The sequence below is a fragment of the Bacillus sp. CIS52 genome, from assembly GCF_053545315.1.
Window position 1 is genome coordinate 112,442 of the sequence record NZ_JBIUFR010000002.1, and the last position, 57,671, is coordinate 170,112.

Here is a 57,671-nt window from a genome sequence, read left to right on the forward strand (position 1 = left end):
CGTTTCATAGGAACTGCCGACATCTTCCGCTTGATGGGCATCCGACCCGAATATGAGCGGGATTTTTTTTTGCTTCGCCGTCTCAGCCATCCAATCCTCTATATATACTTCCCCGGCAAACTTCTTTCTGAGTCCGGATGTATTCACATCCAGCTCCATTCCGTGCTCTTTCACGGCGTCAAGACAGCGGGCCGCAAGCTCTCTTATTTGAGGTGACATGCTGTAAGGGAAAAGGCGCGCGAATTTTTTGACGAGCGTGATATGGCCGACCCGTTTTGGCTTAAATGGTCCGAGCGGTGTTACAATGGAAGAATACACAGTTTTGTAGTATTGCTCATATACGGCTTCAACGCTGCCGAAGTGCGCGGCCAGCTGCTGAAACGCATGCTCATCAAAATCAAGGCATATATAAGACGGACCGGCCTTCAAAAAATGAACGGATAAAATGCCGTCATCCAGTGAGGGGCCGTATGTGTTAAGAAACGCCGCGGTTTCTTCTTCATACCCTGTGATAAAATCGGTTTCAAGCCCAGTCAGAATGCTGATTTGTCCCTTGTATTCCTTTTTCAGCTGTGACAGCCGCTCCAAATAAACCTCCATCTGTCTGAGATCCATTGCGCTGTCTTGAAGCGGTACAGGATCTTGAAAAGACGGGGGAAGGGGGGCATGCTCTGTAAATGTGATCGAGTCAAAGCCTTTTTCCAGGGCTTTTTCGACATATTGTTTCAGCGTGTCTTTCGAGCCGTGAGGGCAAAAAGGCGTGTGGATATGAGCGTCTCGTTTTTCCATTTGTGTCACTCCATTAAAAAATTGCAGAATCCTGCCGAAATTATGCAAAAAGTTTTTGATTTCTGGTCAAAAAATGTTGGTTACATGGTATCATAATAACAATGAAAACGACAGATTTTCTCAATACATATATTGAAATCTTTCTGAATACATAAAACACCCTGACAGATTAAGAGAACAACAAGGGGGCTCATTATGGAGTTAGTCATCGGATTATTGGTTATACTGCTCGCGCTCTTTGCGGCGGGCTACTTTTTCAGGAAAAAAATTTATACGGAAATTGACCGGCTGGAGTCATGGAAGATTGAAATTTTAAACCGTTCGATAGTGGAAGAAATGTCCAAGATCAAGCATCTGAAAATGACCGGAGAGACGGAAGAGTTCTTTGAAAGATGGCGTGAAGAGTGGGATGAAATTGTCACAGCCCATCTGCCGAAAGTAGAAGAGCTCCTTTATGATGCCGAAGAGAACGCCGACAAATACCGGTTTAAAAAAGCGAATCAGGTGCTTGTCCACATCGACGACCTCCTCACCGCCGCTGAATCAAATATAGAAGGCATATTGCGTGAGATCAGCGACCTTGTGACGAGCGAGGAAAAAAGCCGCGGAGAGATTGAACAGGTGCGTGAGCGGTATTCAAAAGCGCGGAAAAACCTTCTGGCGTACAGCCATCTCTACGGTGAGCTTTATAACAGCCTGGAGACGGATCTCGATGAAATTTGGAGCGGCATAAAAGAGTTTGAAGAAGAGACGGAAGGCGGCAATTACATCAAAGCGAGAAAAGTGCTGCTTGAACAGGACCGTAGGCTGGATCAGCTTCAAACATACATAAATGACGTTCCCAAATTGCTCGCGGACTGTAAACAGACCGTGCCGAACCAAATTGCCAAGCTGAAAGACGGCTACCGGGAAATGACGGAAAAAGGCTACAAACTGGAGCATATTCAAATCGAAAAAGAGCTGGAAACACTCACAAATCAAGTGAAACGGGCCGAAAACGCGCTTTTGGAAGAATTGGATGTCGACGAAGCATCCGCCATTCTTCAGCTGATTGATGAAACCATTCAATCGATGTATGAACAGCTGGAAGGCGAAGTGGAAGCCGGTCAGTCCGTCTTAAGCAAAATGCCTGAACTGATCATCGCGTATGAGAAGCTTGAGGACGAAAAAGAGCGCACAAAAACCGAAACAGAGCTCGTCAAGGAAAGCTATCAGCTGACGGCGGGAGAAATCGGCAGACAGAACGCGTTCGAAAAACAGATGGAAACAATCGGCCGGCTTCTTGAGCAGGCGAGAGAAAAACTCGACGGTGAGCATGTCGCTTACTCACTGCTGATTGAGGAAGTCGAAGCCATTGAAAAACAGCTGGAAGAGGCTCAGAAAGAACATGCCGAATACCGTGAAAATCTGCAGGCGCTCAGAAAAGAAGAACTGCAGGCGCGGGAAACGCTGACGTATCTTCGGAAAACCATTTCTGATACGGCCAGAATGCTGCAAAAAAGCAATGTGCCGGGGATTCCCGAGCAGGTCAAGGACAAGCTGGAGACGGCAAATCATCATATAGAAGAAACCGTCAGCCAATTGGAAGAGCTGCCGCTGAACATGGAGGAAGCCGCCAAACACCTCACCGAAGCCGAAAAGATGGTTGAAGAAGTCAGCGAAGAGGCGAAGGAACTTGTCATTCAGGTGAAGCTTATTGAGCGGATCATTCAGTACGGCAATCGCTTCCGAAGCCAGAATCACATTTTATCTGAACAGCTGAAAGAAGCTGAACGGCTGTTTTACGCTTACAGCTATAATGAAGCTTATGAGATGGCGGCAGAAGCTGTTGAAAAAGCAGCTCCCGGCGCCGTGAAAAAAATTAAAGCTGATCAATCCGCTTCATAGCCGTACAGGCAAAAACTGCACCCTGATGTACATCAGAGGAGCAGTTTTTTTGTTTCTCACGGAATATAAAAAACGCCTGCGGCTGATATCGTCAAGCCGCAGACGCTGAATGTTACGATTTCACTTTATTTAATTCGATAGGAGGGCTGGTAAAAAGCGTGATAATGCAGCCGATGAGCGCTCCGGCAATCCCGGGAAGCACCCAGCCGATTCCCATGTTGTAAAGCGGAAGATTTGCGTTTAAGAATGAATCTAATGATCCGAGCGGAATGCCGGCTGCCTTCAAGCCGTCCAGAATGCTGAAGAGCCCGGTTCCGATCAGGCAGGCGATATAAACTTCCCGTCTTTCCTTAAAGATTTTATCAATAAAGGAAAGGACGATAATGACAATCGCCAGCGGGTAAATGGCTGATAAAATAGGAACTGAAAATGCAATGATCTCAGCAAGCCCGAAATTTGAAATCGCCAGGCTGAAGAGCGTGACAATCGTAACCACCATTTTGTATGATAAAGCGGGAATCAATTTTGAAAAATATTCGCCGCAAGATGTAACAAGCCCGATGCTTGTCGTTAAACAAGCAACGGTAATGGCAGAGCCGAGAACGATGTTTCCCAGTGAACCGAACAGGTAATCAGATGAAGCTGATAAAATCTTTGCGCCTTCGCCGAGCGGCCCTACAGCGTCCGTGCTTGTCGCTCCCAAATAGGCCAAAGATAAATAAATGAATGTCAAACCTGCCGCTGCTATAAGACCCGCTTTAATACAAGCGGCCGCGAGCGCTTTACGCTGGGTGACGCCCCTGCTTTTAACAGCGTTGACGACAACAACACCGAAGACGATCGAAGCGAGCGCATCCATTGTTTTATAGCCTTCCAAAAATCCTTTGAATACCGGTGTTCCGGAATATGCCTGATGTACGGCGCCCAGCCCGCCCATCGGAGTGACAATGGCTTTTACGACGATGATTAAAATAATACCGAATTTAATAGGAGTCAAAATCTTTCCGACTCTGTCCACGATTTTGGAAGGATTAAGAGCTAAATAATACGTAATGGAAAAAAAGATTAGCGTGAAAACAAATAACGACAGTCTTTCGGGAACACCATGCAAAAACGGAACTGCACCGATTTCATATGAAACGGTTCCGGTTCTCGGAATCGCAAAAAGCGGTCCGATTGATAAATAAAGCACAACGGTGAAAATAGTGCCGAATACCGGATGAGCTTTATCGGCAAGCCCTTTTGCATCTTTACCCGTTAATGCGATGGCGATGATACCTAAAAGCGGCAGACCAACGCCGGTCAGTAAGAAACCGCCCATCGCTTTCCAGACATTATGCCCAGCCGCTTGTCCAAGCTCCGGCGGATATATCATATTTCCTGCCCCGAAAAAAAGTGCGAAAAGCATGAAACCGATAATAACGGTATCTTTGACAGGTAGTGAGTGTTTCATAAAAGTCCTCCTAAATACTATGTTGAAATATTCTGTCAATTAATTGTCAGATAATATAACAAAACGAACATAACTTATTATATGGCAATGTACAGAGAAGTCAATACTCGATTTATTGCGAATTTATATTTACTTTTGTTATGGTAGCATAAATATCATACGATGTACCGTTTTCATAAAAGGAGTAAAAAAAATGATATATTTAGACAACAGCTCAACGACCGAGCCGTATGAAGAGGTATTGGATGTGTACAAACAGACGAGCAGCCGGTATTTCGGCAATCCTTCGTCCCTGCACCGATTAGGAACTGATACGGAACGGCTCCTTGAAGCTGCCGCTCAGCAAATAAAAAAAACCTTGGGTTTGAAAAATTATGATATTGTATTTACATCAGGCGCGACTGAAGCGAACAACGCTGCGTTAAAGGGAGCCGCCTGGGCAAACATGAGTAAAGGAAAACATATCATTGCTTCAGCGATTGAGCATCCTTCCGTGACGGAAACGCTTGATCAGCTGACAGAGCTGTTTGGCTTTGAGGTCACATATCTTCCGGCCGATCAAGGCGGCTTCGTTTCTTTAGAAGACGTAAAAGCGGCCATCAGGCCGGACACAATACTCGTCAGCGTTATGCATGTCAATAATGAAGTCGGCTCCATTCAGCCCGTAAAAGAAATCGGAGCGCTGTTAAAACAGCACCGGAATATTCTGTTTCATGTTGATCATGTACAGGGCATTCATAAAGTCCCGCTGTCTATAGAAGAAGCGGGTATCGACCTTTGCACCATTTCAGGGCATAAATTTCACGGCTTAAAAGGAACCGGGGCGCTTATCGTCAAAAAGGGAACGCGGCTCATTCCGCTTATGACGGGCGGCACCCAGCAAAAAGGCATCCGTGCCGGGACAGAACATACATCAGGCGCCGTTTCCCTTGCGAAAGCGGTCAATCTTTCTGCACGTGACATGAATGAGCGGCTTTCTTCTATGGAGGCGGCTAAGAATGCGCTGATAGAAAGGCTGAGCGGGACGGACGGGGTCGTCATCAACACCCCCGTAAAAAACAGCGCCCCGCATATCATTAATTTTTCCGTTCCGGGCATCAAGGCGGAAGTGCTGCTGCACATGCTTGAGGAAAAAGGAATATATGTTTCAACGACCGCGGCATGTTCGGCAAGAGAGCACAAGCCGAGCCGTGTTCTTCTGCAAATGAATAAAGGCGAACAGATTGCATCAAGCAGCATCAGAGTCAGCCTGAACTTCAGCCACACGGCTGATATTACAGAGCCGTTTATGGCCGCGCTGGCGCCGGCTGTTCAAAAACTAAAAAAAATGATGAGGTAGCAAATGAATTACGATCATATTTTAATCCGTTTTGGTGAAATATCCACAAAAGGAAAAAACAGACGCAGTTTTATTGAGAGATTAAAACAGAATATCCGCCTGGTATTAAAGGATTATAAAAAGGTAAAATACTTTTCAAACCGGGATCGGATGTCAATTACACTTAATGGAGAAAACCCGGAGGAAATTTGTTCCTTATTAAAGAATATATTCGGCATTCAGAGCTTCAGTCTCGCCATTAAATGCGAAAGCAAGCTTGAAGAGATTAAAAAAACGGCATTAGCCGCGATGGAAGGCCAATATAAGCCGGGGAATACGTTTAAGGTCGAGACCAAACGGGCTTACAAGCAGTTTGAATTAGATACGAACGCGATGAACGCTGAGATCGGCGGCCATATTTTGAAAAACACGGATGGATTAACCGTCGATGTGAAAAATCCCGATATTCCGCTTCGGATTGAAATCAGGGAGGAAGCCACATTCCTGACCATCCGTAACGAAAAAGGCGCCGGAGGGCTTCCTGTCGGTTCCGCGGGGAAAGCGATGCTGATGCTTTCCGGCGGTTTTGACAGTCCGGTTGCCGGCTTTTACGCGATGAAACGGGGATTATCAGTGGAGGCCGTGCACTTCTTCAGCCCGCCGTATACGAGCGAACGGGCAAAGCAGAAAGTCATGGACCTCGCGGGATGCCTCGCAAAGTTCGGAGGCAGTATGACGCTTCATATCGTGCCGTTTACAAAGACGCAGGAGCTCATCCAAAAACAAATTCCGGAAAACTATACGATGACGGCGACGCGGCGTCTCATGCTGCAGATCGCGGACAGAATCAGAGAAGAACGCAAAGCGCTTGCGATCATTACGGGGGAAAGCCTCGGCCAAGTGGCAAGCCAGACGCTTGAGAGCATGTATGCGATCAATGCCGTTACGGCAACGCCGATTTTGCGTCCTCTGATCGGAATGGACAAAACAGAAATCATCGAGAAATCAAAAGAAATCGGCACTTATGAAACAAGCATTCAGCCGTTTGAGGACTGCTGCACCATCTTTACGCCGCCAAGTCCGAAAACACGCCCGAAAAAAGAAAAAATCGAGCATTTCGAAAGCTTTGTTGATTTTGAACCGCTGATTGCAGAGGCGGCAGCCGGTATTGAGACCATTACTGTTTACTCAGAACAAGAAGCTCACGATAAATTTGCCGGCCTGTTCTAGAACTGTATACAATTACCAAAGTTTTTTTGAATGAGGACATGTGTTTTATCACATTCTATACTCACAAGGAGGTGATACACATGTCACAACAATCAAACAGCGGAAACAGCAACCAGCTTTTAGTGCCAGGAGCTGCACAAGCTATCGACCAAATGAAGTATGAAATCGCTTCTGAATTCGGTGTAAACCTTGGACCGGAAACAACTTCTCGCGCCAACGGTTCTGTCGGTGGAGAAATCACAAAACGTCTTGTTTCTTTTGCTCAGCAAAGCATGGGCGGAAGCAGCCAGCAGCAGTTTTAATCACAACTTCACATAATGGCTAAAAGAGCGGGGAATTCCCCGCTCTTTTTTCATGAATAAAGCTAGAAGGCATGAAGCAATTTATGCATATCTTTATTGTTACGTCCTATGTTTATGTATAATAGGGAAAGAAAGTGAGGAGTTGTTCGTGTTAAAACGAGAAGATTTAATCGCCCCAAAGAACTATAACCTAGTAAATGAAATCGAAAAGTTCAGCCGTTCCAAAGAGAAGAACGCGCTTATTTGGGAAGATCAAACAGGCAGCAAGAAAGTCTGGACATATGAAAAACTGATGGAAGAAACGAATAAAATCGGAGCCCGCCTGAAAGGTCTCGGATTTGAAAAAGGCGATAAGCTGATTGTCATGGTTCCGAGAGTGCTTGAAGCGTATGCTGTGTATTTAGCGATCTTAAAAGCGGGGATGGTCGTCATTCCTTGCTCGGAGATGCTTCGCGCCAAAGATTTGGACTACCGCATTAAACACGCCGAAGTGAAAGGCGTTATCGTTTATCCTTCATTTATAAACGCGTTTGATGAGGTGAAAACCGATCAGCTCGTGACATTGGCCATTGGTGAAAATGATGCCGGCTGGAAAAACCTCTTAACGATTGAAGCGGACGGAGACAGTTTTCAAACCGCTGATACAACTAGAGAGGACATGGCGTTTTTATCCTATACTTCAGGAACGACCGGCCAGCCTAAAGGCGTTGTACATACACATGGCTGGGCTTTTGCCCATTTAAAAACATCCGCCGGTGCATGGCTGGATATTTCTGAAGACGATACAGTCTGGGCCACCGCGGCGCCCGGCTGGCAGAAATGGGTGTGGAGCCCGCTGCTTGCCGTTCTGGGAAGCGGCGCAACAGGATTTATTTATCACGGCAGATTCGACGCCAAGACGTATCTGGAGATGCTTGAGCGCCATCAGATCAATGTCTTCTGCTGTACGCCGACTGAATACCGCCTGATGGCCAAGGTGGAGGAATTGGACAAGTATGACCTTTCTGCCCTTCACAGCGCAGTTTCTGCGGGTGAACCTTTAAACCGGGAAGTCATTGACATCTTCCGGAAACATTTCGGCATTAAAGTGAGAGACGGCTACGGCCAAACAGAGAGCACTCTGTTAGTCGGCGTCCTGAAGAACATGGATATTAAGCCGGGAAGCATGGGGAAACCGACACCGGGAAATCAAGTAGAAATTATAAACGATGAAGGCGAAATATGTGAAATAGGCGAAACGGGCGATATCGCCGTGCACTTGAGCACACCGGCCCTATTCAAGGAATATTATAAAGACCCTGAAAGAACGAAGAAGCAGATTCGCGGAGATTACTTTTTGACAGGCGACCGCGCGAAAAAAGACGAGGACGGCTACTTTTGGTTTGAAAGCCGCAATGATGACATTATCGTCAGCTCCGGATATACAATCGGGCCTTTTGAAGTGGAAGATGCGCTCGTCAAGCATCCGGAAGTGAAAGAATGCGCCGTCGTGGCGAGCCCGGATGAAATCAGAGGTTCAATCGTAAAAGCTTATGTCGTTTTACAAAACGATGAGAAGCGCAGTGACGAACTTGTTAAAGAACTGCAAAACCACGTAAAAACGATTACGGCGCCTTATAAATATCCGAGAGAAATTGAATTTGTCGAAAGCCTGCCGAAAACGGCATCCGCAAAAATCAGACGGGTGGAGCTGAGACAGCGTGAAGAACGGCTGAAGGCGGATAAAAAAGCTTAATACAGAAAAAGGGTGAGCGGGGATGAAAGCGATTTGGCACGGCGGCACCATCTATACAATGCTTGACGAGAACCATGTCACTGAAGCCGTCTATACCGAAGACGGCTTCATCAGACAGACGGGCAGCTTTCAGGAGCTCCGCGAGACATACGGTTTGCCTGATACGGAGGAAATCGACTTACATGGGGCTGTCATGTTTCCCGGTTTTACAGACAGTCACATGCATTTGATCGGACACGGTGAAAAACAGCTCCGCCTTGATTTGTCACAGCTGAGGTCAAAAGAGGCGATACTGCAGGCTGCAAAAGAAGCAGAGCGTGAATTGGAAGATGGCGAATGGCTGATCGGCGAAGGCTGGGATGAAAATCTGTTTGAACAGCCGGTTTACGTAACGAAGCATGACCTTGACCCGCTCTTTCCCGATCGCCCCGTCCTGCTGAAACGGGTATGCAGGCACGCTGCTGCAGTCAATTCGGCCGCATTGCGCGCGGCGGGGATTATAAACCATACACCTGATCCAAACGGCGGGATTATCGTCCGGGACAGTGCCGGTCCGACAGGCCTTCTGCTGGATAAAGCCCAAGAGCTTGTGACTCAGGCTCTTCCGCCCGTCTCGCTTCACTATGTCAAACGCGCTCTTCAAACGGCAATCACGGACTGCTGGACAAAAGGCCTGACCGGCGGGCATTCCGAGGATCTGGCATACTACGGAGACGCGTCCGTTCCCGTTGCCGCGTATGAGTCATTAACAGGCAGCGGCCTGCTCCCTTTTCGGGCACATCTGCTTGTTCATCACGAAGCCGTCGACAGGTGGAGCGCTCTGGACAAAACGACAGGGCCTTATCTGGAATACGGAGCGATGAAAATCTTCGCAGACGGCGCGCTCGGCGGCAGAACGGCTCTTTTGAAAAAGCCTTATCATGATGATCCGTCTGTTTCCGGCGTTCAGGTGCACGATGACGAAACCCTTGCCGCTCTTGTTTATAAAGCGAGACAGAAAGGGATGGAGATCGCCGTGCACGCGATTGGCGACCTTGCATTTGAAAAGGTGCTCGATGTGATCGAAAGATACCCGGCAAAGCCCGGACAGCTAGACAGGCTCATTCATGCGCAAGTATTAGATCACGGTTTGATGGAAAGAGCCGCCCGGCTTCCGATCGGCCTTGATCTTCAGCCGCATTTTGTGGCCAGTGATTTTCCGTGGGTGATTGACCGGCTCGGAGAAGAGCGGATGAAAACGGCTTTTGCCTGGAAAACCCTGCTGTCGAAAGGGCTGCTGTGCGCCGGAGGTTCAGATGCCCCGATAGAACCGGCAGATCCCATTCTGGGCATTCAATCGGCTGTGCTCCGTACAAGCAAGCAGCACCCGGAAGGTCCGGCCTATTATGAAAAAGAGTGCCTGACCGTGTACGAAGCCATTCAGCTTTACACGGAGGGAAGCACGGCAATCATCCATAAAGAACATAGCCGCGGACGGATAGCTTCCGGCTATGATGCCGACTTTACCGTTCTCAGCGGCGATCCGTTTAAAACGGACCCGAAAAAGCTTCATGAATTGGAAGCTGTCAAAACCGTCGTCGGCGGCCGTATCGTATATGAAAAAGAGGACAGGCGTTAATGCCCGTCCTCTTTTTTTATGATAAAAATGAGCGCTTTACTTTTTCCCAGAAAGAGTTGTCTTTCAGTTTGACCGTTTTGATTTTTTTATCGGATAGTGTAATCTCAACCTTTTTGACATTTCTCGTGCTGAGCGCTTCATTATCAAGTCCGATAATCGGATGCTCATTGCCGTCCTGCACCACCTGCAGTGTCAGCTTCCGGTCCGCGCTTAAAATAAACGAAGATCCGAGGGTGCGGTATGTGTTGTTATTCAAAGAGGCCAGTTCGGATACCTGCATGCAGGAAATCAAAGGGTCAACAACAGCGCCTGAAACGGATTTATTGTAGGCGGTGCTGCCTGTCGGGGTGGAAATGATCATGCCGTCGCCTCTGAAGGTCTCGAAGTGAAGATCATCGATTAACACATCCATCACAAACGTTTTAATAATGCTTGAACGAATGGAAACCTCGTTTAAACAGTGAAAATGATTGCTGTCGTCCACCGTTACATGAATGAGCGGGTATTTTCTGACCTCAAGCTGTTCCGCGGTCATGCTGTCCGCCATTTTTTCAGGCTCATCGCTGTGAAAATCACAGTACAAATGGGCTTTTCCTTTTTTAGCGATGCCGACATACAGGCAGTCATCACGGAATCCGGTTTTTCTGACGGCCTGCAGAAATGAGCCGTCGCTGCCGATGCTGGCGATAATCCCGGCATCCTCCGGTTGGGCCGCAACTGTAAAACCGTGCGATTTGGCAAGCTGCTTCAGAGAGCTGACTTGTTCTTTTGTTTCGTTGTCCTGTTTGTGAAAAAAATAAACATTGCGGCGAAGATCGGTCATATCTCCATTCCCCTTTGCTGTCATATTTACGTTTTTCTCCCATCAGATATTGTGTTAAAATACCTGTGGCAATAGTGTAACATGTTTCCTGTTTATCCGTTAAGTGAAAGCGCTTCATGAAAAAAGTGAATCTTTTTTTCCAGGAGAACGTACGAATAGTGACAGAAAAGGAGGCAGAACAAATGAATGCAAAAAGATGGATTGCGCTCGTCATCGCTATCGGCATTTTCGGCGTATCAGTCATTGCAAGTGTGACTGTCGGGGTGCTGAAAAATGTCGGAGATACAGGGTCTGACTTTGCATCCCTGACAGATGACACAGAGGAAGTGACGCTTGATAAGGGAAGCCCCGGCAGTAAAATCGCCGTGCTTGAAGTGGACGGCACGATTGAGGATAACGGGGAGTCCGCAGGCCTGCTCAGCTCAGGCGGGTATGATCACAGATCATTTTTAAAACAAATAGAGCGTGCGAAAGAAGATAAAAGTGTCAAAGGAATTGTCCTGAAAATCAATTCCCCTGGCGGAGGCGTGTATGAAAGCGCGGAAATACATAAAAAACTGGAAGAACTAAAGAAAGAAACGAAGAAACCGATTTATGTATCCATGGGCTCCATGGCGGCATCGGGAGGCTACTACATCTCAACGGCCGCTGATAAAATCTATGCTTCACCGGAAACGCTCACCGGCTCACTCGGCGTCATCATGGAAAGCGTCAATTATTCTAAGCTCGCTGATGAACTCGGCATCAAGTTTGAAACCATCAAAAGCGGCGCGCATAAAGACATTATGTCACCGACCCGCGACATGACGAAGGAAGAAAGAAAGATCATGCAGACGATGGTCAATGATTCGTATGAAGGGTTTGTCAATGTCATTTCAAAAGGCCGGCACATGTCAAAAGCAGATGTGAAAAAAATTGCCGACGGCCGTGTTTACGACGGCAGACAAGCGAAAAAAATCGGCCTCGTTGACGATCTCGGTTTTTACGATGATACGATCAGCGCGATGAAAAAGGACCATAAAAATATGAAAAACGCTTCAGTCATCACGTATGAGGAAGGATTCGGATTAGGCTCGCTCTTTTCCATGAGCGCAGCGAAAATGTTTAAAAGCGAAATTGATTTTCTGAATATGAAAGAGCTTATTTCGCAATCCGGCTCGCCGCGGATGATGTATCTCTATGCAAAGTAGGGGGGAAGAAAGAATGGACGCAACTTACGAAGGCTTTCACGGCAAGGAAGAGGAAGCCGAGCAACAGGGGACGCTCGACCCGGCTTACGCGGGCTTTTGGATCCGGTTTTGGGCGTTTCTTCTCGATTGGCTGGTGATCTGGGGGCTTAACCATATCATCGTTTCACCGGTGTTCACGCTGATGAATTTACCGAAAACAAGCGGAATGTTTACAATCTCAGCCTATTCCGTCACAACTTTGATCGTCTACCTCGCCTATTTTGTGTTCATGACAAAATGGTTTCATCAGACACTCGGCAAAATGGTCTTCGGGTTAAAAGTCACTTCTTTGACGCCCGGAAAACCGCTGACATGGGGCACCGTCATTTTCAGGGAAGCAGTGGGGCGTTATATCGATAAAATCTGGATTCTTTATATTGTCATTGCGTTTACGCCTAAGAAGCAGGGAATTCATGATCTTATTGCCGACACAACGGTGATTCACGAAGCACTGTACCGCAAATAAAAGCAATAAACCCGGATAAACATCCGGGTTTATTTTTTTTGGTTTTGGCGATAATGCAGCTAAGGAAGTGAAGCTTATGGGATATGCCGCAGCAGCTGTTATTCTCATTCTCATTTTGTTCTGGCTGCTCATGAGGATGAAAATCCATCTGACTTTCGAATATCTGCATGATAAAGATAACGACAAAATGACGTTTAAACTCTCTGCCTTATACGGGCTGATCCGTTTTAAAAAAACGCTGCCCGTTATTAAAGTAAACAGCGAAGATGCGTCAATTGATGTCAAGCAAGACACAAAATCTAAAATAAAGGGTCAGCAAAAAGAGAAGAAAAAAATCACATATGAAGATGTCAAACAGACCATTCACAGAATAGAAATGATTCTGCATCAGGTCGTCAGAATGCGTCAAATCGGCGCCTCATTTCTTGCGGGAGTCCGCGTGACGAAGTTCGAATGGATGACGGTTATCGGAATAAAGGACGCCGCCGTTACGGGAATCGCCGCCGGCGGCTTGTGGGCCGTAAAGGGAGGCATTACGGCGTTGCTGTATGACCATCTGCGTTTTATACATAAACCGGTGTGCGAAGTCATTCCGTCTTTTCAAGTGCCTGCATCCAAGACGCATTTGCAGTGTATATTCTTTTTTCGTTTTGGACATCTTATAGGTGCAGCTTTCAAATTGCTCAAATACGGGCGGAACGGACTTTCTATCATACGAAAGAAACAGCCGGTTCCGGTTGCTTCAAAGAATGATTCATCAGTTTAAGGAGGAGCGCACATGGCAGACCATCCCATTCAAGGTTTAATGAAAACCGCTATGGAAAATTTGAAAGAAATGATCGACGTGAATACAATCATCGGTGATCCGGTTGAAACGCCTGACGGCAGCGTAATCTTAACGGTTTCAAAGGTCGGCTTCGGATTTGCGGCAGGCGGAAGCGAGTTTGGAGCAAAACCGGCTGAAAAAAGAACCGAGGACGACGAAAGAAAAGAGCAGAAGCTCCCGTTTGGCGGCGGAAGCGGCGGCGGAGTATCCATTACGCCGATTGCGTTTCTGATTGTCGGAACAAACGGCGTGCGTATGCTTCATTTAGACGAGAACACCCATTTGATTGATAAACTGTTAGACTCCGCGCCTCAAACGATTGAACGCATCCAGCATATGTTTAAAAAGAATGAAAAAGGCCGGAACCAAAAAAGAACGGATATTGATTTATAACAGAAAAGTTAACTGCCGCCCGCAGTTAGCTTTTTTTACGATGCGGCATAACCTTTGCAGTTTGCATAAAACTCGACTATGATAGAGCTATACATAGATAAGGGAGGAATCAGAATGGCTGAGATTACATTTAAAGGCGGAGCCGTGACGCTGATCGGACAAGAAGTGAAACCGGGTGACCAAGCTCCTGACTTCACGGTTTTGACAAACGGATTAGAAGAGAAGACATTAGCAGATATGAAAGGGAAAGTAACGATCATATCCGTTATTCCTTCCATTGACACGGGCGTATGTGACGCGCAGACGCGCCGTTTCAACGAAGAAGCAGCAAAACTCGGCGATGTGAACGTTTATACAATCAGCGCCGACCTCCCGTTTGCACAAGCGCGCTGGTGCGGAGCGAACGGAATCGACAAAGTTGAAACATTATCGGATCATAAAGAGATGTCATTTGGTGAAGCATTCGGTGTTTACATCAAAGAACTTCGTCTTTTGGCGCGTTCCGTATTCGTTCTTGATCAGGACGGAAAAGTCGTTTATGCGGAATACGTAAGCGAAGCGACAAACCACCCGAATTATGAAAAGCCTATCGAAGCTGCAAAAGCGTTAATCAAGTAAAGAGAGAAAAAGAGCTCCGGGTGCTGCCGCGGAGCTCTTTTCATGGCAAGGAGGAAACAGTATGCAACACGACCATGTCGGTCAGATTTATGAACTTTTAGATGAAGCCGCCCAAGTAATAGCAGAAGGCCTTCAGCTGTCTTATATTGAGGGGCTTGCGGAAGCGGGAGAGATGTATTTTCTCGAAACGGCCGAACAGCTTCGGCTTCAGGAAAAACAAACCGAACAGCTTAAAAGCCTGCTTGCGAAAGCGGACTTCAAACAATGGGAACCTGAATGGATCCGCAAGGCGTTCCAGCTCGCCATTTTAAAAGGATTGAAAGATAAATCCCATCCGAACAGACAGATGACGCCTGATACGATCGGCCTTTTCATCAGTTACCTCGTGAATAAATTTACGGGCGGCCAAAAAGGCCTGACATTGCTGGACCCCGCCTGCGGCACCGGAAACCTTCTATTGACCGCGGCAAACCAGCTTTCTGACAAAGCGGCAAAAAGCTTCGGCATTGAAATCGATGATGTCCTTCTGAAGATCGCTTATGCCCAGGCGAATCTGCAGGAAAAAGAAATGGAGCTGTTCTGCCAGGACAGTCTTCAGCCGTTATTTATCGAACCGGCTGATGCGGTCCTCTGCGATTTGCCGGTCGGCTATTATCCGAATGACGAAGGCGCAGAAGCGTTTGAGCTGAAAGCGGATGAAGGCCACTCATTTGCCCACCACTTATTCATTGAGCAGAGCGTCAAGCATACAAAACCGGGCGGATACTTGTTTTTTATGATTCCGAACCATCTGTTTGACAGCGCCCAAAGCGATAAACTGAAGCGGTTTTTTGCGGAAAAAGTATATATCAACGCCCTTCTTCAGCTGCCGGCTACTCTGTTTAAAGACGAAGCGCAGGCAAAGAGCATTTTAATTTTGCAGAAAAAAGGCGATGGCGCAAAGCCGCCGAAACAAACGCTTCTGGCCAATCTTCCTTCCTTCGCGAACCAGCAGGCGATGCGTGAGATGATGGCAAAATTGGATCAATGGATTCAAAAAGAAAAATAATGGCGAAAAAGCAGGGTGGGACGCAAAATCCCGCACTGCTTTTTGCTTTTGAAAATGAATGGATATCAGGCTGCTGACACAACTTAAGGAAAGAACATAACATTCCGTAAGACCGAGCCGTCCATTTGGCACAGTGCGGATTTATCAGAAAATAACGACTTCATTTTGTAAGCGGTACCAATATGGATGTTGACTTGAAATGCTGAGTTGACAATGTTTAAATGGAAAAGTCAGATATTTTTTGGACTGCAGTTACGGTCTGGGAAAAAAGAACGAAACAAACGAAGAAGAATTTTGATAGGAGCGTCATTTATGTCTAAAATTATTGCAATTAATGCAGGAAGCTCATCTTTAAAATTTCAGCTATTCGAAATGCCTTCAGAAAAGGTGCTAACAAAAGGTTTAGTAGAACGGATCGGTATCGCCGACAGCATTTTCACAATCTCTGTTAACGGCGAAAAAAATACAGAAGTGACAGATATTCCGGATCATGCGGTCGCGGTGAAGATGCTGCTTCACAAGCTGACTGAATTCGGTATTATAAAGGATTTAAATGAAATTGACGGAATCGGCCACCGTGTTGTTCACGGCGGAGAAAAATTCAGCGATTCTGTTTTGCTTACGGATGAAACAATCCGTGAGATTGAAGAGATTTCAGAACTTGCGCCGCTTCACAACCCGGCTCACATCGTCGGCATTAAAGCCTTTAAAGAAGTGCTTCCGGATGTACCTGCGGTTGCAGTATTTGATTCGGCGTTCCACCAAACGATGCCTGAGCAATCTTACTTGTACAGCCTTCCGTATGAATACTACGAGAAATACGGCATCCGCAAATACGGTTTCCACGGCACATCTCATAAATACGTGACACAGCGCGCAGCTGAGCTTCTCGGCCGTCCGCTTGAAGACTTGCGCCTGATTTCCTGCCACCTGGGTAACGGAGCAAGTATCGCAGCAGTCGAAGGCGGAAAATCAATTGATACGTCAATGGGCTTCACACCGCTTGCGGGTGTTGCGATGGGAACGCGTTCAGGGAACATTGACCCTGCCTTGATTCCGTACATTATGGAAAAAACGAATCAGACGGCTGATGAAGTATTAAATACATTAAATAAAAAGAGCGGACTGCTTGGCATATCCGGTTTCTCAAGCGACCTTCGCGATATCGTGGAAGCTTCAAAAGAAGGCAACGAAAGAGCGGAAACGGCGCTTGAAGTGTTCGCAAGCAGAATCCATAAATACATCGGTTCTTACGCTGCGAGAATGAGCGGCGTTGACGCGATTATTTTCACTGCCGGTATCGGTGAAAACAGCGTTGAAGTCAGAGAACGCGTGCTTCGCGGCTTAGAATTCATGGGCGTTTATTGGGACCCTGCGCTGAACAACGTGCGCGGCGAGGAAGCGTTTATCAGCTATCCGCACTCTCCTGTCAAAGTCATCATTATTCCGACTGATGAAGAGGTCATGATCGCGCGCGACGTTGTCCGCCTTGCACAATAATGATCGACAAAAAGCACATCCTTAAAGGATGTGCTTTTCTATTGAATGCCGAAGCGCCAAACGTTACGATATGCTTAGTACATAAATGATGAGGTGAAACAATGAGTGTGCATGAACATAAACAGGAAGCCCCGTCAGCGGTGCGCTGCAAAGTGATTACAGTCAGCGACACGAGAACGAAAGAAACCGATAAAAGCGGGCGCGTCATGATGGATTTCATCAGGGAAGCGGGATTTGAGACGGTCGCTTATGACATCGTAAAAGATGAGAAAGGTGAATTGCAGAAAGCCGTTTTATCCGGCTGTATGGATGAATATACAGATGCGGTGCTGTTAAACGGAGGGACGGGCATTGCCGAAAGGGATGTCACCATTGAAGCGGTCACGCCGCTGTTTTCAAAAGAGCTCCCGGGATTCGGCGAGCTGTTCCGCATGCTGAGCTATACGGAGGACATCGGTTCCGCGGCCATTTTGTCCAGAGCGGCAGCGGGCGTGATCCAAAATACCGCAGTCTTCTGCACGCCGGGCTCCTCAGGCGCCGTCAAGCTTGCCATGAAGAAACTGATTATTCCTGAACTGCCCCATGTGCTCCGGGAGATCCGAAAAGACTTATAAATGTATAAAAAAGCTTTGCTCCGCTCAAAAAAATGGGTGGAGTTTTTTTTATAAAAAGCTTGAAAAAACAGAATTTACTTGTTACAGTGTATACATACAAAATGCATTTTTATTAATTAAAACTAATTTTTATACAAGGGGAGCTTTTAACATGGCAGAACAGAAAAAAGTTGTATTGGCATACTCAGGAGGTCTTGATACTTCTGTAGCGATAAAATGGCTGCAAGAACAGGGATACGATGTTATTGCATGCTGCTTAGACGTAGGGGAAGGAAAGGATTTGGCATTCGTTCAGCAAAAAGCGCTGGAAGTAGGCGCCGTAAATTCGTACGTGATTGATGCAAAAGAAGAATTCGCCCAAGAGTACGCGCTTATTTCTATGCAGGCTCATACGATGTATGAAGGCAAGTATCCGCTCGTATCTGCACTGTCCCGTCCGTTGATCGCGAAAAAACTCGTTGAAGTCGCGGAAAAGGAAAACGCAGTGGCCGTGGCGCACGGCTGTACAGGAAAAGGCAATGATCAGGTTCGTTTTGAAGTATCCATTAAATCATTAAACCCTGATCTGGAGGTCATCGCTCCGGTCCGTGAGTGGCAATGGTCGCGTGAAGAAGAAATTGAATACGCTGCAAGCCGCGGCATACCGATTCCGATCAATCTTGACAGCCCTTATTCCATCGACCAGAATCTGTGGGGCCGCGCCAATGAATGCGGTATATTAGAAGACCCGTGGGCGGCGCCGCCTGAAGGGGCATATGACTTGACAGCATCTCTTGAAAATACGCCGGACGTTCCTGAAATCATCGAAATCGCATTTGAAGCCGGTGTGCCGGTTTCAATCGACGGTGTATCCTACCCGCTTGCTGATTTAATTCTCAAGCTGAACGAGACTGCCGGAAAACACGGCATCGGCCGGATTGACCATGTCGAAAACCGCCTGGTCGGCATTAAGTCCCGTGAAGTTTATGAATGCCCGGGCGCAATGACTTTGATTACGGCTCACAAAGAGCTTGAGGATCTGACTTTAGTGAAAGAAGTGGCTCATTTCAAGCCGGCAATTGAACAAAAACTGTCTGAAATCATCTATAACGGTTTATGGTTCTCACCGTTAAAAGACGCGCTGCTTGCATTCCTGAAAGAAACCCAAAAGCACGTCACCGGCGTTGTGCGCGTCAAGCTGTTTAAAGGCCATGCCATTGTAGAAGGACGCAAGTCGGAATATTCTCTCTACGATGAAAAACTGGCGACATATACAAAAGACGATGCGTTTGACCATCATGCGGCAATCGGCTTTATCGAGCTTTGGGGACTGCCGACAAAAGTAAACAGCATTGTGAAAAAGAAGGAGCAGATTGAAGCATGAAGAAGCTTTGGGGAGGCCGTTTTCAAAAAACACCGGAAAAGTGGGTCGATGAGTTCGGTGCATCCATCACATTCGACCAAAACTTAGTCAAAGAGGATATTACAGGGTCTCTCGCTCATGCGGCAATGCTGAAAAAATGCGGCATTCTGACGGAGGAAGAAGAAGGCGCCATCCGTCAAGGACTGCAGACCCTCCTGCAAAAAGCAGAGGAAGGAACGCTTGAATTCTCTGTTGATTATGAAGATATTCATTTGAACATTGAAAAAATGCTGATTGAAGAAATCGGACCGCTCGGCGGAAAGCTCCATACAGGCAGAAGCCGGAACGACCAAGTGGCGACAGACATGCATCTATATTTGAAAGATCATGTCTCCCATATCATCGGGCTGATTGAACAGTTCCAAAAAGCGCTGATCGAAAAAGCAGAGGCCAATGTCGAGACCATTCTGCCGGGGTACACCCATTTGCAGCGGGCCCAGCCGATTTCTTTCGCCCACCATCTGCTCGCCTATTTTTGGATGCTTGAACGGGATAAAGAGCGTTTCCGTGACGCGCTGAAGCGGATTAACATATCGCCTCTCGGATGCGGGGCGCTTGCCGGAACGACGTTTCCGATAGACCGCAGCTATTCGGCGGAGCTGCTCGGTTTTGACTCCATTTATGAGAACAGTCTTGACGGGGTCAGCGACAGAGATTTTATTCTCGAGTTTTTAAGCAGCAGCAGTATGCTGATGATGCACCTTTCACGTTTCTCGGAAGAAATCATTCTATGGTGCTCGCAGGAATTCAGATTCATTGAATTGGATGATACGTACGCAACGGGAAGCAGCATGATGCCGCAGAAGAAAAACCCGGACATGGCGGAGCTGATCCGCGGAAAAACTGGACGCGTATACGGTGATATGATGGGGCTTTTCACGATTATGAAAGGGCTCCCGCTCGCATACAACAAAGACCTTCAGGAAGATAAAGAAGGTATGTTTGACACGGTGAAAACCGTTGAAGGAAGCCTTCAGATTTTTACGGGCATGATTGAAACAATGACCGTAAACAAAGACATTATGAAACAGGCGACAAAACAAGATTTTTCAAACGCGACGGAACTTGCCGATTATTTAGCGAAAAAAGGCATGCCGTTCAGAGAAGCGCACGAAGTGGTCGGCAAGCTTGTGTACAGCTGTATTGAAAAAGGAATCTATTTAAGTGATATGGCATTTGAAGAATTCCTTCAAGCCAGCAGTCTCTTTGAAGAAGATATCTATACCGTGCTCGATCCGCATCATGCGGTTGAAAAAAGAATGAGCGCCGGCGGAACGGGCTTTCAGCAGGTAAAACAGGCGCTCGTAAAAGCAAAAGCCTGCGCCTGCGTTTAATTTGCTAAAATTTCCTTCATATTTTCCCGTCATATCAGACACGCTACATCTATAATGATGGGAGGTTGAAGGAATGCGCAAAGAACAAGACCGTTACATCTATGATGAAAAAGAAAGTGAAGAAACGGCCCGGCTCATCTCAGAGGCATATCAAAGCGGTTATGTCGGTCTGGAGGAAGCCTCAGCCCCTTCAGAAAATTAAGCTGTCTGTAAAGACGGCTTTTTTCGTGCGGATGAAGTGCAAAAAAGTGATATTGCCGCTTGTTTATAGTAAAGTAGAGGGAGAAACGACTTTATTTTATTGAAGCGGCAACGTTGCTTGGGGAGGGTATTCAATGTGCGACATGCTCTAATCACTGCCGGCACGAAGGGGTTGGGCCGAAAAGTGACTGAAATGCTGCTGGAAAAAGGCTTTTCGGTCACAGTGAATTACAGACAGGACGAAGAAGCCGTCGCTTGTCTGAAGGCTGATTATCCCCGGTGCCATGACAGATTGCAATTCGTTAAGGGCGATGTAACCCGAAAAGAAGATCTCATGCGGATCGCCGATGCAGCCCTTCAGCGGTTTGGAAGAATTGACATACTGATTAACAACGCCGGGCCGTACATATTTGAGCGCAAAAAGCTTGCCGATTACTCCGATGACGAATGGTATGGCATGCTTGAAGGGAATTTAAGCGCCGTTTTCCATCTGTTTAAAGCGGTTATCCCGGTAATGAGACAGCAGCGCTTCGGCAGGATTATTACATACGGCTTCCAAGGCGCAGATCATGCCCCCGGCTGGCTTCACCGTTCCGCTTTCGGGGCGGCTAAAGTCGGATTGGCTTCGTTAACGAAAACCATTGCAATTGAAGAAGCCGAATCAGGTATCACGGCCAACATGGTCTGCCCGGGTGATATTGTAGGAGATATGAAAGAAGCGTCTATAGAAGAAGCAAGACGGAAAATCGGGAAAGAAAACACGCCGATCGGGAGGTCCGGAACCGGAGAAGACATTGCAAGAATCATCGCCTTCTTATGTGAAGAGGATTCCGATCTTGTCACCGGAACGGTCATAGAAGCAACAGGCGGGCTGAATGTGATTAACAGGCATCAATCCCTGTAAGTTTTTTCGTTTGTCAAAAAGGGAACTTGATAAATATTAATTTTTTATGAGGTGAAAACGATGAAAGTGACTTATCACGGACATTCTGTCATTCAAGTGGAAACGAAAACCCATAACATTATTTTTGATCCGTTCCTAACCGGAAACAGTCTGACCAATCTGAAGCCGGAAGAAGTGAAAGCGGACGTCATTCTGCTTACTCACGGACACAATGACCATGTCGGAGATACAGAGCAGATCGCCAAACAAAACGACGCACTCGTTATTGCGCCGAACGAACTGGCCGTTTATCTCGGCTTTAAAGGGTTAAACGTCCACCCGATGCATATCGGCGGGGCGCGCCAATTTGATTTCGGCAAAGTGAAACTGACACAGGCGTTCCACGGATCGGCGGTCACTGATGCAGAAAACAAAACCATCACATACACCGGGATGCCGGCCGGGATTTTATTAACGATTGACGGCAAAACGATTTTCCACGCCGGCGACACGGCGCTGTTCTCAGATATGAAACTGATCGGGGAACTGAATCACATTGACCTGGCGTTTCTGCCGATCGGTGATAATTTCACCATGGGGCCTGAAGATGCGAAACTCGCGGCTGAATGGCTGAGAGCGAAACAGGTCGTTCCCGTTCATTACAATACATTCCCTGTTATTGAACAGGACCCTGACGCTTTCGCTGAAAGTCTGCCCGGAGGCGTCGGTAAAGTCATGGCGGTCGGCGAGACCATTGAGCTTGCCTGACATATGTGTCAAAGACCTTCTGAACCAAACGTTCAGAAGGTCTTTTTGTGATGACGCCTTTTTTCGGGCGTCTCATTGCGAATGAATCCCCCGTGCCCTTATAATAAAAGCAGAAGACTGTCCTTAGAGGTGAAACGCTTGGCAACAAAGCATGAACAAATCCTATCGTACATAGATTCGCTTCCTGTCGGTGAAAAAATTTCGGTCAGAAGAATTGCGAAAGAAATGAAAGTCAGTGAGGGAACGGCTTACAGAGCCATTAAGGAAGCTGAAAATAAAGGGTTCGTTTCCACTATTGAACGTGTGGGGACTATCCGGATTGAACAGAAGAAAAAGGAAAATATCGAAAAGCTGACATATGCCGAGGTTGTCAATGTGATAGACGGCCAGGTGCTCGGCGGAAAAGCCGGTCTGCATAAAACGCTGAATAAGTTTGTGATCGGCGCGATGGAGCTTGATGCGATGATGCGTTATACGGCGGCGGGGAACCTGTTAATCGTCGGGAACAGAATCAATGCCCACCGGCAGGCGCTTGAAGCGGGCGCGGCTGTTTTGGTAACCGGAGGATTTAATACCGACGACAGCATTATCGAGCTGGCCGATATGCTTGAGCTTCCGATTCTCTCCACAAGCTATGATACCTTTACGGTAGCCGCGATGATCAACCGGGCGATCTATGATCAGCTCATAAAAAAAGAGATTGTGCTCGTGGAGGACATTTTGACTCCCGCCGATCGGACAGTGACCCTGTCTCCTAAAGATAAGCTGGAGAAATGGTACGAAAAAAATGATGAAACCGGACACGGCCGCTTTCCGGTTATCGACCGGCAGATGAAAATCCACGGGATTCTCACACCGAAAGATATCGCTGGACATGACCGGTCAGTCCCGATTGAAAAAGTAATGACCAAAAACCCTGTCACGGTCATCGGGAAAACGTCTGTCGCCTCAGCGGCTCAAATGATGGTTTGGGAAGGAATCGAAGTGCTCCCGGTGACAGACGGGAACCACAGACTGATCGGTATGATCAGCCGTCAGGACGTCTTAAAAGCGCTGCAAATGATTCAAAAGCAGCCTCAGGTCGGGGAAAAGCTTGATGATATCGTTTCAAGGGGATTTAAAGAAGAAGAAGATGACAAAACGCCGGCTGTTTATCAATATGAAGTCACGCCGCAGATGACCAATCAGCTTGGGACGATTTCTTACGGGGTGTTTACGACGATTTTAACTCAGGCTGCCAGCCGATTTTTACGCTCCCGCAAACGCGGCGAGCTGGTCATTGAAAGCATTACGATTTTCTTCTTGAAGCCCGTTCAGATGGAATCGGTCATTGAAGTGAAGCCGCGCATTTTAGAAGCGGGCCGGAAATTCGGGAAAATGGAAGTGGAAGTGTCAAGCCAAAGCGGCATCGTTTCAAAAGCGATGCTCATGGTGCAGCTGATGGAGAGAAGTTAAGGGACGCATCTCGGTCCCTTGACATTCATTATGCGTGGTCTCTCTCCGCTTCTTTTGCATGGATGGGTTCATAATGCTTATAGGCTTTATACCCGGCCCATGCGCTGCCTGCTCCGATTAAAATGAAGACGCCGCCGATGACGAGGGTCAGGACGGAGTGAAACAGAATCATTTGGTTTACTCCGTACAAAAGCACCAGCGCGCCTAACGCCATACTTGATTTAGCCGAAAAACATTCCTTCTCCAGCGCCCGTTTCGTCTGGATGCCTTTTACTTTGTAATACACGTAAAAGCAGGCAGAAAGCCCGATGAGAAAAACAAAAACCAGCATAAATGAAATCCTCCATTATATGAGTTTGCAAAACCGTTTATACCGTTGCTGAAAGATTTTCCTTTTCCATGGATAAAGAGTATGATTAAATGAATAAAAACAAAAGGAGAAAACGATGAAATCCGAATTGATCAGAACCATATCATTATATGACACCATTATCTTACATAGACATGTGAGGCCTGACCCGGACGCTTACGGATCACAGTGCGGCCTTACGGAAATCCTGCGGGAAACGTATCCCGAAAAAAATATTTTTGCCGTCGGACAGCCTGAGCCGTCCCTGTCTTTCTTATATTCCCTCGATGAGGTGGGTGACGAAACCTACAAAGATGCTCTTGTCATCGTGTGCGACACCGCAAACCAAGCACGGATCGACGATCAGCGCTACCATTCCGGCGCAAAGCTCATGAAAATAGACCACCATCCAAATGAAGATCCGTATGGCGATCTGTTATGGGTCGATACGAATGCAAGCTCCGTAAGCGAAATGATCTATGAGCTGTACCTCGAAGGAAAGCAGCACGGCTGGAAGCTGAATACGAAAGCAGCTGAGCTGATCTACGCGGGTATCGTCGGTGATACGGGACGCTTCTTATTCCCGAACACCACAAAAAAGACATTAAAATACGCGGGAGAGCTCATTGAGTTCCCATTTTCATCGTCAGAGCTGTTTAATCAATTGTATGAAACGAAATTAAATGTGGTGAAGCTGAATGGCTTTATTTATCAAAATGTGTCATTGTCTGAAAACGGCGTCGCTTCCGTTTTCATTAAAAAAGACATTTTGGAGACATATGGAACCACCCCTTCTGAAGCGTCGCAGCTCGTCGGAACACTCGGAAACATTTCGGGTATTCGCGCTTGGGTGTTTTTCGTAGAAGAAGACGACCAAATCAGAGTCCGGTTCCGTTCAAAAGGCCCGGTCATCAATGGAATTGCCCGGAAATACAATGGCGGCGGACATCCGCTTGCAGCCGGCGCATCCATCTTCAGCTGGGATGAAACCGGTCCGATTCTTGCTGATCTTGAAGAGATATGTAACGAACACAAGTAGAGGGGAGACCCTCTTTCTTAGTGTTCATCTGTCACGGGGATGAACCAGCAGCCGAATTCAGTCAGGTCTTCGTAGACGCGGAGATTACAGATTTGGAGTTCTTTTTTTATGAGGGAAGCGAGTGTGTCTGTTTCTGCATATGCGGAATAGCCTTTTCTGATTCGGTCTGCATGATCTTTTGCCAGGCGGCGTTCACTAAAAACCTCCATTTTCCCTTCCTCCCTTCAGAATCATTGAAAATGTCTCATTTACAGTTTATAAAAAAGCGGAGAAAAAAGCGACAGATCTATGGAAATTTTTTAAAAATGACATAATTACGTCGCAAAAGAAATATGAATTTCGACAGACAATCTCGTATAAATCGTCAGTTCCTTTACTTGAGCTTTATATTCCTTTTCATTTATGGTGTACACCTTGTTTTCAATCGTCCGTTTTAAAAGCTCCTTTGTTTTATACACGCTCTCAATATCCTTTGTGATGACTTCAGAAATATCATCTTTCACCTGTTCTTCAAATTTCATCTTATCAGGCTGGGCGATTCTGTATTTTTCCCCATTGATCAGCTTCACATCAACACTTTGGATAAGCAGTCTTTGTTTATTATCCTCATTTAATTTATGAAGATCTTTCTGATAGATGGAGATCTGGTTTTTCAAATCCCGTGCGTGCTCCCGCTGTTTTTCAATTAACGTCACCTGTTCTTCCTGAAACGTTCCGTATGTAAACAGAAAGAACAGCCAGCTGACGATGGCTCCGCACATCATTCCCGCAAAAAAACGCTGCCATCCCGGTTTTTTATAATACTCGGGAATTCTCATGAAGGCATATTCTCCTGAGCCAGCCATGACACAATCAGCCAGCCGGTCTGCGCGCCGCCCATCGCTGAAATAATTAATAGAAGCTGTTTGAAGATGTCGCGCGTGTTGCCTTCAAACAGCCCCCGCTCAAAACTGTATACGGCGTCAAATGTTCCTCCGATAGCCGCGACAAGCGCCCAGATCTTCAGCCTGTTCGCCAATTTTGTAATCGCCGTAAGCGGAGGCTCGCCTGATAAATAGGCTCCGACGCCGCCGATGAGCGCTCCGCCGAGCAAAACGCCGAGGGCGATAAAATAACTGCTGATAAAATTCGCCATAAAGCCGGCTTCCTGATCCATATATACACCACCTCACTTTTCTATCATATTGAGCAAAGCGGACAAGTATGATGATGAGTCAAAAAAGAACATTTGTTTCTTAAGAAAACCCGTCTTATAATGTAGAAAGGCAAAATGAACGTATATGGAAAGGAGTGGCGGCATTGTCTTTTGTTCATCTGCAAGTACATAGCGGCTACAGCCTGTTAAACAGCGCCGCTTCTGTAAAAGATCTTGTTACACAAGCGAAGGAGCTCGGTTATTCTTCATTGGCGCTGACGGACGAAAATGTGCTGTACGGCGCCATTGAGTTTTATAAAGCATGCAAGTCAAACGGAATAAAGCCGATTATCGGTCTGACGGCTTCTATATACACGGACGAAACGGAACTCGAAGCACGCCCGCTTGTTCTTTTGGCGGAGACAAACACCGGATATCAGAACCTGCTGAAAATCTCAAGTGCGCTGCAATCCATAGCAAAGGGCGGCATGAAGCGAAAATGGATGAAGAGCTATCATGAGGGGCTGATCGCCATTACGCCCGGTGAAAACGGGTACATTGAAAGTCTGCTGCAAGCCGGGAAATTTGAAGAAGCGGTCAAAGCTGCCGAAGGATTCCGGGAACTGTTCGGAGAAGGCCGTTTTTATTTAGGATACCAGCCGTTCAAAGGTCATGAGACGTTATCGGAAGATATTCTCCGCCTGTCAGCCGAGACGGAAATCCCAGTCTGCGCTGCGGGGGATGTCCGTTATATCAAGAAAGAAGATCAAGATGCGTACCGCTGTCTGTGCGCCATTAAAGCCGGTGAGAAATGGGAGGATCAGAACGGGAATCTGCCGGATTTACACTTGAGGCCGCCTGAAGAGATGGCGGAGCTTTACACGCAGCATCCGGAAGCGATTGAAGCATCCGCGCGTATCGCCGGGCAATGCCGGGTCGATGTCAGCCTCGGACAGACACGCCTTCCGTCTTTTCCGGCGCCGGACGGCAAATCAGCCGATGATTATTTGGCGGAAGTCTGTCACGAGGGGCTGCGTCTCCGTTTCGGCACTCCTGATGAGCGCGCCATCCGCCGGCTTGAATATGAGTTGGACGTCATCAGGCGCATGAAATTCAGTGATTATTTTCTCATCGTATGGGACTTTATGAAGTACGCGCATGAAAAGGGCATTGTGACAGGCCCGGGAAGAGGATCTGCGGCAGGCTCGCTGGTCGCTTACTCGCTTTTCATTACCGACGTGGATCCGCTTAAACATTCTCTGCTGTTTGAGAGATTTCTTAATCCCGAGCGGATCAGCATGCCGGATATTGATATCGATTTCCCTGATACGAGAAGGGATGAGGTCATTCAGTATGTACAAAATAAGTACGGGGCCATGCACGTGGCCCAGATTATCACCTTCGGGACATTGGCCGCAAAGGCGGCGTTAAGGGATACCGGGAGAGTGTTCGGAATCAGCCCGAAAGAAGCCGACCAGCTTGCCCGCCTGATTCCGTCAAAGCCGGGAATGACGCTTGAGGAAGCGAGGCGGCAGTCCGCTCAGCTGAACAGGCGGCTGTCTGAATCCGCCGTTCTTCATGAAGTGTTTCAGGTCGCCAGGAAAATTGAAGGTCTTCCGAGGCATACGTCAACACACGCGGCCGGCGTTGTTCTCAGTAAAGATCCGCTTTCTGAAGTTGTCCCTCTTCAAGAAGGGCATGACGGCGTGTATTTAACGCAGTATGCGATGGATCACTTGGAAGATTTGGGTCTTTTGAAAATGGACTTTTTAGGTTTGCGCAACCTGACGCTTATTGAATCCATTAAAACGATGATTGAAAAAGAGACGAATACGAAAATTGATTTTTCCGAGATCTCCTACCAGGATGAAAAAACGTTCTCCCTATTGTCAGACGGCGATACGACGGGCATTTTTCAGCTGGAATCATCAGGGATGAGGAGCGTGCTGAAGCGTTTGAAGCCGTCGAGGCTTGAAGACATTGTCGCGGTGAATGCGCTTTACAGACCGGGGCCGATGGAAAATATTCCATTATTTATCGATCGGAAGCACGGGCGGGCGCGTGTGGAAGTGCCGCATGAGGATGTAAGAAATATTCTCAGTGACACGTATGGCGTCATCGTCTATCAGGAGCAGATTATGATGATCGCTTCGCGGATGGCAGGGTTTTCATTAGGTGAAGCGGATCTGCTCAGACGGGCTGTCAGTAAAAAGCAAAAGGACATTCTGGACAGAGAGCGAAGCCATTTTGTTGAAGGGTGCTTAAAAAAGGAGTATTCTGTAGTCACTGCAAACGAGGTCTACGATCTGATTGTCAAATTCGCCAACTACGGATTTAACAGAAGCCATGCTGTCGCATACAGCATGATCGGCTATCAGCTCGCCTATTTAAAAGCGCACTATCCTTTATATTTTATGTGCGGTCTTTTGACGAGCGTCATCGGCAATGAGGACAAAATATCGCAATATCTGCATGAAGCGAAGGGGAGCGGGATCCAAGTTCTTCCGCCGTCAATAAACAAGAGCGGTTTTCCGTTTGCGCCGGAAAACGGAGCCGTCAGATACAGTTTGCGGGCCGTGAAAAACGTAGGCGTCTCGGCAGTGAAAGATATTTATAAAGCAAGAACACATAAACCGTTCGAGGATCTTTTCGATTTCTGCTTTCGCGTACCTGCAAAAAGCGTGAATCGGAAAACAATCGAAGCCCTTATATTTTCTGGCGCCATGGACGAATTCAATCAAAACCGCGCCTCCTTGCTGGCCTCCGTGGATGTCGCTTTAGAGCACGCTGAACTTTTTCGTGCAGACGATGACCAAATGGGATTGTTTTTGGAAGAATCGTTTTCCATTAAGCCAAAATATGTAGAGGCTGAGGAATTTCCGCTCGTGGACAAGCTTCGGTTTGAAAAAGAAGCTCTCGGTGTTTATTTCTCAAGCCATCCTTTGTCCGCTTTCAGGGATCTCTTGAAAAAACGGGGTGCGCAAGCGATCGCAAAAGCGCGTCAGGCGCCTAAGGGGCAGCTGTCGATCGGCGCTTTGCTCGCGGGCATCAAAACGATTCGGACAAAGACAGGTCAGCATATGGCGTTTCTCACATTAAGCGACGAAACGGGAGAAATGGAAGCCGTCGTGTTTCCTGACCAATACAGAAGGCTGTCTCCGCTGTTAAAAGAAGGCGCGCTTTTATTCGCCGCCGGAAAAATGGAAGAGCGGCAGGAGAAGACCCAATTCATCATGTCATCCGCCTCTCTCCTTGAGGAGACGGAGACAGACAGAGCGCCGTCTGTTTACATCAAAATCGAAGGCAGCCGGCACAATCAGGAGTTTTTGGAAAAGATGAAGCGTATTTTACTGGAGCATAAAGGGGAAACCGGCGTTTATCTTTATTATGAAAAAGACAAGCAGACCATCAGGCTGCCCGACACCTTTCATATTCAGGCGGACCATCAGGCGTTATACCGTTTAAAAGAGCTGCTGGGCCGCGAAAACGTCGTGTTAAAATAGTGGTAACAACAATGGTTTTGTTATACAATTGAAACAATTGTGCTATCTTATTTAAAGATTCTGAAATTTTTCACCTCCAGCGATTGTACCAGTCTATGCGGCAGAATATGTAACAAAGTACTTAAAAGGAGTGTTTAGCATGTCATTAAGAGAAGAAGCGTTACATTTACACAAAGTAAACCAAGGAAAGCTTGAATCAAAAGCAAAGGTGGAAGTCAGAAATGCGGACGATTTAAGCCTTGCCTACTCTCCGGGGGTAGCTGAGCCTTGTAAAGAGATTTATGACGATAAAAATAAAGTATATGATTATACAATGAAGGGGAACATGGTAGCAGTCGTAACAGACGGATCAGCGGTTCTCGGTCTCGGAAATATCGGGCCTGAAGCTTCACTTCCGGTCATGGAAGGAAAAGCGGTTCTGTTCAAAAGCTTCGCGGGCGTGGATGCATTCCCGATCGCGCTCAACACAAACGACGTGGACAAAATCATCGACACGGTGAAGCTGCTTGAACCGACATTCGGCGGTGTCAATCTTGAAGATATCGCAGCGCCGAACTGTTTTATCATTGAAGAGCGCCTGAAAAAAGAAACAAACATTCCGGTTTTCCACGATGATCAGCATGGTACTGCCATCGTAACCGTAGCCGGACTTGTAAACGCGCTGAAATTATCAGGAAAATCCATGTCATCCATTAAAGTTGTGGCAAACGGAGCGGGAGCGGCAGGCATCGCGATCATCAAGCTTCTTTACCATTTCGGCGTTCGCGATATCGTGATGTGCGACTCTAAAGGAGCCATTTATGAAGGGCGTCCTGCCGGCATGAATGCGGTGAAAAACGAAGTGGCCAAGTTTACAAACCAAGACCGCAATGACGGTTCGCTGCAGGATGTCATTAAAGATGCAGACGTCTTTATCGGCGTATCAGTCGAAGGCGCTTTGACAAAAGAAATGGTGGAAAGCATGGCGAAAGATCCGATTATTTTCGCAATGGCCAACCCGAATCCGGAAATCATGCCTGAAGACGCGCGCGCAGCCGGCGCAAGCGTAATCGGAACAGGCCGTTCTGATTTCCCGAACCAGGTCAACAACGTACTTGCATTCCCTGGAATCTTCCGCGGAGCGCTTGACGTTCGCGCGACTCATATCAACGAAGAAATGAAAATAGCTGCGGTTGAAGCGATCGCTTCCCTCGTTTCAGAGGATGAATTAAGCGCGGAGTATGTCATCCCGGCTCCATTTGACAAACGCGTGGCTCCTGCCGTTGCGAAAGCCGTTGCGAAAGCGGCGATGGAAACGGGCGTCGCCAGAATTACGGTTGACCCTGAGGAAGTGGCTGAAAAAACAAGACAGCTTACGGTCATCGGCGAATAATAACACAAAAAGAATTGGCAGCGCGTTGGGAAAAACAACGCGCTGCTGTTCAATATACGGACTGCTGGCATTTTTTTAAGGGCAGGTCTTAAAAAAATTTCAGCAGAATCCTTATTTCTTTTGAAAACGCTGACAGATAAGGCTGAGCAACGCTTTTGAAGGTCTGTCATCCGTCCGTTTCCGCCTGCTTTTCAGCAAAAAATGTCGAATGGAGGATGACACCGTTTGACAAAAAAAGTACAATAGTTTCGGTAAAGTTATTATTAAGTCTATCTAATCGGAAGACATGCAGTGAAGAGAACCCTTCACAAAAGGGAGGTAATCATTTGTTAAAGGATATATTCACAAAAAAGAAAAAATATGCTTCCGTGCCGTCTGAGCAGGCAAAACATGATGTTCCGGAAGGCATTATGACAAAGTGCCCCAAATGTAAAAAAATCATGCTCACAAAAGAGTTAGATAAAAACCTGCGCGTCTGCATGAACTGCGGTCATCATTTCCCGATGAATGCAAAGCAGCGCATTGAAATCCTCCTGGATGAAAATTCATTCGAAGAATTCAACCAGGGAATGATATCTGAAAACCCGCTCGGTTTCCCGGGATACTTAGAAAAAATCGAAAAAGACCGTGAGAAAACATCGCAGAATGAAGCGGTTGTTACCGGAAAAGGGACCATCAGCGGATTCCCTGCCGTTATCGCGATCATGGATTCGACATTCCGCATGGGCAGCATGGGCTCGGTTGTCGGCGAAAAAATCACGCTGGCAATTGAAAAAGCGAAAGAGGAAAAAGTCCCGTTCATCATCTTTACCGCTTCCGGCGGCGCACGTATGCAGGAAGGGGTCTTAAGCCTTATGCAGATGGCGAAGACAAGCTCTGCATTGAAACTGTTCAGTGAAGAGCAGGGGCTGATTATTTCGGTTATGACCCACCCGACGACTGGCGGCGTATCGGCCAGTTTCGCGTCTCTCGGTGATTATAATTTCGCTGAACCGGGCGCCTTGATCGGATTTGCCGGAAGACGTATTATTGAACAGACGATCGGAGAAAAACTGCCGGAAGATTTCCAGACGGCGGAATTTTTATTAAAGCACGGCCAGCTTGATGCGGTGATTCACAGAAACGACATGAAAGACAAACTCGCATTTCTGCTGGACATGCACCAAACAGGAGGTGAGCATGAGTGGCTGCAAGATTAGAATTTGAAAAACCGGTGATTGAACTGCAGACAAAAATCGCCGAACTGAAAAAATTCACCCAAGATTCGGAGATGGATTTAAGCGCTGAAATCGCAAGGCTTGAAGACCGGCTCAGCAAGCTCCAGGATGAAATTTATAAAAACCTGAAGCCTTGGGACAGAGTGCAGATCGCACGCCTTCCCGAACGGCCGACGACCCTTGATTACATTCAATACCTGTTTACCGACTTTTTTGAGTGCCACGGAGACAGAACATACGGAGACGATGCTGCGATTGTCGGCGGAGTTGCCAAATATCACGGCATGCCGGTCACCGTCATCGGTCATCAGCGCGGAAAAGATACGAAAGAAAACCTTGTCCGCAATTTCGGGATGCCTCACCCTGAAGGCTACCGTAAAGCGCTTCGCCTCATGAAGCAGGCGGATAAGTTTAACCGTCCGATTATCTGCTTCATTGACACGAAGGGAGCGTATCCCGGCAAAGCGGCGGAGGAACGGGGACAAAGTGAAGCCATTGCTAAGAACCTGTTCGAAATGGCCGGCCTGACAGTGCCTGTCGTTTGTATCGTCATCGGTGAAGGCGGCAGCGGAGGGGCGCTTGCATTAGGTGTGGGCAACCGCATGCTGATGCTGGAGAACTCGACGTATTCCGTTATTTCTCCTGAAGGAGCCGCGTCCATTTTGTGGAAAGATTCCAGCCTTGCCAAAAAAGCGGCTGAAACCATGAAGATTACTGCGCCCGATTTATTAGAATTAGGAATTATAGATAATATGATTAAAGAAGTGAAGGGCGGAGCTCACCATGACATCAAGCAGCAGGCGGGCTACATTGACGGCATCCTAAAAGAAACATTAAAATCTCTTCTCCCATTGAACGCCGAAGAATTGATCTCACAGCGCTACGAAAAATACAAAGCCATCGGAAAAGTTTCGGTTGAGGATCAATATATCGGGGCAAACTGAATAGACGTGAAGCCTATGGCTCACGTTTATTTTTTGTGTTTTTTGTGATATTCCTTAAATTTTATTTAAAAACAGTTTATTTAATTGTATAATAGGTAAGGTTTCATGGGAGCTCAGGCGTCCCTTTTCATTGTTTTAGGGCAATGATCATGATATGTTTAACATATATATGTTGCTGAGGTGAATAGGAAATGAAGCGTATAGGAGTATTAACGAGCGGCGGGGATTCCCCGGGGATGAACGCAGCGGTGCGAGCGGTTGTGCGTAAAGCTATCTATCACGATGTAGAAGTTTACGGAATTTATAACGGTTATTCAGGATTAATCAGCGGAAAAATAGAAAAATTGGAGCTGGGTTCGGTCGGTGACATTATCCACCGCGGCGGAACAAAGCTGTATACGGCCAGATGTCCTGAATTCAAAACAGTTGAAGGCCGTGAAAAAGGAATCGAAAATTTAAAGAAACTCGGCATTGAAGGTCTTGTCGTCATCGGCGGAGACGGTTCATACATGGGTGCGAAAAAATTAACGGAACACGGGTTTCCGTGTGTAGGTGTACCGGGTACGATAGATAATGACATCCCGGGAACTGATTTTACGATCGGATTTGATACGGCGTTAAACACCGTAATTGATGCGATTGATAAAATCCGTGACACAGCTACGTCGCATGAGCGTACATACGTTATTGAAGTGATGGGACGCCATGCAGGCGACATTGCTTTATGGGCAGGTCTTGCAGGCGGAGCGGAATCCATTTTAATCCCTGAAGCGGACTACGATATGGAAGAAATTATCGGCCGTCTGAAGAGAGGGCATGACCGCGGTAAAAAACACAGTATCATCATCGTTGCTGAGGGGGTAGGCAGCGGGGTTGAATTCGGAAAACGCATCGAAGAAGAAACAAACCTTGAAACACGGGTATCCGTTTTAGGGCACATCCAGCGCGGCGGATCTCCAAGCGCTTCTGACCGGGTTCTTGCAAGCCGCCTCGGCGCTTACGCGGTTGAGCTTCTGCTTAAAGGAAAAGGCGGACGCTGCGTAGGTATACAAAACAACAAGCTTGTAGACCATGATATTATAGAAATTTTAGAATCAAAACATACTGTTGAACCAAACATGTATCAGCTTTCAAAAGAACTGTCTATTTAAGACGGAAGAAGCTGAAGATTTCAGAAGGAAGTGAACGAGTTGAAAAAAACAAAAATCGTTTGTACAATCGGTCCGGCCAGTGAAAGTGTAGAAATGCTGACAAAATTGATGGAAGCGGGTATGAATGTTGCCCGTCTGAATTTTTCACACGGTGATTTCGAAGAGCACGGCGCAAGAATCAAAAACATCAGAGAAGCAAGCAAAAAGCTCGGCAAAAACGTGGGGATTCTCCTCGATACGAAAGGTCCGGAAATCCGCACGCACGATATGGAAAACGGCGCGCTTGAGCTTCAGGCGGGAAATGAAATTATCGTTTCTACAAAACAGGTGCTGGGAACGCTTGAAAAATTCTCAGTTTCTTATGAAGGCCTGGCAGACGACGTGTCAGCAGGGTCTATCATCCTGCTGGATGACGGTTTAATCGGATTGGAAGTGATTGAATCAAATCCGGAAAAACAAGAAATCAAAACAAAAATCTTAAACAGCGGCACGCTGAAAAATAAAAAAGGCGTAAACGTTCCCGGCGTCAGCGTCAACCTTCCGGGAATTACTGAAAAAGACGCTAAAGACATCGTCTTCGGTATCGAGCAAGGCGTTGATTTCATCGCTGCGTCATTTGTACGCCGCTCTACGGATGTTCTGGAAATCCGCGAACTGCTTGAAGAGCATAACGCGTCTGACATTCAAATCATCCCTAAAATTGAGAACCAGGAAGGCGTAGACAATCTGGATGCGATCCTGGAAGTATCTGACGGCTTAATGGTAGCGCGCGGAGACCTCGGCGTAGAGATTCCGGCTGAAGAAGTGCCGCTCGTGCAAAAAGAAATGATCAAAAAATGCAACGCGCTCGGCAAACCGGTTATTACCGCGACTCAAATGCTTGACAGCATGCAGCGCAACCCACGTCCGACACGCGCTGAAGCAAGTGACGTTGCCAACGCTATTTTCGACGGCACAGATGCGATCATGCTTTCCGGTGAGACAGCTGCGGGACAATATCCTGTTGAGGCGGTTCAAACAATGTTTAACATCGCCACACGCACGGAAGAATCTCTGAACTACAAAGAAATTCTGTCTAAACGCAGAGATCAGGTCGGCATGACAATTACCGATGCAATCGGCCAATCCGTTGCACACACGGCAATCAATCTGAACGCGGCAGCTATCGTTACGCCTACAGAAAGCGGCCATACGGCGCGTATGATCGCGAAATACCGTCCGCAGGCTCCGATTGTAGCCGTTACAGTGAATGAGTCTGTATCACGCAAACTCGGCCTTGTATTCGGTGTCTTCCCGGCAAGCGGCCAAAACGCGAATTCTACAGATGAAATGCTTGAAGATGCAGTTCAAAAATCACTTGACAGCGGACTCGTGAAACACGGTGATCTGATTGTCATTACAGCCGGTTCTGTCGGTGAATCAGGCACGACGAATCTGATGAAAGTCCACACTGTCGGCAGCGTAATCGCAAAAGGACAAGGCATCGGACGCAAATCAGCATTCGGTCCGGTTGTTGTTGCAAAAAATGCGAAGGAAGCTGAACAAAAAATGACAGACGGCGCAGTATTGGTTGCTTCAAGCACTGACCGTGACATGATCGCTTCGCTTGAAAAAGCATCAGCACTCATCACGGAAGAAGGCGGTCTGACAAGCCATGCCGCAGTAGTCGGTTTAAGCTTGGGCATTCCGGTTATCGTCGGTCTGGAGAACGCAACTTCAGTTTTAACAGACGGACAGGTTATCACAGTTGACGCTGCCCGCGGCGCTGTGTATGAAGGCCGCGCAAGCGTTCTTTAAACAGCTTTAAAAAAGAGAGGGGGGGTTCTCCCTTCTCTTTTGTCTTTAGGTTGATTTTCCTATTCCCATGCGGACGGTGACGCGCTTTTAGAAGGACAGGAGGGCAGAAAAATGAGAGTTTTATTCTTACTGTTTATCGTGTGTCCGGCAATTGAAATCGGCTTGTTTCTGCTGGCGGGAAAATGGCTCGGCGTTTTTCCGACCGTCCTTCTCATCATTTTGACAGGCGTGCTGGGCGCCTTGGTGGCAAAAAGACAGGGAATTGATGTATATCATCGGGTGATGCGCGACCTGCAGCACGGCAGCATGCCGGGGGACGCGCTTCTTGACGGAATATGCGTCTTTATCGGAGGCCTGCTTTTGATGCTTCCGGGTTTTTTGTCCGATATTGCAGGGGCCTGTCTTCTGATTCCGTTCACTCGGAACCGCATGAAGCCGCTTTTGTTCAAATGGCTGAGAGGAATGTCAAAAAACAAGCGGATCATTATCAAATAAAAACGGCAGCCTTTTTGCAGGGCTGCCGTTTTTATTTGGACTGAACAGTAATATAGGCCCATATTTCTTTTAAAGCGCCCGTTGTGATAAAGGCCTGAATGAAAACGAGCAGCGCAGGCCCCGCAGCCAGTCCTAAAATTCCGAACAGCTTAAAGCCGGCAAACAGGGCGATTAAGGTCGCAAGCGGATCAAGCCCGATTGACTTGCTTAAAATCTTCGGCTCCGTCAGCTGGCGCTGAATGAGAACCACAATATATAAAATACCGAGACCGATCGCTTGGGGAAGCTGACCGGCAATGGCCAAATACATAATCCAAGGAACAAATACCGATCCGGCGCCGAGATACGGGAGAAGATCCACCAGGCCGATAAAAAAGGCAATGGTCGCCGCATGCTCAATTCCTAAAAGAAACAGTCCGATAAAGACAATGATCATCGTAAAAAGGATGAGCACGGCCTGCGCCTTAATGAAACCGGCCATCGCTTTTTTCAGTTCTCCCGACACAGCCTTGGCGTTTGCCGAAACGCGTTCCGGAAGAATGGAATAAAGCATCGCTTTCAGCTTGTGCCAGTCCTTAGTCATAAAAAAAGTCGCCAGCATTGCGAATACGAAGACAGCAGCCGTATTGGGAAGGAAGGCAATCCATTTCGGCACCAGCTCTAAAAGATGTGAAAGCATCAGCCCCGCATTTTTAGCGGCTGTATCACCGAGGGTCTGGATATGCGTCACGATGGATGCCTGCTGATTGGTTTCCAGCCCGTTAAATAAGACAGTCAGCTCGTGGTACAATGGCTGAATGCGGGAAGTGAAGAACTCCTCGCAATACGTTATAAAGGCGCTGATATGGGGAGGGAGCGTTTTGGCCAGATAGGCGGTTCCCGAGATGATTTCCGCAACGAGAAAAGTCGCCGCGCCAAGAAGAATCAGCAAAAAGAAGGCCAGGACAATGACTGTATTGACTGATCGGGGCAGCCCCGTCAGTTTGTCCAGCCAGTCAACCACGGGAATGATCGCCGACGACAGAATAAGGGCGATCAGAAACGGATAAGTTAACGAAAATGAGGCGTAACCGGCCGCTAAAGCGCCGCCGGCCGCAACTAGTACAAACAGCGCGCGGAAAAAAACAGTTGCATAGTGCGGATTCACATCGATCCTCCTCTCGGTCGGCACGTCCTATTACATTAGTTTATTCGTCAAAAAAAAGGATATGAATACAGTTATGATGAAGGATGGTGCTTTCAGGATGTTTACACAGGCGAATTTATTTTTACTATTATTGCTGGCCATCGCATTGATAGCCAAAAACCAGTCATTGCTTTTTGCCGTCGGCTTTCTTATTGTGATAAAAGCTGTCGGTCTTGACCAGAAATTGTTCCCGGTGATTCAGTCAAAAGGAATCAACTGGGGGGTCACCGTCATTACAATCGCCGTTTTAGTGCCGATTGCGACAGGTGACATCGGTTTTAAACAGCTCGGAGAAGCGATGAAATCATATTATGCGTGGATCGCTCTCGGCGCCGGAATCGCCGTTGCCTTAATCGCCAAAAACGGTCTCACCTTATTGGAAAACGATCCTCATATTACAACGGCGCTGGTCATCGGCACGATACTTGCCGTCGCGCTTTTCGGCGGCGTCGCCGTCGGTCCGTTAATCGGCGCCGGAATTGCCTATCTGGCCATGCAGATCGTTAAAATATTCACTTCGTAAAGTAAAAAAGCGGCTTAAAGCCGCTTTTTTTGCGGGTGAAAATAAGAGTTTGCAGCGCATTTTGTAGTTCAGACAAATGCCATTTGCATTATTCCGAGGAATGAAGTGGCTTACCATGTAACAAAGAACCTCGGAATCGACGGCGCATATGGCACGAAGACTGAAGATGCAGTAAGGCGGTTCCAATTGATGAATGGATTAAAAGCTGATGGAATTTATGCACTTGAACCAAATCAAAACTTGAAGTGTTGTTAAAATAAGCGGAGGCCCTTTCCTTAAATTTGAAAGTTTGTTAAATTTATAGTGAGAATGAAAAAACACAATTCGGTTGGTAGTCCGGATGCATTATTTAAAATGTCAGTAACCTTCCCCTCCTCGGGATGTCCATCATTCTTCAGTAAATTTAGGAGGAGGGAATCGTTATGAAATTAACGGTTTACTACGATGGTCAGTTTTGGGTAGGAGTAATTGAAGTTGTGAATGATGGGAAATTAAGAGCAATTCGTCATTTGTTTGGACAAGAGCCCAAGGATTCAGAAATCATGCATTTTGTTAATAATCAACTTTTACAGACTCTCTCCCGCACTGAACAAGAAGGGGTTTGTGTTAAAGCAAAATCTAAGAAGTTAAACCCAAAAAGATTACAACGGCAAGCTTCTAAAGAGATGAAAAATATCGGGATATCAACTAAGGCGCAAAAAGCGATAAAACAGGAGCTTGAAGCAAGAAAAGAAAAGAAAAAACAACTGAACAGAAAACAAAGAGAAAAAATAAAGGAACAAAAATATTTAATCAGAAAACAAAAAGCAAAAGAAAAGCATAGGGGCAAATAGTTGGAGAACCCGATGAAGCCCTTCGATTGAAAAGTTGAGCGGCATCAGTTTTTTCTTCGGACTGATTTAGAAAAAAGAAAAAGAAGTAGAAATCGAGCCCTTCTCGAGATGAGGAGGGTTTTTCTGCAATTTATTTAACTTCACTTACATCAGTAAATGAGTCAGTTTCAATTGATGAACGGTTTGATGAGGATATTTAGGGCCGAAAACAGCGCAAATGCAGTCAAACGATTCCAGTCCATGTACGGGGAGCCAACTAAAACCAAGACATGGATTTCCGAAGCTGATCCGAACATTGATTCAGTCGAGTAAACAAAATCCCCCCTTCTTTACCGGAGAAGGGGGGTATTTGCGGTGAAGTTGTTGCGCCTGTCCTTTTAAACTCCCAAAGCTCCCCCAAATGAAAACATGAGAATACATGATTTTACAAAGCGCCTGAAAGCAAGCGATTAAATTTATCAACGCAAAACCTTGATATATAGGGCTTTTAAAACATTTTTAGTTAAAAGTCTACAAATTAATCAGATTATTGTTTATAATAAGAATAGGCTTAAACTTAAATAAGCTTATAAGAATTTGTTATGTTCCTCTATAAGCATATCGGTTATGTAACCGCAATCAATGAAATGTAAGCATTTTCTTAAAGGGGAAAGGGAGTGTTTACATGACTCATTTTAAGTAAGCCGTATGTTTTATGTACTCTTTAAAGGGGAATTTTGATTGAAAAGGAGAGGTTGAATATGACAGCAACACGCGGTCTTGAAGGGGTTGTAGCAACAACATCATCTGTAAGCTCTATTATCGACGATACCCTTACATATGTAGGGTACGATATTGACGACTTGACAGAGAATGCAAGTTTTGAAGAAATCATTTATTTGCTGTGGCATCTGCGCCTGCCGAATAAAACAGAGCTTGCTGAACTGAAAAAACAGCTTGCGAAAGAAGCTGCCGTTCCACAAGAAATCATTGAGCACTTCAAATCCTATCCCCTCAATAACGTACATCCAATGGCTGCGCTCCGGACGGCGATTTCATTACTCGGTCTGACTGACAGTGAAGCCGATGTCATGAATCCGGAAGCGAACTATAGAAAAGCCATCCGTCTGCAGGCGAAGGTGCCGGGCATTGTCGCCGCTTTCTCAAGAATCCGCAAAGGACTTGATCCTGTTGAACCGAAGGAAGAGTACGGTATTGCGGAGAACTTCCTTTACACTTTAAACGGTGAAGATCCTTCTCCGATCGAAGTGGAAGCGTTTAACAAAGCGCTCATTCTTCATGCGGATCATGAGCTGAATGCATCAACATTTACGGCGAGAGTATGTGTCGCCACCTTATCCGATATTTACTCAGGCATCACAGCGGCCATCGGCGCATTAAAAGGACCGCTTCACGGCGGAGCCAATGAAGCCGTCATGAAAATGCTGACAGAGATCGGCGAAGTGGAAAATGCCGAGCCTTATATCCGCAGCAAAATGGAGAAAAAGGAAAAAGTGATGGGCTTCGGACACCGCGTGTATAAGCATGGGGATCCGCGCGCCAAACATTTAAAAGAAATGAGCAAACGCCTGACGAATCTGACGGGTGAAAGCAAATGGTACGACATGTCAATCCGTGTCGAAGAAATTGTGACATCTGAGAAAAAACTTCCGCCTAACGTTGATTTCTATTCCGCATCTGTGTACCACAGTCTCGGCATTGACCACGATCTGTTCACGCCGATCTTTGCGGTCAGCAGAATGTCCGGATGGATCGCGCACATTCTTGAGCAATACGATAACAACCGCCTCATCCGCCCGCGCGCTGAATACACGGGTCCGGATAAGCAGACTTTTGTTCCGATTGACGAAAGAGCCTGATCAAACGGGAGGCTGGTGATTTTCATGTCGTTAGCCTCTTGTTAATCAAGCCCAAGTTGGTTTACAATTTTGATAGAATCTTGAGAAAAATCATTTTATTTTCTATACAAGAAAAATAAAATGTTTTCTAAATATGAATTACATACTGGGAGGTAATATTGTGTCACAAGGTGAAAAAATTACAGTCTCTAATGGAGTATTAAACGTACCAAATAATCCGATTATCCCGTTTATTGAAGGTGACGGCACAGGCCCTGATATTTGGAATGCCGCTTCTAAAGTATTGGAAGCCGCTGTTGAAAAAGCATATAAAGGCGAGAAAAAAATCACGTGGAAAGAAGTTTATGCCGGTGAAAAGGCTTATAATAAAACAGGTGAGTGGCTTCCTGCCGAAACGCTGGAAGACATCAGAGAGTACTTCATCGCCATCAAAGGACCTCTGACGACACCGGTCGGCGGCGGTATCCGTTCTCTGAACGTGGCGCTGAGACAGGAACTTGATTTGTTTACGTGCCTGCGCCCTGTCAGATATTTCACTGGAGTGCCTTCTCCGGTCAAACGTCCTGAAGATACGGATATGGTCATTTTCCGTGAAAACACGGAAGATATTTATGCCGGAATTGAGTATGCGAAAGGTTCTGAAGAAGTTGAAAAGCTGATCAGCTTCCTGCAAAATGAAATGGGCGTTAACAAAATCCGTTTCCCTGAAACATCAGGAATCGGCATCAAGCCTGTTTCTGAAGAAGGAACAAGCCGCTTAGTCAGAGCTGCCATTGAGTACGCGATCGAAAACGGCCGTAAGTCTGTCACGCTTGTCCACAAAGGAAACATCATGAAGTTCACTGAAGGTGCGTTTAAAAACTGGGGCTACGAGCTTGCCGAAAGAGAATACGGAGATAAAGTATTCACTTGGGCCGAATATGACCGCATCGTCGAAAAAGACGGAAAAGAAGCGGCTGATAAAGCGCAGAGCGAAGCGGAAGCAGCAGGAAAAATCATCGTCAAAGACAGCATCGCTGATATTTTCCTTCAGCAGATCTTAACCCGTCCGAGCGAATTCGACGTCGTGGCGACGATGAACTTAAACGGAGACTATATCTCTGATGCGCTTGCCGCTCAGGTAGGCGGAATCGGAATCGCGCCGGGAGCGAACATCAACTATGAAACAGGGCATGCGATTTTCGAAGCGACTCACGGAACGGCTCCGAAATATGCCGGCCTTGACAAAGTCAACCCGTCATCGGTTATCCTTTCAGGAGTGCTTCTTCTTGAACACCTGAACTGGAATGAGGCGGCTGACCTAGTCATTAAAGCTATGGAAAAAACGATTGCTTCAAAAGTAGTAACTTACGATTTTGCAAGATTAATGGACGGTGCAACTGAAGTGAAATGTTCAGAGTTCGGTGAAGAGCTTATCAAAAACATGGACTGAACCTAAAGCAGACTTCTAATGAAGCCAAAAAAGGAGAAGAGAATCATGGGAAAAACACGCAGTAAAGTTTCTGTTATCGGAGCAGGATTTACGGGAGCGACAACAGCCTTCCTTACAGCTCAAAAAGAGCTTGCGGATGTTGTGCTCGTTGATATTCCTCAATTAGAAAACCCGACTAAAGGAAAAGCGCTTGACATGCTCGAAGCAAGTCCGGTTCAAGGATTTGACGCGAAAATCACAGGCACGTCCAACTACGAGGACACAGCCGGTTCTGATATCGTCGTCATCACGGCCGGAATTGCGAGAAAACCAGGCATGAGCCGTGATGATCTCGTATCTACAAACGAAAAAATCATGAGAAGCGTCACACGTGAGATCGTGAAATATTCTCCTGACTGCATTATCGTCGTGTTAACAAACCCTGTTGATGCGATGACATATGCGGTGTACAAAGAATCAGGCTTCCCGAAAGAACGCGTTATCGGACAATCCGGAGTGCTTGACACTGCGCGGTTCAGAACATTCGTCGCTGAAGAATTAAACCTGTCAGTAAAAGACGTGACCGGTTTTGTTCTTGGAGGACACGGTGACGACATGGTTCCTCTCGTCCGTTATTCCTATGCGGGCGGCATTCCGCTCGAAACACTTATCCCGAAAGACCGTCTTGATGCGATTGTAGAGCGCACAAGAAAAGGCGGCGGGGAAATCGTCAACCTTCTCGGCAACGGAAGCGCCTACTATGCGCCTGCTGCATCACTGACAGAAATGGTAGAAGCCATTTTGAAAGATCAGCGCCGCGTGCTTCCGACTATCGCTTATTTAGAAGGCGAATACGGTCATGAAGGCATTTACTTAGGCGTGCCGACGATTATCGGAGGAAACGGCCTAGAGCAAATCATTGAGCTTGAACTGACAGACTATGAAAAAGCACAGCTGAGTAAATCAGTTGAATCTGTCAAAAACGTGATGAAAGTATTGTCATAAGAAAAAAGGGAAGGCTTCCGAATCAGAAGCCTTCCTCTTTTTACAATTAATGAAAGCGTTTTCTTTTTCCCTGAACGATCCTTTCTCTGAAAATGATCAAAAAGGCGAATTGTCTGAACGGGCAGTATTAGATAAAATGAAATCATAAAGTGATATGCAGCACATAAAATAGAGAAAATTGGATGTCGGGGAAAATAGACAGCGGAGGGCGCAGCATGAACAAAAAAATTTTAGTTGTAGATGATGAACAATCTATCGTTACTCTTTTACAGTACAATCTGGAACGGTCCGGCTATGATGTCATTACCGCATCAGACGGCGAAGAGGCTCTGGAGCAGGCAGAGAAGGAAAATCCGGATTTAATCGTACTGGATGTCATGCTGCCGAAAGTGGACGGAATCGACGTCTGTAAACAGCTCAGACAGCAGAAAATGATGGTTCCGATCTTGATGCTGACAGCAAAAGATGAAGAGTTTGATAAGGTGCTGGGACTGGAGCTCGGAGCGGATGATTACATGACAAAGCCGTTCAGTCCGAGGGAAGTGACTGCGCGGGTGAAAGCCATTTTAAGAAGGGCTGACATTTCTTCGCTGTCACAAAGCAGAGAAGAGGAAAAGGACGGGCAGATCCTTATCGGCGAGCTGAAAATTCTTCCGGAGCATTACGAAGCGTACTTCAAGTCGGAACAGCTGGAATTGACGCCTAAAGAATTTGAACTGCTTCTGTATTTGGGAAAACACAAGGGAAGAGTGCTGACGAGAGATCTTCTGCTGAGCGCAGTCTGGAACTATGATTTTGCCGGGGACACCCGGATTGTTGACGTTCATATCAGCCATCTGCGCGACAAAATCGAATCAAATACCAAAAAACCCATCTATATTAAAACAATCAGAGGTTTGGGGTATAAACTGGAGGAGCCAAAAATGAATGAATAAAGTCCGTGTGCGTCTGTTCGCTTTACTCGTTGTATGTATCATATTGGTTTTCAGTGTTCTCGGCCTTTTTTTACAGCAGCTTATTTCTTCAGCCGCTAAAGACAGAACGGCGGATCAGCTGAAAAAGGAATCGGTATACATAGCGGGCCTTCTTGACACCGGCCGAATCGGCAATAAAAGCAATGAAACGGTGGTCCGCGCCGCCGGCCGCACCCTCGGTATAAACGTCTCCGTGCTCAATGAGAAGGGTGATACCGTATTTCATTCCGGCAGGCATGCTGATGATGCAGCCGTAAAGGAGTTCATTTCTCACAATAAAAATGAGGCAGCCATACAGGCGGGAAGCAAAGTGATCCGCGGCGCCGCCGTAAAAAATGACACCGGCCAAACGGCGGGATATGTGCTCGTTTCCTCGGAAATCAGCGGCGGTTCAAGTATTACCGGAGAAATGTGGGGCATGCTGGCAGCAAGTCTTTGTACCGCTTTTATCATTATCGTTTTCTTTTATACAAACATGACGTCCCGTTACAAAAAATCAATCGACGCCGCGACGAAGGTGGCGACGGAGCTGTCCAAAGGCAATTATGACGCCCGCTCCTACAGCGGTTACGCAAGGCGGTCTGACCGCCTCGGGCGTGCGATGAACAGTCTGGCGGTCGATTTGATGGAAATGACGAGAACGCAGGATATGCAGCGCGACCGTCTGTTAACCGTCATTGAAAATATCGGTTCAGGTTTGATTTTAATAGACGGGAGAGGTTTTATTAATCTCGTGAACCGATCGTACACGAAGCAGTTTCATACAAAGCCTGAACGTCTGCTTCGCCGCCTTTACCATGATGCGCTTGAGCATGAGGAAATCATTCGGCTCGTCGAAGATATTTTTATGACGGAGACGAAAAAATGCCAGCTGCTGAGACTTCCCATCAATATTGAGCGGCGCTACTTTGAAGTTGACGGCGTTCCGATCATGGGTCCTGATGATGAATGGAAAGGCATTGTTCTCGTTTTTCACGATATAACGGAAATTAAAAAATTGGAGCAGATGAGGAAGGACTTCGTCGCCAATGTTTCCCATGAACTGAAAACGCCGATCACTTCGATTAAAGGCTTTACGGAAACGCTGTTAGACGGGGCGATGAAAGATGAAAAGGCGCTTTCAGACTTTCTGTCTATCATTCTGAAAGAAAGTGAGCGGCTCCAATCCCTCGTACAGGACTTATTGGATTTATCCAAAATGGAGCAGCAAAACTTTACGATGCGCGTAGAATCCTTTGACGCCGCAAAAATCCTCCATGAAATCGAAGCCCTTTTACAGCATAAGGCTGAGGAAAAAGGCATCAGTTTTCAGCTCGATCTTCCGGAGGAGCCGATTTTTGTGACGGGTGATGTGCACAGGCTGAAGCAGGTATTCCTGAATCTGGCGAACAACGCTTTAACCTACACGCCTGAAAAAGGGACGGTGGCGATTTCGGTAAATGTGAAAGAAACCGCTGTCGATATCAAAGTGTCCGATACGGGAATCGGTATTCAGAAGGAAGAGATTCCGAGGATATTTGAGAGATTTTACCGCGTGGATAAAGACAGAAGCCGCAACTCGGGAGGAACCGGGCTCGGTCTTGCCATCGTAAAGCACTTAATAGAAGCCCATGAAGGCAAAATCGAAGTCACAAGCGAGCCGGGACAGGGAACTGTGTTCACTGTGACGCTGAAGCGGCCGCCGGCAGCGTGATCAGCTTTACAAAGGATTAACAATTTCTTCATGACCTGTTAAACCTATCTTGTTAGGATGTAACAGAACCCCTTCATCCAAGGAGCCAATTTTGACGGCGGGAACGTGTTTTCTTGTTCCCGTCCTTTTTTGCGTTTTGACGGGGTCCGCTCATTTTCCTTTCAAATTGAACTTTGTTAAAATAAGAGAAGCTGTGAGATTAAAAAAACAGAGGAATGACGAGCTTTTGCTCTTAGGAGGATATTGAATGACGGAACGAAAAAAATTAGTGCTTGTCGACGGAAACAGTCTGGCGTACCGGGCGTTTTTTGCATTACCGCTTCTAAGCAATGAAAAAGGCATTCATACAAACGCCGTATACGGGTTTGCGATGATTTTAATGAAAATGCTGGAGGATGAAAAACCGACCCACATGCTTGTGGCTTTTGATGCGGGAAAAACGACTTTCCGCCACAGCACGTTTAAAGAATATAAAGGCGGAAGACAAAAAACGCCGCCGGAGCTTTCTGAACAGATGCCGTTCATCCGTGAGCTCCTCGATGCTTATAACATCAGCCGCTATGAACTTCCTGAATACGAAGCGGATGATATTATCGGCACACTTGCCGTATCTGCTGAGAAAGACGGCTTTGAAGTAAAGGTATTTTCCGGAGACAAAGACTTAACGCAGCTTGCAACCGGGAAAACGACCGTTGCTATTACGAGAAAAGGCATTACCGACGTGGAAGATTACACGCCGGAACACGTCGAAGAAAAGTACGGTCTGACACCGCTGCAAATCATTGATATGAAGGGATTAATGGGGGATTCCTCCGATAACATCCCGGGCGTTCCCGGCGTCGGCGAAAAAACGGCAATTAAACTCTTGAAGCAGTTCCATTCGGTTGAGAAACTGCTTGATTCAATTGATGAAGTCAGCGGGAAAAAATTAAAAGAAAAGCTCGAAGAATATAAAGAACAAGCCCTGATGAGCAAAGAGCTGGCGACGATTATGACAAATGCGCCGATTGAAGTCAAGCTTGACGATTTAGATTATCAAGGGTTCGACCGTGAACAAGTCGTAGCCATTTTTAAAGACCTCGGTTTTAACACGCTGCTTGAGCGGCTCGGTGAAGATAGCGGAGAAACGGCGGAAGAAGATTTTGAGGACATCAATGTTGAAACGGCCGAAGAAATCACCGAAGCTATGCTCGTTTCGCCGTCCGCTTTAGTCGTCGAACAAATCGGGGATAACTATCACGAAGAACCGATACTCGGCTTTTCCATCGTGAATGAAACAGGCCTTTATTATATTCCGAAAGAAACCGCCATCCAGTCCGAAGCGTTTAAATCCTGGGCTGAAGATGAGTCGAAGAAAAAGTGGGTGTTTGACAGCAAACGCTCCGTCGTCGCTTTGCGCTGGCAGGGAATTGAGCTGAAGGGAACGGAATTTGATGCGCTTCTTGCTGCTTACATTATAAACCCGGGCAATTCGTACGACGATGTCGCGAGCGTAGCGAAAGAATACGGCCTGAATATCGTTTCGAAAGATGAAGCGGTTTACGGAAAAGGCGCAAAGCGCGCCGTTCCGGCTGAAAAAGAGCTTGCCGATCATCTCGCGCGAAAAGCGTCTGCCGTTAACAGCCTCCGGGACAAGCTGCTGCACGCGCTGGAAGAAAATAATCAGCTTGAATTATATGAAGATCTCGAACTCCCGCTTGCGCTTATTCTCGGAGAAATGGAATCAATGGGCGTCAAAGTGGATGTTGATAGACTGAAGCGAATGGGCGAAGAGCTCGGGGCGAAGCTGAAAGAATACGAAGAAAAAATCCATGAGATCGCCGGTGAACCGTTTAACATCAATTCACCAAAACAGCTCGGCGTCATTCTGTTTGAAAAGCTCGGCCTGCCGCCAGTAAAGAAAACAAAAACAGGCTATTCCACTTCAGCCGATGTGCTGGAGAAGCTCGCAGACAAACATGATATCGTCGCCTACATTCTGCAATATAGACAAATAGGCAAACTCCAATCAACTTATATTGAAGGGCTGCTGAAAGTCACACGCAAGGATTCTCATAAGGTGCATACGCGATTCAATCAGGCATTGACTCAAACCGGGCGCCTCAGTTCAACTGATCCGAACCTGCAAAACATTCCGATCAGGCTGGAGGAAGGACGGAAAATCCGTCAGGCTTTCGTTCCGTCAGAACCGGACTGGCTAATTTTCGCCGCTGATTATTCACAAATTGAGTTAAGGGTGCTTGCGCATATTTCAAAAGATGAAAATCTGATTGAGGCGTTTACGAATGATATGGACATTCACACAAAAACCGCAATGGATGTGTTTCATGTCAGCGAGGATGAAGTGACACAGGCGATGCGCCGTCAGGCAAAGGCCGTCAATTTCGGGATCGTTTACGGCATCAGTGATTACGGGCTGTCTCAAAACCTCGGCATTACCCGGAAGGAAGCGGGCGCTTTTATTGACCGCTACTTGGAAAGCTTTCCGGGCGTCAAGGCGTATATGGAAGAATCGGTGCAGGAAGCGAAACAAAAAGGATATGTGACGACTCTTATGCAGCGCCGCCGCTATATCCCTGAGCTGACAAGCCGCAACTTCAACCTGCGGAGCTTTGCGGAACGGACGGCCATGAATACGCCGATTCAGGGCAGCGCCGCTGATATTATTAAAAAAGCCATGATTGATATGGCAGCTGAGCTGAAGGAGAAAAAACTGAAGGCAAGACTGCTGCTTCAGGTGCACGATGAATTGATTTTTGAAGCGCCTAAGGAAGAAATTGAAATATTAGAGAAGCTGGTTCCTGAAGTGATGGAGCATGCTTTGGCATTAGACGTGCCGTTAAAGGCGGATTATGCTTCAGGACCGTCTTGGTACGATGCAAAATAAATAAACAGAGAAAAAGGAAGTGATGATTGTGCCGGAATTACCAGAAGTTGAAACGGTCCGGCGCACTCTGACCGGTCTTGTGAAGGGGAAAACGATTGAATCGGCGGACATCAGATGGCCGAATATCATCAAAAAACCCGCCGAGCCGGAGGAATTCGCGCGGCAGATTGCAGGAGAAACCATCCGATCCATCGGAAGAAGGGGAAAGTTTTTGCTTTTCCATCTGGATCATTATGTCATGGTGTCCCATCTCCGGATGGAGGGGAAATACGGTCTTTATCAGGCCGATGAGCCTGACGATAAACATGTGCACGTCGTGTTTCGCATGACGGACGGAACAGAGCTCCGCTACCGGGATGTCCGGAAATTCGGCACGATGCATTTATTTGCGCCGGGAGAGGAACTGAATGCATTACCGCTTTCACAGCTCGGACCCGAACCAGATGATGAAGCCTTTACCGCCGCCTATTTAAAAGAGCGGCTGGCAAAAACGAACCGCGCGGTGAAAACCGCCCTGCTCGATCAAAAAGCAGTCGTCGGCCTCGGCAACATTTATGTCGATGAAGCTTTATTCCGGGCACGGATTCACCCTGAGACAAAAGCGAACAGCCTGTCTGACGGACAGATAAAAACGCTTCATACAGAAATTAAAGACACCCTTCAGGAAGCGATTGACGCGGGCGGGAGCACCGTCCGGTCTTATATCAATTCTCAAGGGGAAATCGGAATGTTTCAGCTCAAACATTACGTATACGGCAAAAAGGATGAGCCGTGCAAAACGTGCGGCACGATGATTTCTAAAATCGTAGTCGGCGGAAGGGGGACGCATTTCTGCGCCCGATGCCAAAAAAAATCATAAACTGAAGCTGTTCAAGCAGGCGGCAGCAGAATGACTTTTTTCTAACACAGTTGATGACCTTTCTCCATATATATATTGTGATTCACCCAATAGGCATATGTCACAATTGCCGATCAAGAGAAAGGGAGAAACGGATATGGAGATTGTTTCTTTGCTGCTTTTGGCTTTTGCTGTCAGCTTGGACAGTTTTTCAGTCGGGTTTACGTATGGATTGAGAAAAATGAAAATCCCGTTCAAAGCGATTGCCGTGATCGCTTGCTGTTCAGCCTCTGTGATGTTTATATCCATGCTGATCGGCCATTTTCTGACAAAGATTTTCCCTGTATCCGTCACGGAGAAACTGGGCGGGCTGATCTTAATCGGAATCGGGGCATGGGTCATCTATCAATTTTTTAAACCGGCGAAAGAGCCGGATTACTTATTACACGAAAAAACGCTGCTAAACCTTGAAGTGAAATCGCTCGGCATCGTGATTCACATTTTGAAAAAGCCGACCAGCGCTGATATTGATCAATCCGGAACCATTAACGGGGTCGAAGCGCTTCTGCTCGGCATCGCCTTATCTATTGACGCCTTTGGCGCAGGCATGGGAGCGGCCATTCTCGGTTTTTCTCCGGTTATGATGAGCGTGACCGTCGGGGTGATGAGCTCGCTGTTTGTGTCATTCGGCATCAACGCCGGGCATTTTCTTTCAAGGTGGAATTGGATAGATAAAATGACATTTTTGCCGGGGATCCTGCTGATTATCATCGGGATTTGGAAAATGTAAGAAGGAGTGGGCTTTTTGAGCTTGGTCATCGGTTTAACGGGAGGCATCGCCAGCGGCAAAAGCACGGTAGCGCGCATGCTGATCGACAAAAAAATAACAGTCATTGATGCGGATGTCATCGCTAGGCAGGCGGTGGAAAAAGGAATGCCGGCTTACGGACAGATCGTTGAAGCGTTCGGAAAAGACATCCTGCTGGAAAACGGCGGCATTGACAGAAAAAAACTCGGTTCTATCGTTTTTACGGACGAACAGAAGCGTCTGATGCTGAATCAGATCGTTCATCCGGCAGTGCGTGCGGAAATGATGAAACAGCGGGATGAAGCCGTTGCGCGAAAAGAGCGGTTCGTCGTTTTGGATATACCGCTTTTGTATGAAAGCGGGCTTGACTATCTGGTCGGCAAAGTGCTCGTCGTCACCGTACCGGCAGACATTCAGCTCGAACGGCTGATGAAGCGGAATTCACTTACAGAAGAAGAAGCGATGAGCCGGATAACGTCGCAAATGCCTTTAGCGGACAAAACAAAAAAAGCTGACGCCGTCATTGATAACAGCGGCAGTCTTGAATATACGAAGCATCAGCTGGAGGAAATATTGAGCAGCTGGACATAAATAAACACCGTTCGGAAAACCGAACGGTGTTTTTCTGGTTAAAAATCAAAATTGTCAGGATCCGGGCCGACACGGAGATTTTCGTTCAGATCATCAATCCGCTTCATATCGTCAGCTGACAGTTCGAAATCAAAGACATTTGCATTTTCTTCAATACGGTGTTTTTTAGTTGATTTCGGAATGGTGATGACGCCGTTTTGCAAATCCCAGCGCAAAATCACTTGAGCGGCTGATTTGCCGTATTTTTCAGCGATTTCCTGTAAGACGGGATGATCAAGCAGCTGGCCTTGCATCAATGGCGACCATGCTTCAAGCTGAATATCTTGTTCGGCGCAGAAAGCGTGCAGTTCTTTCTGTGTCAGACGGGGGTGGTACTCCACCTGGTTAATCATCGGCTTGATTTCCGTTTCTTTCATGAGATGTTTCAGATGGTGAATTTGGAAATTGCTGACCCCGATCGCCTTAATGCGTCCATCCCGGTAGAGGGTTTCGAGCGCCCGCCACGCATCGATGTACTTTCCTTCGACAGGCCAATGGATCAAATATAAATCTAAATAGTCTAAACCGAGTTTTTCTAAACTTGTGTCAAACGCTTTTAACGTTTCTTCATACCCTAAATCGGCATTCCACACTTTTGACGTGACAAAAATGTCTTCACGTTTTAATCCCGCTTCTTGCAATCCTTGGCGGATGCCTTCGCCGACACCCTCTTCATTTCCGTAAATCGCGGCGGTATCAACACTGCGATAGCCGTGCACCAATGCCGTTTTCACTGCATTGACGAGCTCCGCGCCTTCCTCTACTTTAAATACTCCGATGCCGAACCAAGGCATCTCTACTCCGTTATGCAATGTTGCTTTTGCTTGTAAATGTGTTGTCATGTATATGTTCCTCCTATTGTTTGTTTGTTAAAAAAATTAAAATGCGCTGAAGAAAAACTCACCTCCTTTCAAGGACAGTGCGATCCCGCTTTTCAAGCTTTCTGCTCCATCCGGTTAACACGACCGCGCTGAGCACCATTAACGCCCCGATCCAAGCGGTATGAATAATCCCGATTGAATCTGTTATAATCCCGCCGGCAAAAGAACCGATTGCGATTCCGGCATTAAATGCCGCGATGTTTAAGGCTGATGCTGTATCAACGGCGCTTGGCGCAAAACGTTCACTCAGCATCACGACATATACCTGAAGCCCCGGCACATTCATAAACGCCAACAGCCCCATAAAAATAATGGTGATCAGTCCGGCTGTTTTAAACGGCGCGGTAAAAGTCAAGACAAACAGCACAGCCGCCTGGACAATGAACATGTAAAACAATGCTCTCAGCGGATTCCGATTTGATAACCGGCCGCCGATCATGTTTCCGATCGCAATCGCAATTCCGTAAACAAGCAGGATGGCCGCGACGGTTTCTTTCTGAAAACCGGTTACTTCCTGAAGAAGCGGAGATAAATACGTAAACACGACAAAGGTTCCGCCGTAGCCTAACGCTGTAATAATAAATAAAAGCAGCAGCCGGCCGTTTTTGACGAGTTTTATCTGTTCGGAAAATGCGGTTTTCGTTCCTTTGCGCAAATTTGACGGAACGAGAAGCGCATTGGTGAGAAATGCAATGATTCCTACCGCGACGATGACGGCAAATGCGATTCTCCACCCGAATTGCTGGCCGAGATAGGTCCCGAACGGAACACCGGTCACTGTAGCCACCGTCAGCCCCGTGAACATAATGGAAATCGCGCTTGCTCTTTTATGCTCCGGCACGATATTGGCGGCGATTGTTGCCCCGATTGACATGAAAATGCCGTGGGAAAAAGCCGAAATGACCCGCGCCGCCAGTAAGACGCCGATTGAGGAAGCGCTCGCTGCAAGTGTATTTCCGGCGATAAAAATCAGCATTACCCAGAGCAGCAGCGTTTTCCGCGACATGCCTGATGTAAGAGAAGTTAAAACCGGGGCGCCGAATGTCACGCCCAGAGCATACATGGAAACGGTAAGTCCCGCCGTTGTCACAGGTATATGCAGATCATGAGATATAAGCGGCAGCAGTCCGACGCTGATAAATTCGGTTGTGCCGATTGCAAAAGCACTGACGGCTAATGCCAGCAGCGCTGGTAAATAGCTTTGGCGATGTGAAGACATCTGTTTTCCTCCTTGAACGAAAATGTATGGTTGAAATGATGCCGGGTAAACGATATAAGTATAAGAGTACATTCCTTTTCAGCCGGCAAATGTCATTATGATCGATAGATGAGTCATTGAAAAGAACGTACTTTTAAGTGCCATAGGCACTTTTTAGTTCCTATAGATGAGGAGGAATTACCGTTGCTGAAGAAAAAATACAATATATCTGTTGAGGCGACGCTAGAAGTGATCGGCGGAAAATGGAAGTGTGTGATCCTCTGCCACCTGATGCGCGGAAAAAAGCGGACAAGCGAATTGAAGCGGCTTATGCCGGACATTACACAAAAGATGCTGACACAGCAATTGCGGGAATTGGAAGCCGACGGCGTCATCAACCGGATCGTGTACAATCAGGTGCCGCCGAAAGTGGAATACGAATTGAGTGAATACGGCCACAGCCTGGAAAGAATTTTAAACGCGCTGTGCGACTGGGGCGCGATGCATATTTCTAAACGGTACGGCGAGGTGTCATCCGTATTAGAGGACAGCATTTTAAATGACAAATTTAAAGATCCGGAACAAATATAAGAAAAAAGCAGGCAGCCAGAGATGCTGATCCTGCTTTTTTTATGGAAAAAAGATCATTTTATATGCAAAAAAACCGATTGAACAACATATTGATCGGTATAAGGGCGGATTTTTATCAAGTTGTACTGGCGGATTTCTTTCAATGTGTTATACTATATATAATTAAAATTAAATTAGAGTGGCATATTAAAAAGGGGTGACCTGGGCATGAAGGTAAAAGTAGCAATCAACGGGTTTGGAAGAATCGGAAGAATGGTGTTCAGAAAAGCAATGGAAGATGATCAAATTCAAATAACAGCCATTAATGCAAGCTATCCCCCGGAAACGCTTGCTCATTTGATAAAGTATGACACAATTCACGGCAAATACGGTCAAGAAGTCGAAGCCGCCGAAGACAGTCTGATCGTCAACGGAAAACATATTATGCTGTTCAATCGACGGGATCCGAGAGAGCTTCCGTGGAAAGAGTGCGGAATAGACATCGTTATAGAGGCAACGGGAAAATTTAATTCAAAAGAAAAAGCGGTGAGCCATATTGAAGCAGGGGCGAAAAAGGTTATTTTAACGGCTCCGGGTAAAAATGAAGACGTTACCATTGTCATGGGAGTGAATGAAGAAAAGTTCAATCCGGATGAACATGTAATTATTTCAAATGCATCCTGCACGACAAACTGTCTTGCACCGGTCGTCAAAGTGCTTGATCAGGAATTCGGGATTGAGAGCGGCCTGATGACGACCGTTCACGCTTACACGAATGACCAAAAAAATATCGACAATCCGCATAAAGATCTGCGGAGGGCGAGAGCGTGCGGAGAATCCATCATTCCGACTTCTACAGGCGCGGCTAAAGCGCTGTCGCTCGTGCTGCCTCATCTGAAAGGAAAACTTCACGGCCTGGCTTTGCGGGTTCCCGTTCCTAACGTGTCCTTAGTGGACCTTGTCTGTGACCTGAAAACAGATGTGTCGGCCGAGCAAGTGAACGCCGCGTTCCAACGAGCCGCAAAGACGTCAATGTACGGCATTCTTGATTATTCGGATGAACCGCTCGTTTCTTCGGATTATAATACGAACTCACACTCGGCGATCATTGACGGGCTGACGACAATGGTGATGGAAGACCGAAAAGTAAAGGTGCTCGCCTGGTATGACAATGAATGGGGATATTCCTGCCGGGTCGTTGATCTTATCCGCCACGTCGCCGCGCGAATGAAACACCCGTCAGCTGTGTAGAATAAAGATCATGGACATTTGTTAGAAAAAACCCTTAACGCCATATTTGCAAAAAAACACTCCTTGCAAAATAAACTTAAACACAGTATACTATCTTTCGTGAACTTCTTGCTCGTGACTGCTTCGGAATTACTTAAAGGGTTAGGACCTCTCCGGACTAACTTTCCCCCGTGGTAAATGGCCGGGTCAGTTCTCGGAAATTCACTTTTTTAATTCTTGTTAAGGGGGGTCCATGATTATGGAAACAATGGGGCGTCACGTCATCTCCGAGCTGTGGGGATGCGATTTTGATAAGCTCAATGACATGGATTTTATTGAAAAAACGTTTGTAAATGCTGCTTTGAAATCAGGAGCTGAAGTGCGCGAGGTCGCATTTCACAAATTTGCACCGCAAGGCGTAAGCGGAGTCGTTATTATCTCTGAGTCACATTTAACGATTCACAGTTTTCCTGAACACGGATATGCAAGCATTGATGTTTATACTTGTGGAGACCTGGATCCTAATGTGGCTGCTGATTACATTGCGGACGCATTACATGCAGATACAAGAGAAAACATTGAAATACCGAGAGGAATGGGGCCTGTACAGATTAAACAGGCACAAGCGAAAGTACTGTAATTTTCAAAACGCAAACACAAGGGAGCTAAGCTGAAAAAGCCATTACGCGCTTTGAAGCTGATGCTCCTTTTCTAATGTAAAAAAACAGCATTGCTTTTTCTTTAAGCAATTTTTTTGTAAAATAGAGAAAGATAAGGCCGGTCTATCGGCTCTCCCAACACAATAGGCTCATCCTAGATACGTTGGCGGGCATTTACCGGAAGCTTGCGAACCGCATTACAGCAATGAAACAGATGGGAGCTGATCCAATTGAAATGTCCTTCATGCCAGCATAACGGTTCCCGCGTACTTGATTCACGGCCTGCGGACGAAGGGAAATCAATCCGCAGAAGGCGGGAGTGCGAAGCCTGCCATTACCGCTTCACTACATTTGAGAAGTTTGAAGAGATGCCTCTGATCGTCGTGAAAAAAGAAGGTGTCCGGGAAGAATTCAGCCGTGAAAAAATGCTGCGCGGATTAATTAAAGCCTGTGAAAAAAGGCCCGTTCCTTTAAAAACACTTGAAGACATGTGCTTTGACATTGAAAAAGAGCTGCGAAACCAAGGCGTATCTGAAGTCAAAAGCGAACTTGTCGGAGAAATGGTGATGGACCGGCTGGCGAAAATAGATGAGGTGTCTTATGTCCGCTTTGCCTCGGTCTACCGGCAGTTTAAAGATATAAACGTTTTTATTGATGAATTGAAAGATTTAATAAAGAAAGAGCGCTAAAGAGCTAAGAGATGATGTCTGGCTCTTTTCTCATGAGCAAAATTGGCATTTGATAGATGACGGAAACGGTGTAAAATGAGAGTAGAAACATATCGGAAGGTTTGAGAATCATGGCTGACTATTGGAATGACGTATTGCCTGTAGATCCTTATACGGTCAAAAGCCGTTCGCTTCTTCAGGATGTCGACAGACAGGTTTTGACACATCTGTACCAGCCGCTGATCGGTTCATTTGCATTCTCTCTGTATATGACTTTATGGGGGGAGCTTGAGCAGAACCGTTTGTGGGGAGCTGAATCCACGCACAGACAGCTGATGGGCATGATGCAGGCAAATTTAAAAAAGATTCATCATGAACAGGGGAAGCTTGAAGGAATCGGGCTGCTGAAAGTGTATATCCGGGAGTCCGAGCAAAAGGAACGGATGTTTATTTATGAGCTGCTGCCCCCGCTCAGACCGAATGATTTTTTTGAAGACGGCATGCTGAATGTCTTTCTTTATAACAGAGTCGGTAAAACGAAATACCAGCAGCTGAGACAATTTTACACGCATCCTTCCGTCGGCGCGGACGCAAGGGAAATTACGCGTCCGTTTAATCACGCCTTTGCCTCTTTTCAGCCGAGCGAATGGAAAATGACGCCGGATATGGAAGAAGCGATGAAGCTCCCCGAGGACTATGAGACGGCGTCTGTCGGACAAGCGCCTTCCTATACGGTGACGGAGGAAGTGTTTGATTTTGAGCTTTTCATGGCGGGACTGTCAGAAACGATGATACCGCGCAAATCAATCACGCAGGACGTGCGGGAGAGCATTAAAAAGCTTTCATATTTATACGGAATAGATCCTATCTCCATGCAGCACGTCGTCATGACCGCTATTAATGAACAGGATGCGATAACGGCCG

The 57,671-nt window shown here is 46.8% G+C and carries 54 protein-coding genes and 1 pseudogene (2 of these 55 running past the window's edge); 45 read left to right on the forward strand and 10 right to left on the reverse strand.

Going from position 1 to position 57,671, the window contains the following annotated elements:
• Positions 1–789, reverse strand: partial view of a histidinol-phosphatase HisJ gene (gene hisJ, locus ACH32G_RS10475; protein WP_448814331.1) — the 5' portion only. 24 nt of this gene lie to the left of the window's left edge; the window shows 789 of its 813 coding nt (coding positions 1–789); it begins with the start codon at positions 787–789; the stop codon falls past the left edge of the window.
• A gap of 195 nt (positions 790–984) precedes the next feature.
• Here hisJ and ezrA point away from each other — a divergent pair, with 195 nt between their 5' ends.
• A complete protein-coding gene (ezrA, locus tag ACH32G_RS10480) occupies positions 985–2,676 on the forward strand; it encodes a septation ring formation regulator EzrA (RefSeq protein ID WP_448814332.1) in 1,692 nt (563 codons plus the stop codon).
• Positions 2,677–2,788: 112 nt separating this feature from the next.
• On the opposite strand, the gene brnQ is transcribed toward ezrA, so the two are convergent.
• Positions 2,789–4,129, reverse strand: a complete 1,341-nt coding sequence (brnQ, locus tag ACH32G_RS10485) for a branched-chain amino acid transport system II carrier protein (RefSeq protein WP_016938575.1) — start codon at positions 4,127–4,129, stop codon at positions 2,789–2,791.
• Between the two features lie 193 nt (positions 4,130–4,322).
• Between brnQ and ACH32G_RS10490 the strand changes: the two genes are divergently transcribed.
• The 5 genes from ACH32G_RS10490 to ACH32G_RS10510 all read left to right on the forward strand — a co-directional run bounded on the left by ACH32G_RS10490 (position 4,323) and on the right by ACH32G_RS10510 (position 10,332).
• The gene (locus ACH32G_RS10490; RefSeq protein WP_448814333.1) at positions 4,323–5,468 is read left to right on the forward strand and encodes a cysteine desulfurase family protein; all 1,146 of its coding nucleotides are present in this window, start codon (positions 4,323–4,325) and stop codon (positions 5,466–5,468) included.
• Between the two features lie 3 nt (positions 5,469–5,471).
• Positions 5,472–6,677: a tRNA uracil 4-sulfurtransferase ThiI gene (gene thiI / locus ACH32G_RS10495; RefSeq protein WP_016938577.1), complete on the forward strand. Its 1,206-nt coding sequence runs from the start codon at positions 5,472–5,474 to the stop codon at positions 6,675–6,677.
• 80 nt (positions 6,678–6,757) lie between these two features.
• Positions 6,758–6,979, forward strand: a complete 222-nt coding sequence (locus ACH32G_RS10500; protein WP_007408043.1) for an alpha/beta-type small acid-soluble spore protein — start codon at positions 6,758–6,760, stop codon at positions 6,977–6,979.
• Between the two features lie 148 nt (positions 6,980–7,127).
• On the forward strand, positions 7,128–8,714 hold the full coding sequence (gene mbcS / locus ACH32G_RS10505) for an acyl-CoA synthetase MbcS (RefSeq protein ID WP_047476885.1): 1,587 nt from the start codon (positions 7,128–7,130) through the stop codon (positions 8,712–8,714).
• 22 nt (positions 8,715–8,736) lie between these two features.
• Complete coding sequence (locus ACH32G_RS10510; protein ID WP_448814334.1) at positions 8,737–10,332, forward strand: amidohydrolase; 1,596 nt, start codon at positions 8,737–8,739, stop codon at positions 10,330–10,332.
• Between the two features lie 16 nt (positions 10,333–10,348).
• Here ACH32G_RS10510 and ACH32G_RS10515 read toward each other — a convergent pair whose 3' ends face one another.
• Positions 10,349–11,155 (reverse strand): NAD kinase, encoded by an 807-nt coding sequence (locus tag ACH32G_RS10515; RefSeq protein ID WP_049627163.1) that lies wholly within the window; start codon positions 11,153–11,155, stop codon positions 10,349–10,351.
• 182 nt (positions 11,156–11,337) lie between these two features.
• On the opposite strand from ACH32G_RS10515, the gene sppA reads away from it, so the two are divergent.
• From sppA to ACH32G_RS10585, 14 genes are all read left to right on the forward strand, one after another.
• Positions 11,338–12,345, forward strand: a complete 1,008-nt coding sequence (gene sppA, locus ACH32G_RS10520; RefSeq protein WP_016938581.1) for a signal peptide peptidase SppA — start codon at positions 11,338–11,340, stop codon at positions 12,343–12,345.
• A gap of 13 nt (positions 12,346–12,358) precedes the next feature.
• On the forward strand, positions 12,359–12,850 hold the full coding sequence (locus tag ACH32G_RS10525) for an RDD family protein (RefSeq protein WP_328221588.1): 492 nt from the start codon (positions 12,359–12,361) through the stop codon (positions 12,848–12,850).
• Positions 12,851–12,926: 76 nt separating this feature from the next.
• Positions 12,927–13,616: a DUF2953 domain-containing protein gene (locus ACH32G_RS10530; protein WP_448814335.1), complete on the forward strand. Its 690-nt coding sequence runs from the start codon at positions 12,927–12,929 to the stop codon at positions 13,614–13,616.
• Positions 13,617–13,628: 12 nt separating this feature from the next.
• On the forward strand, positions 13,629–14,069 hold the full coding sequence (gene ytfJ, locus ACH32G_RS10535; RefSeq protein WP_016938584.1) for a GerW family sporulation protein: 441 nt from the start codon (positions 13,629–13,631) through the stop codon (positions 14,067–14,069).
• 114 nt (positions 14,070–14,183) lie between these two features.
• Complete coding sequence (gene tpx, locus ACH32G_RS10540) at positions 14,184–14,687, forward strand: thiol peroxidase (RefSeq protein ID WP_007408050.1); 504 nt, start codon at positions 14,184–14,186, stop codon at positions 14,685–14,687.
• 61 nt (positions 14,688–14,748) lie between these two features.
• Positions 14,749–15,735, forward strand: a complete 987-nt coding sequence (locus tag ACH32G_RS10545) for a class I SAM-dependent methyltransferase (RefSeq protein ID WP_327815067.1) — start codon at positions 14,749–14,751, stop codon at positions 15,733–15,735.
• Between the two features lie 312 nt (positions 15,736–16,047).
• On the forward strand, positions 16,048–17,235 hold the full coding sequence (locus ACH32G_RS10550) for an acetate kinase (protein ID WP_448814336.1): 1,188 nt from the start codon (positions 16,048–16,050) through the stop codon (positions 17,233–17,235).
• Between the two features lie 101 nt (positions 17,236–17,336).
• Complete coding sequence (locus ACH32G_RS10555; protein ID WP_064777645.1) at positions 17,337–17,849, forward strand: MogA/MoaB family molybdenum cofactor biosynthesis protein; 513 nt, start codon at positions 17,337–17,339, stop codon at positions 17,847–17,849.
• Positions 17,850–18,000: 151 nt separating this feature from the next.
• Positions 18,001–19,212 carry an argininosuccinate synthase gene (locus ACH32G_RS10560; protein ID WP_016938589.1) on the forward strand — a complete coding sequence of 404 codons (1,212 nt, stop codon included), beginning with the start codon at positions 18,001–18,003 and terminating at the stop codon, positions 19,210–19,212.
• Positions 19,209–20,585, forward strand: coding sequence for an argininosuccinate lyase (gene argH / locus ACH32G_RS10565; RefSeq protein ID WP_045926835.1), 1,377 nt, complete (start codon positions 19,209–19,211; stop codon positions 20,583–20,585). Before ACH32G_RS10560 ends, argH begins: the two co-directional genes overlap by 4 nt.
• Before the next feature lie 73 nt (positions 20,586–20,658).
• On the forward strand, positions 20,659–20,787 hold the full coding sequence (locus tag ACH32G_RS10570; protein ID WP_014470818.1) for a hypothetical protein: 129 nt from the start codon (positions 20,659–20,661) through the stop codon (positions 20,785–20,787).
• Positions 20,788–20,922: 135 nt separating this feature from the next.
• The gene (locus ACH32G_RS10575; RefSeq protein ID WP_016938591.1) at positions 20,923–21,690 is read left to right on the forward strand and encodes an SDR family oxidoreductase; all 768 of its coding nucleotides are present in this window, start codon (positions 20,923–20,925) and stop codon (positions 21,688–21,690) included.
• A gap of 60 nt (positions 21,691–21,750) precedes the next feature.
• The gene (locus ACH32G_RS10580) at positions 21,751–22,437 is read left to right on the forward strand and encodes a metal-dependent hydrolase (RefSeq protein ID WP_049627161.1); all 687 of its coding nucleotides are present in this window, start codon (positions 21,751–21,753) and stop codon (positions 22,435–22,437) included.
• Between the two features lie 138 nt (positions 22,438–22,575).
• Positions 22,576–23,892, forward strand: a complete 1,317-nt coding sequence (locus ACH32G_RS10585; protein ID WP_016938593.1) for a CBS domain-containing protein — start codon at positions 22,576–22,578, stop codon at positions 23,890–23,892.
• Between the two features lie 28 nt (positions 23,893–23,920).
• On the opposite strand, the gene ACH32G_RS10590 is transcribed toward ACH32G_RS10585, so the two are convergent.
• Positions 23,921–24,223 (reverse strand): YtpI family protein, encoded by a 303-nt coding sequence (locus tag ACH32G_RS10590; RefSeq protein ID WP_003152434.1) that lies wholly within the window; start codon positions 24,221–24,223, stop codon positions 23,921–23,923.
• Between the two features lie 115 nt (positions 24,224–24,338).
• Between ACH32G_RS10590 and ACH32G_RS10595 the strand changes: the two genes are divergently transcribed.
• On the forward strand, positions 24,339–25,280 hold the full coding sequence (locus ACH32G_RS10595) for a DHH family phosphoesterase (RefSeq protein WP_448814337.1): 942 nt from the start codon (positions 24,339–24,341) through the stop codon (positions 25,278–25,280).
• A 17-nt stretch (positions 25,281–25,297) separates the two neighbouring features.
• Here ACH32G_RS10595 and ACH32G_RS10600 read toward each other — a convergent pair whose 3' ends face one another.
• The 3 genes from ACH32G_RS10600 to ACH32G_RS10610 form a co-directional block, all read right to left on the reverse strand.
• On the reverse strand, positions 25,298–25,489 hold the full coding sequence (locus ACH32G_RS10600) for a hypothetical protein (protein ID WP_013353167.1): 192 nt from the start codon (positions 25,487–25,489) through the stop codon (positions 25,298–25,300).
• Positions 25,490–25,594: 105 nt separating this feature from the next.
• Positions 25,595–26,098 carry a sporulation membrane protein YtrI gene (gene ytrI / locus ACH32G_RS10605; RefSeq protein ID WP_016938595.1) on the reverse strand — a complete coding sequence of 168 codons (504 nt, stop codon included), beginning with the start codon at positions 26,096–26,098 and terminating at the stop codon, positions 25,595–25,597.
• Positions 26,095–26,436: a YtrH family sporulation protein gene (locus ACH32G_RS10610; protein ID WP_016938596.1), complete on the reverse strand. Its 342-nt coding sequence runs from the start codon at positions 26,434–26,436 to the stop codon at positions 26,095–26,097. Before ACH32G_RS10610 ends, ytrI begins: the two co-directional genes overlap by 4 nt.
• A 143-nt stretch (positions 26,437–26,579) precedes the next feature.
• Here ACH32G_RS10610 and dnaE point away from each other — a divergent pair, with 143 nt between their 5' ends.
• The 7 genes from dnaE (at position 26,580) to ACH32G_RS10645 (ending at position 36,894) form a co-directional block, all read left to right on the forward strand.
• Positions 26,580–29,918: a DNA polymerase III subunit alpha gene (gene dnaE / locus ACH32G_RS10615; protein WP_448814338.1), complete on the forward strand. Its 3,339-nt coding sequence runs from the start codon at positions 26,580–26,582 to the stop codon at positions 29,916–29,918.
• 139 nt (positions 29,919–30,057) lie between these two features.
• Positions 30,058–31,290, forward strand: coding sequence for an NADP-dependent malic enzyme (gene maeB, locus ACH32G_RS10620; RefSeq protein ID WP_016938598.1), 1,233 nt, complete (start codon positions 30,058–30,060; stop codon positions 31,288–31,290).
• A gap of 326 nt (positions 31,291–31,616) precedes the next feature.
• Positions 31,617–32,489, forward strand: coding sequence for an acetyl-CoA carboxylase, carboxyltransferase subunit beta (gene accD / locus ACH32G_RS10625; RefSeq protein ID WP_016938599.1), 873 nt, complete (start codon positions 31,617–31,619; stop codon positions 32,487–32,489).
• Positions 32,474–33,451, forward strand: coding sequence for an acetyl-CoA carboxylase carboxyl transferase subunit alpha (accA, locus tag ACH32G_RS10630; RefSeq protein WP_016938600.1), 978 nt, complete (start codon positions 32,474–32,476; stop codon positions 33,449–33,451). The genes accD and accA overlap by 16 nt, the downstream gene beginning before the upstream one ends.
• Before the next feature lie 191 nt (positions 33,452–33,642).
• Entirely contained in the window at positions 33,643–34,602 is a 960-nt protein-coding gene (gene pfkA / locus ACH32G_RS10635) for a 6-phosphofructokinase (protein ID WP_003152443.1), read from the forward strand.
• 39 nt (positions 34,603–34,641) lie between these two features.
• The gene (gene pyk / locus ACH32G_RS10640) at positions 34,642–36,399 is read left to right on the forward strand and encodes a pyruvate kinase (RefSeq protein ID WP_016938602.1); all 1,758 of its coding nucleotides are present in this window, start codon (positions 34,642–34,644) and stop codon (positions 36,397–36,399) included.
• A 111-nt stretch (positions 36,400–36,510) separates the two neighbouring features.
• Positions 36,511–36,894 carry an FxsA family protein gene (locus tag ACH32G_RS10645; RefSeq protein WP_016938603.1) on the forward strand — a complete coding sequence of 128 codons (384 nt, stop codon included), beginning with the start codon at positions 36,511–36,513 and terminating at the stop codon, positions 36,892–36,894.
• A 31-nt stretch (positions 36,895–36,925) separates the two neighbouring features.
• Here ACH32G_RS10645 and ytvI read toward each other — a convergent pair whose 3' ends face one another.
• Positions 36,926–38,041, reverse strand: a complete 1,116-nt coding sequence (gene ytvI, locus ACH32G_RS10650) for a sporulation integral membrane protein YtvI (protein WP_095241502.1) — start codon at positions 38,039–38,041, stop codon at positions 36,926–36,928.
• A 97-nt stretch (positions 38,042–38,138) separates the two neighbouring features.
• Here ytvI and ACH32G_RS10655 point away from each other — a divergent pair, with 97 nt between their 5' ends.
• The 12 genes and pseudogenes from ACH32G_RS10655 (at position 38,139) to coaE (ending at position 51,502) form a co-directional block, all read left to right on the forward strand.
• A complete protein-coding gene (locus ACH32G_RS10655) occupies positions 38,139–38,603 on the forward strand; it encodes a DUF441 domain-containing protein (RefSeq protein ID WP_007408072.1) in 465 nt (154 codons plus the stop codon).
• Positions 38,604–38,726: 123 nt separating this feature from the next.
• Positions 38,727–38,863: pseudogene (locus tag ACH32G_RS10660) on the forward strand (peptidoglycan-binding domain-containing protein); the annotation flags it as partial.
• Positions 38,864–39,025: 162 nt separating this feature from the next.
• Complete coding sequence (locus ACH32G_RS10665; protein WP_032873696.1) at positions 39,026–39,436, forward strand: YjdF family protein; 411 nt, start codon at positions 39,026–39,028, stop codon at positions 39,434–39,436.
• 740 nt (positions 39,437–40,176) lie between these two features.
• Positions 40,177–41,295 carry a citrate synthase gene (citZ, locus tag ACH32G_RS10670; RefSeq protein WP_016938606.1) on the forward strand — a complete coding sequence of 373 codons (1,119 nt, stop codon included), beginning with the start codon at positions 40,177–40,179 and terminating at the stop codon, positions 41,293–41,295.
• A 160-nt stretch (positions 41,296–41,455) separates the two neighbouring features.
• A complete protein-coding gene (gene icd, locus ACH32G_RS10675) occupies positions 41,456–42,727 on the forward strand; it encodes an NADP-dependent isocitrate dehydrogenase (protein ID WP_016938607.1) in 1,272 nt (423 codons plus the stop codon).
• Between the two features lie 45 nt (positions 42,728–42,772).
• Positions 42,773–43,711, forward strand: a complete 939-nt coding sequence (gene mdh, locus ACH32G_RS10680; protein WP_003152455.1) for a malate dehydrogenase — start codon at positions 42,773–42,775, stop codon at positions 43,709–43,711.
• A 215-nt stretch (positions 43,712–43,926) separates the two neighbouring features.
• Positions 43,927–44,646, forward strand: a complete 720-nt coding sequence (locus ACH32G_RS10685) for a response regulator transcription factor (RefSeq protein ID WP_016938608.1) — start codon at positions 43,927–43,929, stop codon at positions 44,644–44,646.
• Complete coding sequence (pnpS, locus tag ACH32G_RS10690) at positions 44,639–46,378, forward strand: two-component system histidine kinase PnpS (RefSeq protein WP_448814339.1); 1,740 nt, start codon at positions 44,639–44,641, stop codon at positions 46,376–46,378. Before ACH32G_RS10685 ends, pnpS begins: the two co-directional genes overlap by 8 nt.
• Before the next feature lie 247 nt (positions 46,379–46,625).
• On the forward strand, positions 46,626–49,265 hold the full coding sequence (polA, locus tag ACH32G_RS10695; RefSeq protein ID WP_064777650.1) for a DNA polymerase I: 2,640 nt from the start codon (positions 46,626–46,628) through the stop codon (positions 49,263–49,265).
• Positions 49,266–49,293: 28 nt separating this feature from the next.
• Positions 49,294–50,124, forward strand: coding sequence for a DNA-formamidopyrimidine glycosylase (gene mutM, locus ACH32G_RS10700; RefSeq protein WP_016938611.1), 831 nt, complete (start codon positions 49,294–49,296; stop codon positions 50,122–50,124).
• Between the two features lie 136 nt (positions 50,125–50,260).
• Positions 50,261–50,893 carry a sporulation membrane protein YtaF gene (gene ytaF, locus ACH32G_RS10705; protein WP_016938612.1) on the forward strand — a complete coding sequence of 211 codons (633 nt, stop codon included), beginning with the start codon at positions 50,261–50,263 and terminating at the stop codon, positions 50,891–50,893.
• A gap of 15 nt (positions 50,894–50,908) precedes the next feature.
• The gene (gene coaE, locus ACH32G_RS10710) at positions 50,909–51,502 is read left to right on the forward strand and encodes a dephospho-CoA kinase (RefSeq protein ID WP_448814340.1); all 594 of its coding nucleotides are present in this window, start codon (positions 50,909–50,911) and stop codon (positions 51,500–51,502) included.
• 38 nt (positions 51,503–51,540) lie between these two features.
• On the opposite strand, the gene ACH32G_RS10715 is transcribed toward coaE, so the two are convergent.
• Both ACH32G_RS10715 and ACH32G_RS10720 read right to left on the reverse strand, forming a co-directional pair.
• The gene (locus ACH32G_RS10715) at positions 51,541–52,383 is read right to left on the reverse strand and encodes an aldo/keto reductase (protein WP_448814341.1); all 843 of its coding nucleotides are present in this window, start codon (positions 52,381–52,383) and stop codon (positions 51,541–51,543) included.
• Between the two features lie 58 nt (positions 52,384–52,441).
• Positions 52,442–53,641: an MFS transporter gene (locus tag ACH32G_RS10720; RefSeq protein WP_016938615.1), complete on the reverse strand. Its 1,200-nt coding sequence runs from the start codon at positions 53,639–53,641 to the stop codon at positions 52,442–52,444.
• Between the two features lie 183 nt (positions 53,642–53,824).
• Between ACH32G_RS10720 and ACH32G_RS10725 the strand changes: the two genes are divergently transcribed.
• The 5 genes from ACH32G_RS10725 to ACH32G_RS10745 form a co-directional block, all read left to right on the forward strand.
• Entirely contained in the window at positions 53,825–54,211 is a 387-nt protein-coding gene (locus tag ACH32G_RS10725) for a winged helix-turn-helix transcriptional regulator (protein WP_049627153.1), read from the forward strand.
• Between the two features lie 207 nt (positions 54,212–54,418).
• A complete protein-coding gene (locus tag ACH32G_RS10730) occupies positions 54,419–55,441 on the forward strand; it encodes a glyceraldehyde-3-phosphate dehydrogenase (protein WP_415305471.1) in 1,023 nt (340 codons plus the stop codon).
• 238 nt (positions 55,442–55,679) lie between these two features.
• A complete protein-coding gene (gene speD, locus ACH32G_RS10735) occupies positions 55,680–56,060 on the forward strand; it encodes an adenosylmethionine decarboxylase (RefSeq protein WP_003152471.1) in 381 nt (126 codons plus the stop codon).
• 249 nt (positions 56,061–56,309) lie between these two features.
• Complete coding sequence (gene nrdR / locus ACH32G_RS10740; RefSeq protein WP_003152473.1) at positions 56,310–56,768, forward strand: transcriptional regulator NrdR; 459 nt, start codon at positions 56,310–56,312, stop codon at positions 56,766–56,768.
• Between the two features lie 110 nt (positions 56,769–56,878).
• Positions 56,879–57,671: the 5' portion of a replication initiation and membrane attachment family protein gene (locus tag ACH32G_RS10745; RefSeq protein ID WP_448814342.1), read on the forward strand. 620 nt of this gene lie beyond the right edge of the window; the window shows 793 of its 1,413 coding nt (coding positions 1–793); it begins with the start codon at positions 56,879–56,881; the stop codon falls past the right edge of the window.

Bases quoted from the DNA above. Each gene is read 5' to 3' on its own strand.
- ezrA (WP_448814332.1), top strand. From the start codon at position 985: ATGGAGTTAGTCATCGGATTATTGGTTATACTGCTCGCGCTCTTTGCG.
- brnQ (WP_016938575.1), bottom strand. From the start codon at position 4,129: ATGAAACACTCACTACCTGTCAAAGATACCGTTATTATCGGTTTCATG.
- ACH32G_RS10490 (WP_448814333.1), top strand. From the start codon at position 4,323: ATGATATATTTAGACAACAGCTCAACGACCGAGCCGTATGAAGAGGTA.
- thiI (WP_016938577.1), top strand. From the start codon at position 5,472: ATGAATTACGATCATATTTTAATCCGTTTTGGTGAAATATCCACAAAA.
- ACH32G_RS10500 (WP_007408043.1), top strand. From the start codon at position 6,758: ATGTCACAACAATCAAACAGCGGAAACAGCAACCAGCTTTTAGTGCCA.
- ACH32G_RS10510 (WP_448814334.1), top strand. From the start codon at position 8,737: ATGAAAGCGATTTGGCACGGCGGCACCATCTATACAATGCTTGACGAG.
- ACH32G_RS10515 (WP_049627163.1), bottom strand. From the start codon at position 11,155: ATGACCGATCTTCGCCGCAATGTTTATTTTTTTCACAAACAGGACAAC.
- sppA (WP_016938581.1), top strand. From the start codon at position 11,338: ATGAATGCAAAAAGATGGATTGCGCTCGTCATCGCTATCGGCATTTTC.
- ACH32G_RS10525 (WP_328221588.1), top strand. From the start codon at position 12,359: ATGGACGCAACTTACGAAGGCTTTCACGGCAAGGAAGAGGAAGCCGAG.
- ACH32G_RS10530 (WP_448814335.1), top strand. From the start codon at position 12,927: ATGGGATATGCCGCAGCAGCTGTTATTCTCATTCTCATTTTGTTCTGG.
- ytfJ (WP_016938584.1), top strand. From the start codon at position 13,629: ATGGCAGACCATCCCATTCAAGGTTTAATGAAAACCGCTATGGAAAAT.
- tpx (WP_007408050.1), top strand. From the start codon at position 14,184: ATGGCTGAGATTACATTTAAAGGCGGAGCCGTGACGCTGATCGGACAA.
- ACH32G_RS10545 (WP_327815067.1), top strand. From the start codon at position 14,749: ATGCAACACGACCATGTCGGTCAGATTTATGAACTTTTAGATGAAGCC.
- ACH32G_RS10550 (WP_448814336.1), top strand. From the start codon at position 16,048: ATGTCTAAAATTATTGCAATTAATGCAGGAAGCTCATCTTTAAAATTT.
- ACH32G_RS10555 (WP_064777645.1), top strand. From the start codon at position 17,337: ATGAGTGTGCATGAACATAAACAGGAAGCCCCGTCAGCGGTGCGCTGC.
- ACH32G_RS10560 (WP_016938589.1), top strand. From the start codon at position 18,001: ATGGCAGAACAGAAAAAAGTTGTATTGGCATACTCAGGAGGTCTTGAT.
- argH (WP_045926835.1), top strand. From the start codon at position 19,209: ATGAAGAAGCTTTGGGGAGGCCGTTTTCAAAAAACACCGGAAAAGTGG.
- ACH32G_RS10570 (WP_014470818.1), top strand. From the start codon at position 20,659: ATGCGCAAAGAACAAGACCGTTACATCTATGATGAAAAAGAAAGTGAA.
- ACH32G_RS10580 (WP_049627161.1), top strand. From the start codon at position 21,751: ATGAAAGTGACTTATCACGGACATTCTGTCATTCAAGTGGAAACGAAA.
- ACH32G_RS10590 (WP_003152434.1), bottom strand. From the start codon at position 24,223: ATGCTGGTTTTTGTTTTTCTCATCGGGCTTTCTGCCTGCTTTTACGTG.
- ACH32G_RS10595 (WP_448814337.1), top strand. From the start codon at position 24,339: ATGAAATCCGAATTGATCAGAACCATATCATTATATGACACCATTATC.
- ACH32G_RS10600 (WP_013353167.1), bottom strand. From the start codon at position 25,489: ATGGAGGTTTTTAGTGAACGCCGCCTGGCAAAAGATCATGCAGACCGA.
- ytrI (WP_016938595.1), bottom strand. From the start codon at position 26,098: ATGAGAATTCCCGAGTATTATAAAAAACCGGGATGGCAGCGTTTTTTT.
- ACH32G_RS10610 (WP_016938596.1), bottom strand. From the start codon at position 26,436: ATGGATCAGGAAGCCGGCTTTATGGCGAATTTTATCAGCAGTTATTTT.
- maeB (WP_016938598.1), top strand. From the start codon at position 30,058: ATGTCATTAAGAGAAGAAGCGTTACATTTACACAAAGTAAACCAAGGA.
- pfkA (WP_003152443.1), top strand. From the start codon at position 33,643: ATGAAGCGTATAGGAGTATTAACGAGCGGCGGGGATTCCCCGGGGATG.
- ACH32G_RS10645 (WP_016938603.1), top strand. From the start codon at position 36,511: ATGAGAGTTTTATTCTTACTGTTTATCGTGTGTCCGGCAATTGAAATC.
- ACH32G_RS10655 (WP_007408072.1), top strand. From the start codon at position 38,139: ATGTTTACACAGGCGAATTTATTTTTACTATTATTGCTGGCCATCGCA.
- ACH32G_RS10665 (WP_032873696.1), top strand. From the start codon at position 39,026: ATGAAATTAACGGTTTACTACGATGGTCAGTTTTGGGTAGGAGTAATT.
- citZ (WP_016938606.1), top strand. From the start codon at position 40,177: ATGACAGCAACACGCGGTCTTGAAGGGGTTGTAGCAACAACATCATCT.
- mdh (WP_003152455.1), top strand. From the start codon at position 42,773: ATGGGAAAAACACGCAGTAAAGTTTCTGTTATCGGAGCAGGATTTACG.
- ACH32G_RS10685 (WP_016938608.1), top strand. From the start codon at position 43,927: ATGAACAAAAAAATTTTAGTTGTAGATGATGAACAATCTATCGTTACT.
- pnpS (WP_448814339.1), top strand. From the start codon at position 44,639: ATGAATAAAGTCCGTGTGCGTCTGTTCGCTTTACTCGTTGTATGTATC.
- polA (WP_064777650.1), top strand. From the start codon at position 46,626: ATGACGGAACGAAAAAAATTAGTGCTTGTCGACGGAAACAGTCTGGCG.
- ytaF (WP_016938612.1), top strand. From the start codon at position 50,261: ATGGAGATTGTTTCTTTGCTGCTTTTGGCTTTTGCTGTCAGCTTGGAC.
- ACH32G_RS10715 (WP_448814341.1), bottom strand. From the start codon at position 52,383: ATGACAACACATTTACAAGCAAAAGCAACATTGCATAACGGAGTAGAG.
- ACH32G_RS10720 (WP_016938615.1), bottom strand. From the start codon at position 53,641: ATGTCTTCACATCGCCAAAGCTATTTACCAGCGCTGCTGGCATTAGCC.
- ACH32G_RS10730 (WP_415305471.1), top strand. From the start codon at position 54,419: ATGAAGGTAAAAGTAGCAATCAACGGGTTTGGAAGAATCGGAAGAATG.
- speD (WP_003152471.1), top strand. From the start codon at position 55,680: ATGGAAACAATGGGGCGTCACGTCATCTCCGAGCTGTGGGGATGCGAT.